The sequence below is a fragment of the Janthinobacterium kumbetense genome (assembly GCF_023703445.1).
Taxonomy (GTDB): Bacteria; Pseudomonadota; Gammaproteobacteria; order Burkholderiales; family Burkholderiaceae_D; genus Janthinobacterium; species Janthinobacterium kumbetense.
On record NZ_JAMQGR010000008.1, the window covers coordinates 1 to 55,780 of the forward strand.

Below are 55,780 nucleotides of genomic sequence, written 5' to 3' on the forward strand. Positions count from 1 at the left end.
ATAAAAAAACCCCGCTAGGTGCGGGGTTTTTTTTCGTCTGCAGCATTCATCGGATCAGATGCCCCAGGTGATGCTTTCATTTTCCGCCTTGGCCGAGCGCAGCATTTCCATCAAGGGATAGGCGCGCTGCGAAAAATGTACTTTTTGCGCGCGCGCATGAGCGCCCGTTTCGCCATCTTCCAGCGTTTCCGGGGTATGCGCATCGTGTTCGATGTCGTTTTCCGGATGCAGTTTGCTTTCCGCGACTTCTTTTTCCAGCAGGGCCAAGGCATCGCCCGCTTCCGCTGGCGTGATGACGCCGCGCGTGGGGTTCTTGTGCAGGATGTCGAGGATGCGTTGGGCATGTTCCTGGTACATCAGCACTTCTGGGGAGGATTTGGATTTGAATGAGATCAACATAAGCGCTTTCTGAAACTTGTTGTTAGTGTCGAAACAATATCACGACTTGAAATGTCGCACAGGCCGTCCGATTGCCCGGATTGCACATTTGCAAGCCGGATAGGGCCATCTGTTGGACAACGCACGTATTTACAAGAGCGTGCTTACCGTGAAAACATCCGTTTAAGCGATCGTTAAGTCTCAATCCAGTTTCACCGAGTCCATGAACGTGTCGATGGTGTCACGCGACAGCTTGCTTTCTTCACCGAGTATGATGATCTGGAAGATGCGCTTGTCCTGCGCCACAAAACGGCCGACCAGCAGGACGGGCTTGCCCTGCTGCATCCCCGTCGCTTCGACGCTCAGCGCGCTGCGTTGATGGCTGCCGGCCGCCGTGCTGCTGGCCGTCGATGCGGATTTCTCGCTGCGCACGACACCATTGATATTTTTCAACAGGGCTGTCTGCATGGCGGGCAGGGCCGTTTGTGCCTGTTCCGCACTGTCGAGCATGGCGCTGCCGATGGCGAAGGTATTGCCATCGACCTCGCTGGCCGTCATGGTCAGGCTGATTTTTTTACCGTCGAGATCGATCTCGCGCGTCAGCACGGCCGGCTTGCCCGGAAACAGGGCCGTGAACTGGGCGTCGGGGCTGCGATAGTCGCGCCAGTCGAATTTCGGGCTGCAGGCGGACAGGACGCTGGCGGCCGCGAGCGTAGCCAGAAAGAGGGCAAGTGATGGTTTTTTCATCAGCAGATGGTAGCAGCGCTACCAGTCACGCGCAATCGCGCACGTGTGGGCTTCACCGCTTGCCTTATATCTCGCGCAGTACGCGCCGGTACTGGATCGCTTCGGCAACATGCGGTTGCGTGATGGCGGGGCTGCCCGCCAGGTCCGCGATACTGCGCGACACGCGCAGCACCCGGTGGTAGGTGCGCGCCGACCAGTGCAGGCGCGTCATGGCGCCATGCAACAACTGTTCGCCATGTGGTTCCAGACGACAATGTTGTTCGATTTCCGTGTTGCTCAGCTGTTGGTTCGCTTTTCCCTGGCGTGCCAACTGCAAGGCATAGGCTGCCGCTACCCGCGTGGCGATCGCTTGCGTACTTTCGCCGGCGCCTGCACGTCGCCCCAGCGCCGTCGGCGGCATGGCGGCCACTTCAATTTGCAGGTCGATACGGTCGAGCAGCGGGCCGGACAGACGATTGTGATAGCGCAACACGGCGTCTGGCGTACAGCGGCAACGACCGGAAGCGTGGCCCAGATAGCCGCACGGGCAGGGATTCATGGCGGCGATCAATTGAAAACGGGCAGGAAACTCGGCCTGGCGTGCCGCGCGTGAAATGCTGATCACGCCCGATTCCATGGGCTGGCGCAGCACGTCGAGCACCCGGCGGTGGAATTCGGCAATTTCATCAAGAAACAGCACGCCGCAGTGGGCCAGCGAGATTTCACCTGGCCGCGGCACGTTGCCGCCGCCCACCAGGGCTACGCCGGACGCCGTCTGGTGCGGGGCGCGATAGGGCCGCCGTTTCCAATGTTCCACCTTGAAGTGGCTGCCCAGCGAATGCACGGCCGCCGATTCCAGCGCCTCTTCATCGCTCATGGGCGGCAGCACGCCAGGGAAGCGGCTGGCCAGCATGGTCTTGCCTGCGCCCGGTGGTCCCACCATCAGGATGTTGTGACCGCCCGCTGCCGCCACTTCCAGTGCGCGTCGTGCCTGCAGCTGCCCTTGCACGTCGGCAAAGTCGGGATAGGGAAAAGCGTGCGCTGCCAGCACGGGCTGGTGGCGTTGCAGGGCAGTCTGGCTGGCGTGCCTGGCAAAATGCGCGCAGACCTCGAGCAGGCTGTGGGCGGGATAGATGCAGGCATCGCTGACGAGAGCCGCCTCGTCCGCGTTCGCCTGCGGCAGGATGAAGGCGCGCGGCGTGCCCGACTGGCTGCGCTGCATGGCAAAGGTCATGGCCAGGGCGCCGCGGATGGGACGTAACTGGCCAGACAGCGACAGTTCGCCCGCGAATTCATAGTGCTGTAATTGGTCGCCCGGCAACTGGCCGGAGGCAGCCAGGATGCCCAGTGCGATGGGCAAGTCGAAGCGGCCCGATTCCTTGGGCAAGTCTGCCGGCGCCAGATTGGCCGTGATGCGCCGCGCCGGCATCTCGAAGCCGCAGTTTTGCAACGCGGCACGCACGCGGTCGCGCGACTCCTTCACTTCCGTATCCGGCAGGCCGACTATCGTAAACGAAGGCAAGCCATTGGCAAGGTGGACTTCGACACTTACCTCGGGCGCCTCCATGCCGGCCAGGGCGCGGCTTTTCAGGACGGCCAGGCTCATCAGACTCCCCTGTAGCGCGGACGCGGGCAGGATCAGTCTAGCGCTTGAAAAGGTGTGAGGCTTGAGGTATGCCAGCAAGGTCGCCGATTACGGCGCCCTGCGTGCAGCAGCGGTTCAGGCTTTTGGATCGTTCAGGCGCGTTTCCAGTTCGATCAGGCGCAATTCCAGTGCATCCAGTTTGGCACGGGTCTTGGCCAGCACTTGCGCCTGGATATCGAATTCCTCACGCGTGACGAGATCGAGGCGGGCGAAGCCCTGAGTCATCATCGATTTCACATTTTTCTCGATATCCTTGGCCGGCGAGTTTTCGATGGCTTGATGGATCTTGCCTTGCAAGTCGTTAAAGAAGGTATTCATGTCCATGGTCAGTCCTTTTATGGTGCGGCCTGTGCATCGCACCATTGCGGTGCACAGCGGCGTTAATCTGGTGCGAAACTGGGCGCTTCATTGTGCTTCAGCAGTCCGTTGCCGCATTCCTGGCCGTGTGCAGGGTATGTATGGACGGAAATGCACCTGTCAAGGTGGCAATAGAGCTGGCACGTATTCTGCTAAAGAAGGTATGAACGCTTTGTGATCTCCAGCCAAGATTTTAAACCTCAACCGCTTTAAAAGTTCAATAAAAGGGAATCGCCATGAAGAATCTGTCCAAGAACATGACTTTAGCTGCAGCGTTGACGCTGGCCATGACCGCCTTGTGCGGTAGCGCCATGGCCCAGGATGCAGTGGCGGCGCCTGCTGCGGCCGAAGCGGTACCTGATAACGTGGTGAGCTACAACGTGGCGCTGACCAGCGACTATCGTTACCGCGGCATCTCGCAAAGCCGCTTGAACCCGGCCATCAGCGGCGGTGCCGACTATACCCATAACCCGACGGGCCTGTATGTGGGCACCTGGCTGTCGAGTATCAAATGGATCAAGGACGGCGGCGGCGATACCAATCTGGAATGGGATATCTACGGCGGCAAGCGGGGCGAGATCAGCAAGGATTTTACCTATGACGTGGGCGGCCTGTACTACTTCTACCCATCGAATGGACTGAGCACCAATGCCAACACCTTCGAGCTGTACGGCCAGCTGGGCTATGGCCCCGCGTACATCAAGTACTCGCATTCGACCACCAATCTGTTCGGCGTGGCCGACAGCAAGAACAGCGGCTACCTCGACGTGGGCGCCAACGTCGAGGTGCACGACGGTTACATCTTGAATTTGCACGCCGGGCGCCAGAAGGTAGAACACAACGATTCCCTCAGCTACAGCGATTACAAGATCGGCGTGACCAAGGACTTCGGCATGGCGACCGTTGCACTGGCGGTCGTCAAGGCCAATATCGTATCGCTGGCACCGAATGGCAAGAATCTGGCGAAATCCGGTCTCGTGCTGACCGTATCGAAAACCTTTTAAGCGAGACAGCCATGAAAATGATTACTGCAATCATTAAACCGTTCAAACTGGACGAAGTACGCGAAGCCTTGTCGGCTATCAATGTGCAAGGCATTACCGTCACGGAAGTCAAGGGTTTCGGCCGCCAGAAAGGTCACACGGAACTCTACCGTGGCGCCGAGTATGTCGTTGATTTCTTGCCAAAAACCAAGATCGAAGCGGCCGTCGATGACGCCATTGTCGACCAGGCCATCGAAGCGATCGAAGGCGCCGCGCGTACCGGTAAAATCGGTGATGGCAAGATTTTCGTCTACAACCTGGAACAGGTCATCCGCATCCGTACCGGTGAAACCGGCAACGAAGCGCTCTAAGGGGAATATTGATGCATAAAAATATAACAAAATTGCTAGCCGGGATAGCCTGTCTGTGTGCGTTTGGTGTCGCCACGCCGAGCTTTGCCGATGCGCCCGCCAAGACGGAGGCTGCCACGACCGCGGCCGTCGCCGCTCCGGCCGTGACGCCCGTGCCTGACGCAGCCGCTCCGGCTGCCGCCGCTCCAGCCCCGGCCGCTGCCGCGCCAGCCGCCGCGCCCGTTGCCAACAAGGGCGACACCAGTTTCATGATGATCAGCACATTGCTGGTGATCTTGATGACGATCCCTGGCCTGGCCCTGTTCTACGGCGGCCTGGTGCGCTCGAAAAACATGCTGTCGGTGCTGATGCAGGTGTTCATGGTGTTCGCGCTGGTCATCGTCCTGTGGTGCATCTACGGCTACTCGATCGCCTTCACGGAAAAAACCGCCTTCTTCGGTGGCTTCGACCGCCTGTTCCTGAACGGCATCTGGGATCCGGCCAAGGGCACGTTTGCCGCCGCCGCCACCTTCAGCAAGGGCGTCGTCATTCCCGAGTTCGTCTTCGTTGCTTTCCAGGGCACGTTTGCCGCCATCACCTGCGCGCTGATCGTCGGCGCCTTTGCCGAGCGCGCCAAGTTTGCCGCCGTGCTGGCCTTCGTCGTGCTGTGGTTCACGTTTGCCTACCTGCCAGCGGCCCACATGGTGTGGTTCTGGACCGGTCCTGACCTGATCACCAATGCCGCCACCTCGGCCAGCGAAGCCTTGAAGGCGGGCTGGATCTGGCAAAAAGGCGCGCTGGACTTCGCCGGCGGCACCGTGGTGCACATCAACGCCGCTGTCGCCGGCCTGGTGGGCGCCATCATGATCGGCAAGCGCGTTGGTTACGGCCGCGAATCGATGGCGCCGCACTCGCTGACGATGACCATGATCGGCGCGTCGCTGCTGTGGGTGGGCTGGTTCGGTTTCAATGCCGGTTCCTCGCTGGAAGCGGGCGACGTGGCGGCTTTGGCTTTCGTCAATACCTTGCTGGCAACGGCCGCCGCCACCCTGTCGTGGGTGTTTGGCGAATGGATTTCCAAGGGCAAGCCTTCCATGCTCGGTGGCGCGTCCGGCGCCGTGGCCGGCCTGGTGGCGATCACCCCGGCGGCCGGCTTTGTCGGCCCGATGGGCGGCCTGGTCATCGGCTTGCTGGCCGGTGTCGTCTGCCTGTGGGGCGTGAATGGCCTGAAACGCCTGATCGGCGCCGACGATTCGCTCGACGTATTCGGCGTGCATGGCGTGGGCGGTATCCTGGGCGCCTTGCTGACGGGCGTGTTTGCTGCACCACAACTGGGCGGCCAGGGTATCTTCGACTATGTCACCAACAAGATGTCGGCGGATCCGTACTCGATCGGCCACCAGGTGTGGGTGCAGGCGCAAGCGGTCGGCACCACCATCGTCTGGTCGGCCCTGGTTTCCCTCGTTGCCTATAAACTGGTCGACATCGTCATCGGCTTGCGCGTACCGGAAGAGGAAGAGCGCGAAGGCCTCGATATCACCAGCCACGGCGAGCAAGCATATCATGGCTAAATAGCAATTATCTGGCATGCCAGCGCCCCGGCGCGGCATGTCCTGCTGGAAAAGGCGCCTCATTGAGGCGCCTTTTTTTCGTTATGGAAATGGAAAAGGTCTTTAAAACAAGGCTTTTGCCCCGATTTGGGGTACTTACACGGTAATATAGTCGGCAGTTCTGTGTGCTTTTTTGAATACTGCACATAATTTAAGGATGTAACTATGGTTCCCCATCTCGTCACGGCCCTGACCGGACCGCTGCTTGACCTCGAAAAAAAGATTCTGGCCGCGACGCCGGCCATTGAGCGCTGGTTTCGCATGGAGTGGCAAGAGCACACGCCGCCCTTCTATTGCTCGGTAGACTTGCGTAATGCGGGCTACAAGCTGGCGCCCGTCGATACCAATCTGTTCCCTGGCGGTTTCCACAACCTGGCGACGGAAATGCTGCCCTTGTCCGTGCAGGCGGCCATGGCCGCCATCGACAAGTATTGCCCGGATGCCCGCAACCTGCTGATCGTGCCGGAATTGCACAACACCACGCCGCAATACCTGCAGAACGTGGCGCGCCTGATGCAGATCTTCCGCCAGACGGGCTTGCACGTGCGCTTCGGCTCCTGGTCGCCCGACATCACCCAGCCGACACCGTTGGCGTTGCCAGATGGCAACATGCTCGTCATCGAGCCCCTCGTGCGCCTGAACAATGGCCGTCGCCTGGGCTTGAAGGATTTCGACCCGTGCACGATTCTGCTGAATAACGACTTGTCGGACGGCATTCCCGATATCTTGCAAAATATTCATGAGCAAAGCCTGCTGCCGCCCTTGCATGCGGGCTGGGCCTTGCGCCGCAAGAGCAACCACTACACGGCCTACGATGAAGTGGTGAAGAAATTCGGCAAGATGATCGATGTCGACCCTTGGATGCTCAACCCCTTCCACGCCAAGTGCAGCGACGTGAATTTCCAGGAAGGCGAGGGCGAAGATGCGCTGGCCGCCAGCGTCGACGTGCTGCTGGCCAAGATCCGCAAGAAATACAAGGAATACGGCATCAAGGAAAAGCCGTTTGTCATCGTCAAGCCCGATGCGGGCACGTATGGCACGGGCATCATGACGGTGCGCGACGCCAGCGAAGTGCGCGACCTGTCGCGCAAGCAGCGCGACAAGATGTCCATCGTCAAGGACGGCAAGGTTGTCACCGACGTCATCATCCAGGAAGGCGTGCCCACGTTTGAAAGCATCAAGGATGCCGTGGCCGAGCCGGTCGTCTACATGATCGACCGCTACGTGGTGGGCGGCTTCTACCGCGTGCACGCGGAAAAGGGCGTGGACCAGAACCTGAACGCGCCCGGCTCGCAGTACGTGCCGCTGGCATTTGCCCAGCAGCATGCCGTGCCGGACTTGAAGGCCAAGCCGGGCACGGCCGCGCCGAACCGCTTCTATGTGTATGGCGTGGTGGCGCGCCTGGCCTTGCTGGCCGCGTCGCTGGAAATGGAGCGCACGGACCCGAATCCCGAGGTGTATTGATCCATCCCTGCGGCTTGCCGGGCGCGGTGACTACCGCGCCTGGCGATCTCGGCTAGAATCAAGCATTCCTTATCCAGGCTCCCCGATTGGACGCACCATGAAAATTGCATTCCTTGCCGACCCGCTGGCAGGCTTCAAGACTTACAAAGATTCCACTTTCGCCATGATGCGCGAGGCGGCCAAACGCGGCCACGCCGTGTACGCCTTCGAACAGAAGGACATGGCGCTGGAAGAGGGCATCGTCACGGCGCGGGTACAGCATATCGAGCTGACTGGCGACGAGCACGACTGGTACAAGGTCGTCTCCACCGAAGAAGTGCGCCTGTCGACCCTGGACGCCGTCATCGAGCGCAAGGACCCGCCGTTCGACATGGAGTACGTGTATGGCACGTATCTGCTGGAACTGGCGGAAAAGCAGGGCGCGCACGTTTTCAACAAACCGTCCGCCATCCGCGACAACAATGAAAAGCTGGCCATCGCCCAGTTTTCCGAATTCACTTCGCCGACCCTGGTGACGTCGAACGAGGCGCGCCTGCGCGCTTTCCACGCCAAGCACCAGGACGTCATCTTCAAGCCGCTCGACGGCATGGGCGGCACGGGTATTTTTCGCGTCAAGGCCGACGGCCTGAACCTGGGCGCCATCATCGAGACCCTGAGCGAGAACGGCGCACAGACCATCATGGCGCAGCGGTTTATTCCCGACATCGTCAAGGGCGACAAGCGCATCCTCGTCATCGGCGGCAAGCCGGTGCCGTTTTCGCTGGCGCGCATCCCGCAGGCGGGCGAAGTCCGCGGCAACCTGGCCGCCGGCGGCACGGGCGTGGCGCAGCCATTGACGGCGCGCGACCTGGAAATCGCGGAAAAGCTGGGCCCGATCCTGGCCGCGCGTGGTCTGATGCTGGTAGGATTGGACGTGATCGGCGACTATCTGACGGAAGTCAATGTCACCAGTCCGACTTGCTTCCAGGAAATCATGCAGCAGACGGGCTTTGACGTGGCGGCCATGTTTGTCGACGCCGTCGAGCATGGCGTTGCGCAAGCGCAGCAGCGCTAGAAGGTGAAATGACTATGGTAGGGATTTTGCTCATGACACATGCACCGCTGGGACAGGCTTTCATCGCCGCCTGCGCGCATGTGTTTCGGGGGCCAACGGAACGGTTTGAAGCCATCGACGTCGTCGCCGACCAGGACCTGGCGGAAGTGCAAAAGCTGGCGTCGGACGCCATCTGCCGCCTCGACGACGGCTCCGGCGTGCTGGTGATTACCGACGTGAAGGGCGGCACGCCGTCGAACTGCTGCAACAAGCTGGCCGATGCGGGGCGGGTGGAAGTCATCGCCGGCATCAGCCTGCCGATGCTGCTGCGCGCCATCACGTATCGCCGCGACACGCTCGACGTGGTGGTGGAGATGGCGCTGGCCGGTGCGCAAAGCGGCGCCGTGCGCGTCGATAACCGCATCCGCGTGGGAGAATAAGGAATTGCATGGCCGCCGCCCTGAAGGCGGCGGTTTTTATAGGCCAAGATTGTCATCAGCGTAGTGCATTCAGGGATAGAGACCATACAAAAATGATTCAAAGAGAACTCGAAATCATCAACAAGCTGGGATTGCACGCACGCGCCTCCGCCAAATTTACCCAGCTCGCCGCCAAGTTCAAGAGCGACGTCTGGCTGACCCGCAACGCGCGCCGTATCAACGCCAAGTCCATCATGGGCGTGATGATGCTGGCCGCCGGCAAGGGCGCAAAAGTAACCCTGGAAGCCGAGGGCGATGATGAGCAGGCATGTGTCGATGCGCTCACCGCCCTGATTAATGACAGGTTTGGCGAAGGCGAGTAATGCCCGCCGAACGCAGCCGCAGCCGCATTCCGACAGGTCACCCCATGGCATCTTTCACGCTCCACGGCATCCCGGTCTCCCGCGGCATCGCCATTGGCCGCGCGCATCTGCTGGCGCCGGCCGCCCTTGACGTCAAACACTACCTGGTCGCCCAGGAACAGATCGAAGCGGAAGTCCAGCGTTTGCAAAACGCCATCGCCGCCGTCCACAAGGAGCTGCAAACCCTGTGGAACGAGCTGCCGAAGGACGCCCCCACGGAACTGGGCGCGTTCATCGACGTGCATGCGCTGATCCTGTCGGACCCGATGATCGCCGAAGCGCCGCTCGACATCATCCGTTCGCGCCACTACAACGCCGAATGGGCGCTGTTGACGCAGATTGATGAATTATCGGCGCAGTTCGATGAAATCGAAGACCCGTATCTGCGCGAACGCAAGGCCGACATCCAGCAAGTGGCCGAACGCGTGCTGAAGGTCTTGCTGGGCACGGAACAGCTGCTGCCGAAAGCGGCCGCCGACGATGAATTGCTGGCGCAGATGATCGTCGTCGCCCACGATATCTCGCCGGCCGACATGCTGCAGTTCCGCGACCGCTCCTTCATCGGCTTCATCACCGACGTGGGCGGTCAGAACTCGCACACGGCCATCGTCGCGCGCAGCCTGGATATCCCGGCGGCCGTTGGCATGTCGCAGGCGTCGATGCTGATCGAGCAGGACGACTGGCTGATCATCGACGGCGACGCGGGCGTGGTGATCGCCAACCCCAGTCCCCTGGTGCTGGAACAGTACCGCGAGCGCCAGGTGGCCATGCAGCGCGCGCGCAAGAAGCTGGGCAAGCTGAAAAAGACGCCGGCCGTCACCAGGTGCGGCACGCCGATTACCCTGCTGGCGAATATCGAACTGCCCGAGGATTGCCCGTTCGCGCTGGAATCGGGCGCCAGCGGCGTGGGCCTGTTCCGCTCCGAATTCCTGTTCATGGGCCGCGCGCACAAGATTCCCACCGAGGACGAGCAGTTCGAGGCTTACCGCAACACGGTGCAATCGATGAAAGGGCGCGTGGTGACCATCCGCACGCTCGACATCGGCGCCGACAAGCCGCTCGACCAGTCCGACCATACGGCCTTGAATCCCGCCCTGGGCTTGCGCGCCATCCGTTACTGCCTGGCCGAGCCGCAGCTGTTCCTGACGCAGCTGCGTGCCATTTTGCGCGCTTCCGCCTTCGGCAAGGTGCGCATCCTGATTCCCATGCTGGCGCATGCGTTCGAGATCGACCAGTCGCTGGCCATGATCGCGCAAGCGAAGGCCAGCCTGCGCGAGGACGGCGTCAAGTTCGACGACGAGGTCGAAGTGGGCGCCATGATCGAGATTCCCGCCGCTGCGCTGGCCCTGCCCATGTTCGTCAAGCGCATGGATTTCCTGTCGATCGGCACGAATGATTTGATCCAGTACACGCTGGCCATCGACCGCGTCGACTATGAAGTGGCGCATTTGTACAATCCGCTGCACCCGGCCGTGCTGCAACTGATCTCCATGACGATCGCCGCCGGCCACAAGGCGGGCATCGACGTGGCCGTCTGCGGCGAGATGGCGGGCGACGTGAAGCTCACGCGCTTGCTGCTGGGCATGGGCTTGCGCGAGTTTTCCATGCATCCGGCCCAGCTGTTGGCAGTCAAGCAAGAGATACTCAACAGCGATCTTGGCCTGATTGCGCCACAAATGCGCAAAATTATGCGTTCCATGGAACCAAATGTGATCGCGGAAGCTGTCCAGCAACTGCAGCTCATGTAAACTGTCACCTTATCAGCATCAGGACACCTCGCGCGCGGCAAGAGGTGCCCTGATGCTAAAGTTGCAGCACCTATCATCGCGGTGCTGCATCGACCATGGCCCGTGGGGCCGCCCCCCTTTTATAAACCGACACACATGTCATCCATTGGAATTGTTTCGCCGCAAACCATGTATTTTGCGCAACCCTTGCAGCTGCAAAGCGGAGCATCGCTGCAAGACTATATGTTGATGTATGAAACCTACGGCACCCTGAACGCCGACAAATCGAACGCGGTGCTGGTCTGCCACGCCCTGAACGCCTCGCACCACGTGGCCGGCGTCTACGCGGATGAACCGAAAAGCACGGGCTGGTGGGACAATATGGTGGGATCGGGCAAGCCGCTCGACACCAACAAATTCTTCGTCATCGGCGTCAACAACCTGGGTTCCTGCTTCGGTTCGACGGGCCCCATGCACACCAATCCCGCCACCGGCAAGCCGTATGGCGCCTCCTTCCCCGTCGTCACGGTGGAAGACTGGGTCAGCGCGCAGGCGCGGCTGGCCGATGAACTGGGCATCACGCAGTTCGCCGCCGTGATGGGCGGCTCGCTGGGTGGCATGCAGGCGCTGGCGTGGAGCATCATGTTCCCCGAGCGGCTGCGCCACTGCGTGGTGATCGCCTCGACGGCCAAGCTGTCGGCGCAAAATATCGCTTTCAACGATGTGGCGCGCCAGGCCATCCTGTCCGACCCCGATTACCATGGCGGCGACTTCTATGCCCACGGCGTGGTGCCGAAGAACGGCTTGCGCGTGGCGCGCATGGTGGGCCATATCACCTATCTGTCGAATGACGACATGGCCGAAAAATTCGGCCGCAAGCTGCGCGATGCGGCGCAGACGGGCGATTACAAGTTCGGCTTCGGCATCGATTTCGAGATCGAATCGTATTTGCGCTACCAGGGCGACAAATTCTCCGAATACTTCGACGCCAACACGTATCTGTTGATCACCAAGGCGCTCGATTATTTCGACCCGGCGCGCGCGCACGGCGGCGACCTGGCCAAGGCCCTGTCGGGCACCAAGGCCAAGTTCTTCCTCGCCTCGTTTTCCACCGACTGGCGCTTCTCGCCCGAGCGCAGCCGGGAAATCGTCGAAGCGCTCGTCTGTAACCGCCGCCAGGTCACGTACGCGGAAATCGACGCGCCGCACGGCCACGACGCTTTCCTGCTGGAAGATGCGCGCTACATGAACATGGTGCGCGCCTATTATGGCCAGGTATGGAACGACATCGGGGCGGGTTTGCCCGCTCCTGCACAGCACACCGCCGTCCGCCAGGGCGCCAAGGAGACCGCATGACTTTTGACGAATTGAGCGCGCTGCGCCCCGACCTGGCCTTCATCGCCCACTGGGTGCCGGACAACGCGCATGTGCTGGACGTGGGCTGCGGCGACGGCGTGATGCTGCAGTACCTGCAAAGCGACAAGGAGTGCAGCGGTTACGGCATCGAGATCGCCGACGACAAGGTATTGGCCAGTACTTTGCGCGGCGTCAATGTGATCCAGCAGGACATGGAAAAGGGCCTGGCCGTCTTTGGCGACAACAGCTTCGATACGGTGCTGTGCCTGTCGTCCCTGCAGATGATGAAGCAGGTCGAGCCGCTGCTGCGCGACATCGTGCGCGTGGGTGCAGAAGCCATCGTCTCGTTTCCCAACTTCGCCTACTGGCCGCACCGCGTGGCATTGCTGAAAGGGCGCATGCCCGTGTCGAAATCGCTGCCCTACCAGTGGTACGACACGCCCAACGTGCGCTGCGCAACCATCAACGACTTCCGCGAACTGGCCGAGGAATGCGGCCTGGAAGTGATCGAATGCGTGGCCCTGGCCGAAGGCAAGATGGTTTCCGTGCTGCCGAACCTGCGCGGCGACCTGGCCGTCTTCCGCCTGCGTAAAAAAGCGGTGCATTGATGAGCACAAGCCCGGCGCCAGGCTGGCGTTCCTATGCCAATGGCCGCATGCTGGCCGTGCTGGTGCTGGGCTTCAGTTCCGGCCTGCCCCTGTTCATCCTGCTGTATCTGCTGCAGGCATGGCTGGCCAAGTCGGGATTGAACGTGAAGGCGCTGGGGCTGTTCGCCCTGGTGCAGTTCCCGTATATCTGGAAATTCCTGTGGGCGCCCCTGATGGACCGCTACCGCATCCTGGGCCTGGGACGCCGGCGCGGCTGGATGGCCCTGACGCAGGTGGCGCTGTTCTTTTCCATCGGCGGCATGGGCATGCTCGATCCGCTCACGCAGATCGGCCTGATCGCCGCCGCTGCCGGCGGCGTGGCCTTTCTGTCTGCCAGCCAGGATATCGTCATCGACGCCTACCGGCGCGAAATCCTCAGCGATAACGAGCAGGGGCTGGGCGCCGCCGTCATCGTCAACGCGTACAAGGTGGCGGGCATGGTGCCGGGCGCGCTGTCGCTGATCCTGGCCGACCGCATGCCGTGGCAGCCCGTGTTCTGGATCACGGCCGCCTTCATGCTGCCGGGCCTCGTGTGCACTTTGTTGATCAGGGAGCCGACCGTGTATGGCTCGCCGCCGAAGACCATGCGCGAAGCGATCATCTTGCCATTCCAGGAATTCATCGCGCGCGATGGTTGGCGTAACGCAATGTGGATTCTCGCTTTCGTATTACTCTATAAAATCGGCGACAGCATGGCCACGGCGCTGGCAACGAAGTTTTACCTGGACCTGGGTTTTTCCATGACGCAGATCGGCCTGGCCGCCAACACTACGGGTTTCTGGGCCAGCCTGGCCGGCGGCGTGGTGGGCGGCGTGTGGATGCTCAAGCTGGGCATCAACCGGGGCCTGTGGGTATTTGGCGCGCTGCAGGCGATCGCGATTCTGGGATTCGCCTGGCTGGCGCAGGTGGGGCCGAACACCATGCTATTGAGCGCCGTGATCGGTTTTGAAGCTTTCGCCAGCCTGGGCCTGGGCGCGGCCGCCTTTGTCGCGTTCCTGTCGCGCACCACGGACCCGCGCTACACGGCCACTCAATATGCGCTGTTTTCCAGCCTGAGCGCCGTGCCGCGCACCCTGATCAATGCCTCGGTGGGCTTCCTGGTCGCCGAGCTGGGCTGGTTCTCGTTTTTCATCGTGTGCTTCTTCCTGGCCTTCCCTGCCATGATGATGCTGCCTAAAATCGCTCCATGGAGGTCTGCCAATGGCACCAATATCCCTTAAACGTTACACTGTCCTGGCCAGCCTGTGCGCGGTCACGGCGCTGGCGCCCCTGTCCGTCCACGCCCAGCAGGCGACGGTACAGGATGGCATCAAGGTGCGTCCCTTGTCGACGTCGCGCATCTTTGCCGGCGGCACCGATTTCAATGCGGAATCGAAGCAGCAATATACGCAGCTGGTCAACGAAGCGAAGGAAAAAAACGCGCTGGTGCCGGACAGCGATCCGCAAGTGAAACGCCTGCGCGCCATCGCCCAGCGCATCATCCCGTTCGCCACGCGCTGGAACGATGCGGCGGCCAACTGGAACTGGCAGATCAACTTGCTCAACTCGGACGAGGTCAACGCCTTTTGCATGCCGGGCGGGCAAATCGCTTTTTACAGCGGGATCATCACCAAACTGAACCTGACCGACGATGAAGTGGCCGTCGTCATGGGCCATGAAATTTCGCACGCCTTGCGCGAACACTCGCAAGCGCAGGCTGGCAAGGGCAACCTGGCTGCCGTCGGCTCGAAGCTGGTGGGTGCCGGCCTGTCAGCCTGGCTCGGCGTCGACCCGAATCTGACCAGCACCGCCACGAACATGGCGGCCAAGGGCGTGATGCTGAAGTTTTCGCGCGACGATGAACGTGAAGCGGACCTGATCGGCATGGATCTGGCCGCGCGCGCCGGTTTCGATCCGCGCGCCGGCGTGGTGCTGTGGCAGAAGATGGCGGCCGTGAGCGCGGGCGCGCCGCCGGAATTCCTCTCGACCCACCCGTCGGGCAAGGACCGCATCTCGCAGATGAACAGCCACATGGCGCAAGTGCTGCCCCTGTACGCGCGCAGCAAGGGCGTCAGCGTGGACGCCTTGCCGCCGTACCGCAGCAACGCCATCGCGCAGCGCTAGGATGTCTGTACGCAGTCCCGGCAACAAGCCGGCAGCGGCGCCGTTGCCCATGCGCGACGGCGTGGCGCCCAGCTACCTGTGGCTGCCGGAAGGGCAATGGCCCGACATGCTGGCGTTTTTGATCGAGCGCTATCCGCAGATCAGCGCCGCGCAATGGCGGGACCGCATGGCGCGCGGCGAAGTGGTCAACGGCGACGGCGCCGTGCTGGCACCCGGCAGCGCCTACAAGCGCGGCATGCGCATTTTTTACTACCGCGAGCTGGAACGGGAAACGCCTATCCCCTTCCAGGAAGAGATCCTGTTCCAGGACGACCACCTGGTGGTGGTCGACAAGCCGCACTTCCTGCCCATGACGCCGGCCGGGCGCTTCGTGCAGGAGACCCTGCTGACGCGCCTGAAGAAAACCCTGGACTGTGCCGACCTGACGCCGATCCACCGCCTCGACCGCGAGACGGCTGGCGTGGTGATTTTTTCGCGCCAGGTGGCCAGTCGCGGCGCCTATCAATCGCTGTTCCAGCGCCGCGAAGTGCGCAAGACGTACGAGGCGCTGGCGCCACGTCTGGATGGCCGAGATTTTCCATTTACCTACCGCAGCCGCATGGTCGAGGGGGAGCAGTTTTTCCTCATGCGCGAGGAAGCGGGCGAGCCGAACTCGGAAACCGTCATCGACGTGATCGAGCGGCGTGGCGAGTTGAATCTGTACCGGCTGCAGCCGCACACGGGGCGCAAGCATCAATTGCGCGTGCACTTGGCCGCGCTGGGCATCCCCATCGTCAACGATGCGTTTTACCCGGTGGCCCTGCCGTGCAAGGACGACGATATGTCGCAGCCCTTGCAGTTGCTGGCGCGCGCGATCGATTTCACGGACCCGTTGAGCGGCGCGCCGCGCCATTTTGAAAGCCGGCGCAGCCTGTAGCGGCGCTTACGCCTTGAGCGTGTAGTCGATGATCAGCGGCGCGTGGTCGGAGAAGCGCTCGTCCTTGTAGACGCTGACCGTATGCGCCTGGGCCGCGATGCCGGGCGTGGCGACGTGGTAGTCGATGCGCCAGCCCACGTTTTTCGCGTAGGCTTGTCCGCGGTTGCTCCACCACGTGTACTGGTCTTCGCGCTTGTCCAGGCCGCGGTGTACGTCGACAAAGCCCACTTCGTCGAAGACGCGCGTCAGCCAGGCGCGTTCTTCCGGCAGGAAGCCGGAATTTTTCTTGTTACCCTTCCAGTTCTTCAGGTCGATTTCGTGGTGGGCGATGTTCCAGTCGCCGCAGATGACGACTTCGCGTCCCAGCGCCTTCAATTCCAGCAGGTGCGGCAGGAACAGTTCCATGAAGCGGAACTTGGCTTCCTGGCGCTCCGGGCCGGACGAACCGGACGGGCAGTACACGGAAATGACGGAAAGGTTGCCAAAATCACAGCGCACGTAGCGGCCTTCGGCGTCGAATTCAGGGCTGCCGAAGCCGATATGCACGGCGTCCGGTTCGACCTTGCTGTACACGCCCGTGCCGGAATAGCCCTTTTTCTCGGCATAGTGGAAATGGCCATGATAGCCGTGCGGGTTGAGGAATTCCGGCGTCATGTCGGGCAGTTGCGCCTTCAATTCCTGCACGCAGATGAAATCGGCCGTCTGCGCGCCCATCCAGTTGAAAAAGCCTTTTTTGGCGGCGGAACGGATGCCGTTCAGGTTGGCGGAGATAATTTTTGGCATAGGTCTAGAGTGAAAGGGCGCTGGACGGGGCCGGCGGGCGCGGCATGGCGATTGTCTCGCCGGTGCGCGCGGATTAAAATACAGGCACTTTTAAAAAATGAGGCTAATGTGAATAATTTACGCCAGCAGTTTATCGCGTTTTCAGTATCCAAGGGAGTCTTGCGGTTTGGCGAGTTCACCACCAAGGCCGGACGCCAGTCGCCATACTTCTTCAATGCGGGCCTGTTCCATGACGGCGCCACCTTGGCCGAGCTGGCGCAGTTCTACGCGCAGACCCTGCTCGACTCGGGCGTGGAATTCGACATGCTGTTCGGTCCCGCCTACAAGGGCATCACCCTGGCCTCGGCCACCGCCGTGGCGCTGGCTGGCAAGGGCCGCAACACTTCGTTCGCCTTCAATCGCAAGGAAGCCAAGGACCATGGCGAAGGCGGCACCATTGTCGGCGCCAAATTGCATGGCAAAGTCGTCATCATTGACGATGTGATCTCGGCCGGCACCTCGGTGCGCGAATCGGTGGACATGATCCGCGCCGCCGGCGCCGAGCCATGCGCCGTGCTGATCGCCCTGGACCGCATGGAGCGCTCGGGCCCGGATGGCCAGCTGTCGCCAAGTTCGGCGGTGCAGGAAGTGTCGAAACAGTATGGCATCCCCGTCATCTCGATCGGCAACCTGGACGACTTGTTCGGCTACCTGAATGGCGCGGGCGCCGATCCGGAACTGTTGAAACATAAAGAGGCTGTTTCGGCATACCGCACCCGCTATGGCATTTAAGTAGTCTTGTCCAGCAGGGCCCGCAGCCGCGGGTCGCTGCAGGCGGCGCTGGCCTGCGGATGGCATTGCAATAACCGCCGCAGCAGCGCGCCGCCGATGCCGCGCCGGCGGAACGGCGGTTTCACGAACAGCATGTTCACCGTCACTTCGTTCGCGCACTTGCTGATGTCGAGCATGGCCACCTGCTGGCCGTCGATCCACGCGCACAGCGCGCTGTCCCCTTGCCAGTCTATCTGCATCACGCCAGCCATGGTTTGAGCGCCGCATGCAAACCCAGGGCGAACAGGCCGATAAAAAAGCATCGCTTGAATACTGGCTGCGCGATGCGCCCGCGCAGCCATTGACCGGCCAGCATGCCGGCCAGCGCCGGCAGCAGCGCATACGCCGACGCGCCGGCCGCACCGAGACTGAAGTCGCCGTGCAGGGCCAGGCTGGTCGCCAGCGCCACGGTCGACGCCGTAAACGCCAGGCCCAGCGCCTGCACCAGCGCATCGCGCGCCAGCCCCAGTCCCTGCAGATACGGCACGGCGGGGATCACGAACACGCCCGTGGCGGCCGTCACCAGTCCTGTCGCCGCGCCCGCCATGGGGCCCAGCCACGCTTCGTGCCGCGTCGGCACGCGCAGCTGCAGCGAAAACAGTCCCGCCAGCGCATACAGCATTAGCGCCACGCCCAGCGCGACGACGGCCCAGGTGCCGCTATCCTTTGGCAGCAGGGCGCCGCCCGCCAGGGTGCCCGCCATGACGGCGGTCAGCATGGGCCACAAGCGACGCAGCAGCGCCCGCAGGCCGGGGCCGGCCGCCAGTTGCCACACGTTCGTCACCATCGAGGGCACGATCAGCAGGGCGGCCGCCTGCACGGGCGGCATGACGAGGCTGAGCGTGCCCATGGCCACCGTCGGCAGCCCCAGGCCGACTACGCCCTTGACGAAGCCAGCGACGAGGAAGCTGGCGCCGACGGCCAGCAGAAATGACGTCTCCATTTTTTTCATCCCACAGTGATTTTGCGTGGATTCTGCGCGCGCTTGCGGATTTCGCCAAGGTGGATTATTTTGAGTCAGCCTCTGTAAAATACGAAGGCTGATAAGATGGCGAAAAGGAGAGCCGCCATGCGCTTTGATCTGGTCGATTTGCAGCTGTTTGTCAACGTGGTGGAGGCGGGCAGCCTGACGGCGGGCGCCGCGCGCAGCCACCTGGCGCTGGCCTCAAGCAGTGCGCGCGTGCGCGGCATGGAAGAGATGCTGGGCATGCCCTTGCTGCTGCGCGGGCGGCGCGGCGTGGAGCCGACCCCCGTGGGCCAGACCTTGCTGCATCACGCGCGCCTCGTTTTACTGCAAATGGAGAAAATGCGCGGCGAGCTCGGTGAGTTTGCGCGCGGCTTGAAAGGGCAGTTGCGGCTGCTGTGCAATACGGCGGCGCTCAGCGAATTTTTGCCCGAGGCGCTCGGCGCTTTTCTCGACCGCCATCCGAACCTGACCATCGACCTGGAAGAGCGCCTCAGTTACGATATCGTCAAGGCTGTCTCGGAAGGGTTGGCCGATATGGGCATCGTGTCCGATTCGGTCGACATGCGCGGCTTGCAGACGTTTTTGTTTCGCCCCGACCGGCTGGTGGTCATCGCGGCGGCTGACGGCGTGCACCACCGCGCGCTGGGCCAGGATGGCGTCGTCGACTTTGCCAGCGTGCTGGATCACGATTTCATCGGCCTGGCCGACGACAGCGCGATGCAGCAGTATCTGGGCATGCATGCGGCGCGCCTGGGCCGCCCGTTGAAGGTGCGCGTGCGCCTGCGCAGCTTCGATGCCGTGTGCCGCATGGTGGCCAGCGGCGTGGGCATCAGCGTGGTGCCGCTGGCGGCTGCCAGCCGCTGCCAGCAGACGATGGCACTGCGCTGCCTGGAATTATCCGATCCCTGGTCGGTACGCAATCTGACGATTTGCGTGCGCCAGTTCAGTGAATTACCCCTGTATGCGCGCCAGTTGATCGATCATCTGAAGGCGTGACAGGGCATGACAGGAGCAGCGATGCGTTTTTCAGAAGACAAGATGGCCAGCCTGCGGTGCAGCGACCAGGTCGAGCGCCCCATCCACATCTGGCAGCCGCCAGGGCCACAACAGCCACGTGCCGTGATCCTGGCGATCCACGGCGGCATGGCGCATGCGGGCGATTATGTCACGCCGGCGCTGTACTTCCGCCAGCACGCCATCGCCACCGTCAGCTTCGACATGGTGGGCCACGATGGCCAGCGCAAGGTCGATATCCCATCGTTCGAGGCTTTCCTCGACGACGAAGAGCTGTTCCTCGCCTGGGTCAAGCAGGCGTATCCAGGCGTGCCGATTTTCGTCATGGGCCACTCCATGGGCGGCTTGATCGCCACGCATCTGGGGCTGCGGCGCTTTGCGGGCGACCCGGCCATCAAGGGTTTTGTCATCTCATCGCCGTATTACGTGAATGCGATTCCCGTGCCGAAGGTGCTGCAGATGCTGTCGGGCTGGCTGGCGCAGCGCTTCCCCACGATGAAGGTGCCGCTGGGGAACCTGACCATGCTGCTCACGCACGACCAGACCATTACCGCGCGCCATTTCCAGGATGAGCGCGACGGCATCCGCGCCAGTGCCGCCTCGGTACGCTTCGCCCATGCCTTGACGTCGGCGCAAAAGGAATTGGCGTGCGGCTTGTCGGGCTGGCGTTTCCCCCTGTTTGCCGTGGTGGCCGGTGACGACAAGCTGGCCGACAGCCGCGCCACGGAGAGCATGCTGCGCAGCGTGCCCGATGGCTTGCTCGACTATCACTACTATCCGGCCAATTATCACGAGAATTTCAATGAACTGAACCGCGAGGAGATCTTCGCCGCCATTCTGGCGTGGATGGAAAAACAACTGGCACCCGCGCCGCGTGAGGCGCAGGTATCGTTATAATCAGGTCAATGGATTTTACCGCCGCATGCCGGCCCGGTCCCCGCGGCGCAGGGGAATACTGAAGGAACGAACGATGCGCTTGCTGATTGCCCTGATATTCCCGTGGCTGACCTTTTTCACGATCGGCCGTCCGATCGCCGGCATCATTTGCCTGATCCTGCAAATCACCTTGATCGGCTGGCTGCCAGCGACGATCTGGGCCGTATATGCGCTGAGCCAGTTCAAGACGGACCAGAAGATCGCCGAGGCCATGCGCCGGCGTTGATGGTTTCCTAAGTCCTGCCTAAGCTGCGCTTCCTATCTTGATTCAACCGACACGAGGAGAGTGAGATGGCATCAAACAGACGCGGTACCCTGGGCCTGGCGGCGGCAGTGCTGGCCGCCGGGCTGTTGCTGGGAAGTGCGGCGCAGGCGCAAGCGGATAACGCACTGCCGCCCGTGCAGAAGAGCGGGGCGGTGGAGTACCTGAGCGGCGGCATCGGCCTCGACGAGTCGACGGCCATCAAGAGCGCCAGCCGGCATTGGCCATTGAGCCTGGTGTTTTCCGTGCAGGCGGCAGGCAAGGCGGAATTTGCCTCCGACGTGAAGCTGCAGATCAGCGATGCCAAGGGGATGTCGGTGCTGGAAACGTCGGCCAGCGGACCGTTCCTGCTGGCGAAACTGCCGCCGGGCAACTACAGCTTGCGCGCCACCCTGGCCGGCAAGACGTTGGAGCGCAAGGTGCAGGTCAAGGCGGGCAGCTCCGCGCGCGTGGAGCTGGTCTGGCCGGCGGGAACGAACCAGGGCCGGCCTTGATGCCGGGCGATGGCAAGGCGCCCGAGCGGGGCGTGCCGGCGCGCGGTTTGTCTGCCCATATCCTGCCCACGTCGGCGACGATGGTCGGCGTATGCATGACGGTGCTGTCGATCGGCCACCTGGCGCCGCGCGGCGAGGTGCGCGTGGCGATCGACAAGCTGCTGGCCGTCGATGCCATCGTCTTTCTCGTCAGCGCCGTGCTTTCGTTCATGTCGCTGCGCCCCGGCCAGTCGCGCTTGTGCTACGAATGGTGGGGCGAACTGCTGTTCATTTGCGGCCTGGCCCTGTTGGCGCTGGGCGCCGTGGTGCTGGCCTTCGTCATCAACTGACCTTGAGTACGCGCCCTTCGGTGGCGCTTTGCAGCGCCAGTTCGATCAGACGTATCGTCGCCGCCGCATCTTCGGCTGCCACGGGCGCCGGTGCGCCGTGGCGGATGGCGTCGGCCATGCCCTGGTAAAAGTCCTGGTAGCGGCCCGCCTGCATCTCGAGGTGTTCGAAATGGCCGTCCGGCTGCGTGCCCAGGTGCAGGGCGCCGCGCACGGGATCCACGCCCCAGCCGGGTTGGCCCGGCCTGCCGCCTGCCTTCAGGGCGTCTTCCTGCGGGTCGAGGCCAAACTTCACAAAACTGCCTTTGTCGCCATGCACGGCGAAGCGCGCCGTCGGTGCCTTTACCAGGCAACCCGCTTGCAGCACCACGCGCAGCCGGTCGTAGTACAGCACAAGGTGCATATAATCTACAGCCTGCGCGCCGTCGCGCTGCAGGGCGATATCGGCGTACAGTTTTTCCGGCTGACCGAACAGCTGCATGGCCTGGTCCAGCATGTGCGGACCCAGGTCGTACAGCAAGCCGCCGCCCGGTGCGCCAGACTCGCGCCAGCGCTGGCGGATCTCGGGACGGAAGCGGTCGAAATGCGACTCGACGCTGGCGATGCGCCCCAGGGTACCCTGCGCCAGCAGCGTTTTGAGGGTCAGGAAGTCGCCATCCCAGCGCCGGTTGTGATACACGCTGAGCACCAGCTTGCGCTCTTTGGCCAGCGCGATCAGGCTCTGTGCTTCAAAGCTGGAAATGGTAAAGGGCTTGTCCACCACCACGTGCTTGCCCGCCTGCAGGGCCGCTTGCGCCAGGCTGAAATGCGCCTCATTGGGCGCGGCGATGACGACCAGTTCGATGGACGGATCGGCAAACAGCTGCGCGGGCTCGGCATACACGGTCGCGTGCGGCCAATCCTTGTGCACGAGCTCCGGTTTGCTGGAAGCGACGGCGGCCAGTTCCAGGGCCTCGATGGCGGACAGCACGGGAGCGTGGAAGGTAGAGCCGGCAAAGCCGTAGCCGACCAGGCCGGTTTTGATCTTGTTCATGGCGTATTCACAGGTGCGTGGAAGAATCCATGATCATACTGCAAGCGGGCGGCGCATAAAAAAAGGACGCCGCAGCGTCCTTTTGCATGCCTCTCGCGAAGATTACCCCGCCAGTTTGGCCTTCAGCAGTTCCGTCAGCTGGGCCGGGTTGGCCTTGCCCTTGGACGCTTTCATGGCCTGGCCGATCAGCGCGTTAATCGCCGCTTCCTTGCCGGCGCGGTACTGTTCCACCGACTTGGCGTTCGCCGCCAACACTTCATCGACGATGGCTTCCAGGGCGCCCGAGTCCGATATCTGCTTCAGGCCCTTGGCGTCGATGATGGTGTCGACCAGATTTTCGTCGTCCGACTTCGCTTCCCACATGCCGGCAAAGACTTCCTTTGCCGCCTTGTTCGAGATCGTGCCGTCGGCGATGCGCTTGAGCATGGCGGCCAGCTGCGCGGCGGAGACGGGGGCGTCGTCCAGGTCCACGCCTTCGCGGTTCAGGGTCGACGACACGTCGCCCATCAGCCAGTTGGCGGCGGCCTTGGCGTTTTCCTTGCCAGCCTTGTCGACCACGGCGACGAAGTAGGTGGCCATGGCTTTCGACTGCGTCAGCACCAGCGCGTCGTATTCCGGTAGCGCGTATTCGCTGATGAAGCGGGTGCGCATGGCGGCCGGCAGTTCCGGCATCGAGGCCTTGACCGTGTCGATCCACGCTTGCGAGATGACCAGCGGCGGCAGGTCAGGGTCCGGGAAGTAGCGGTAATCCTGCGCGTCTTCCTTGCTGCGCATTTCGCGCGTTTCCTTGCGGTCCGGATCGTACAGGCGCGTCGCTTGCACGACCTTGCCGCCTTCTTCGATCAGTTCGATCTGGCGGCGCACTTCCACGTGCACGGCTTCCTCGATGAAGCGGAAGGAGTTCAGGTTCTTGATTTCGCAGCGGGTGCCGAATTCCTTCTGGCCGACGGGGCGCACGGAAACGTTGACGTCGCAGCGGAACGAACCTTCCTGCATGTTGCCGTCGCAAACGCCCAGCCACATGACCAGCGAGTGCAGGGCCTTGGCGTAGGCCACGGCTTCGGCGGCGCTGCGGATTTCCGGTTCCGAGACGATTTCCAGCAGCGGCGTGCCGGCGCGGTTCAAGTCGATGCCGCTCATGCCCGCGTAGTCTTCATGCAGCGATTTGCCCGCGTCTTCTTCCAGGTGGGCGCGCGTCAGGTTGACCGTCTTGGTGACGAATTCGCCATCCTTTTCATAGCCGAAGGTCAGGGCGCCACCGATGACGACGGGGTCCTCGAACTGGCTGATCTGGTAACCCTTGGGCGAATCGGGATAAAAATAGTTTTTGCGCGCGAAGACCGAGTGCGGCGCGACGGTGGCGCCGACGGCCAGGCCGAAGCGGATGGCGCGGTCGACGGCTTGCTTGTTCATCACCGGCAGCACGCCTGGCAGCGCCAGGTCGACGGGGCTCGCTTGCGTGTTGGCGTCGGCGCCGTACTTGATCGGCGAACCGCTGAAAATTTTGGATTCGGTCGTGAGCTGAACGTGGTTCTCAAGACCGATGACGACTTCCCATTGCATAGTGTTCTCGCTTATTTTTTGGTGGCGCCGCCTGGGCGGCGCGAATTATTTCTTAAATGCCTGCCGGGCTGCGCGTATGCCAGTCCGTCACTTGCTGGAACTGGTGGGCCACGTTCAGCAATTTGGCTTCGCCAAAGTAATTGCCGATGATTTGCAGGCCGACGGGGCGCTTGGCGTTCTTTTCGCCCTCGCCGAAACCACACGGGATCGACATGCCGGGCAGGCCGGCCAGGCTGGTCGACAGGGTGTAGATGTCGGCCAGGTAGTTCGCCACCGGGTCGTCCGTCTTGTCGCCCAGGTCCCAGGCGACGGTCGGCGCGACGGGGCCCATGATGACGTCGCAGACGGCGTTCGGGCCATTGAGCACGGCGTCGAAATCCTGCGCGATCAGGCGGCGGATCTTTTGCGCCTTCAGGTAATAGGCGTCGTAGTAGCCGTGGCACAGCACATAGGTGCCGACCATGATGCGGCGTTGTACTTCGGGTCCGAAGCCCTGTGCGCGCGACTTCTTGTACATGTCCTGCAAGTCCTTGTACTCGGTAGCGCGGTGGCCGTAGCGCACGCCGTCATAGCGCGACAGGTTCGACGACGCTTCGGCCGGCGCGATCATGTAATAGGCGGGAATCGACAGGGCGGTGTTCGGCAGCGAGATGTCGACCAGGGTGGCGCCCAGCTTTTCATACTGCGCCAGCGCGCCGCGCACGGCTGCTTCCACGTCCTTGGCCAGGCCTTCGCCGAAGTATTCGCGTGGCACGCCGATGCGCAAGCCCGTCAGCGGCTGGCCCAGTTCACGCGAAAAATCTTCCGCCACGCCGCCCTGTTCCGGCGACAGGCTGGTCGAGTCGCGTTCGTCGAAGCCGGCCATGGCGCTCAAGAGCAGGGCGCAGTCTTCGGCCGAGCGGGCCATCGGGCCGCCCTGGTCCAGCGACGAGGCAAAGGCGATCATGCCGAAGCGCGAGACGCGGCCATACGTCGGCTTGATGCCGGTGATGCCGCAAAACGCGGCTGGCTGGCGGATCGAGCCGCCCGTGTCGGTGCCGGTGGCGGCCGGCGTCAGGCCAGCCGCCACGGCGGCGGCCGAGCCGCCGGACGAGCCGCCTGGTACGGCCGTCTTGTCCCACGGGTTTTGCACGGCGCCGAAGGCCGAGTTCTCATTGCCGGAGCCCATGGCGAATTCATCGCAATTGACCTTGCCCAGGGTGACCATGCCGGCGGCCTGGAATTTTTCCACCACGGTGGCGTCAAACGGACTGGCGTAGTCGGCCAGCATTTTTGAGCCGGCTGTCGTGCGCCAGCCTTTCGTGACGAACAAATCCTTGTGCGCGATCGGCACGCCCGTCAAGGGCGTGGCCGTGCCGGCGGCGATGCGCGCGTCGGCCTCGGCAGCTTGCGCCAGGGTCAGGGCACGGTCGACGTGCAGGAAGGCGTTCGAGGTGTCCGCTTCGATGCGGTCGAGGAAATGCGTCGCCAGTGCAACGGCGGAAATTTCCTTGTTCTGCAAAAGCGTGGACAGCTGTTTGATGGATTTTGTATGCATGGCGTTTCTATTTTGATATTCGGCAAAAAGGCGGGAACAGCGCTATGGCGTGTTTACTCGATGACCTTGGGCACGAGATACAGGCCATCCTGTACCTTCGGCGCCACGGCCTGGTAGGCGTCGCGGCGGTTCTGTTCCGTGGCGATATCGTCGCGCAGGCGCAGGGCAATATTGTCCATGTGGGCGGCCAGCGGGTGGCTCAGGGGCGCCACGCCATCGGTATTGACGGCTTGCATTTGTTCCGCGAGTGCAAAAATCTTGTTCAATTGGGCCAAAGACGTGACGGCCTGGTCGTCGGCCATTTCAAGTTGGGCCAGGTGGGCGATGCGTTTTACGTCGGAGAGTGTCAGGGACATGGCGAATGGCGCGGAGTGCCGCGCATTAGTATTAAGTTGGCGTTTTGATAAAACGCGGGTATTTACTGCTATTTTGCTCACAAAAATCGAGGAATGCCGCGTAACTCGCGGCTGCAAGAGTCGCACTTTTCCATGGTTTTTGAGCAAATCGCATTCAAATTATAAGGTAGAATGGCGGGTTAATGCGTTGCCGGCGCTGATGGACTGCTGCCGCAGCATAGAAAAGATTGCGCAAGCGCCAAGCGAAACCCGGAAAAATCGCCTTTTGGATTTTCAGGGTGCCTGAAAGCGCCCGCTTTGAAACTCCCCATAAACAGCTTTTGCGCAGCTCGATGCGCTACAGGACACTCATGTTTGGTTTTTTACGCAGGTATATCTCCACCGATCTGGCCATTGACTTGGGCACGGCCAACACCCTTATTTATGTACGCGGCCTCGGTATCGTCCTGGACGAGCCATCCGTTGTCGCCATCCGCCAGGAAGGCGGTCCGAATGGCAAGAAGACCATTCAGGCAGTCGGCAAGGAAGCCAAGCAGATGCTGGGCAAGGTGCCGGGCAATATCGAAGCGATTCGTCCGATGAAAGATGGCGTGATCGCCGACTTCACCGTCACCGAGCAGATGCTCAAGCAATTCATCCGCATGGTGCACGACTCGAAATTCTTCCGTCCATCGCCGCGCATCATCATTTGCGTGCCGTGCGGTTCGACCCAGGTCGAACGCCGCGCCATCCGCGAATCGGCCCTGGGTGCCGGCGCCTCGCAGGTGTACCTGATCGAAGAACCGATGGCAGCGGCCATCGGCGCGGGCTTGCCCGTGTCCGAAGCAACGGGCTCGATGGTGGTCGACATCGGCGGCGGCACCACCGAAGTGGGCATCATCTCGCTGGGCGGCATGGTCTACAAGGGTTCCGTGCGCGTCGGCGGCGACAAGTTCGATGAAGCCATCGTCAACTACATCCGCCGCAACTACGGCATGCTGATCGGCGAACAGACGGCTGAAGCCATCAAGAAGGCCATCGGTTCGGCCTTCCCTGGTTCGGAAGTGAAGGAAATGGAAGTCAAGGGCCGCAACCTGTCCGAAGGCATCCCGCGCTCGTTCACCATCTCCAGCAACGAGATCCTCGAAGCGCTGACCGATCCGCTGAACAACATCGTCTCGGCCGTGAAGAACGCGCTGGAACAGACGCCGCCGGAACTGGGCGCCGACATCGCCGAAAAAGGCATGATGCTGACGGGCGGCGGCGCACTGCTGCGCGACCTGGACCGCCTGCTGATGGAGGAAACCGGCCTGCCGGTGCTGGTGGCCGAGGACCCGCTCACCTGCGTGGTGCGCGGTTCCGGGATGGCACTGGAACGTATGGACAAGCTCGGCTCGATCTTCTCCTACGAATAATCTGACAGAAGGGCCGGAAACCAACTCCGGCCTTTTTTTGGTTTTGGCGCCGGCGTCTGACCGGGGCCTGCACGTTGGCGCACTGCGCCTGGCCTGATTATTGGAAGTCATGGAATACAGTCCTCCGCCACTTTTCAAACAAGGCGCCTCCGCCCGCGTCAAGATGATGGTGTTCGCCGGCATTTCAATCGCCCTGCTGCTGGTCGATTCGCGCATGCACGCGCTGACGGCCGTGCGCCAGGCCGTCGGCACCGTGCTGTATCCGGTGCAGATGGCGGCCCTGGTGCCGCGCGATGTGGCGCTTGGCGTCGGCAATTACTTTTCTTCGCTGTCCGCCCTGGAAAAACAGGTGCGCGACCTGAAACACGAGCAAATCGCCTCGGCGCAGATCCTGCAGCAGGCGCAGCTCAATATCGTTGAAAACAACCACCTGCGCAAATTGATGGAAGCGCGCGAGCGCGTTCCCGTCAAGACCATGATGGCCGAAGTCCTGTATGACACGCGCGATTCGGCCACGCGCAAGATCGTGCTCGATCGCGGTATCCAGCATGGCGTGGAACTGGGCCGTCCCGTGATCGACAACCTCGGCGTGGTGGGGCAAGTCACGCGCGTGTTCCCGTTCACCTCCGAAGTGACCCTGCTGACCGATGAAGAGCAAGCCATTCCCGTGCAGCTGTTGCGCAACGGCGTGCGCAGCGTGGCCATCGGCCGTGGCAAGTCCGGCACCATGGAGCTGCGCTTCACGGCCCCCAGCGCCGACATCCAGATCGGCGACATCGTCATTACCTCGGGCCTCGACGGCCTGTACCCGGCCGGCCTGGCCGTGGCGCGCGTGACCCTGGTCGAGCGCAATGCGCATGGCCCGTTCGGCCGCGTCGTGTGCCAGCCGCTGGCCGGCATCGAGCGCAACACCCAGCTGCTCATCTTGATGACGTCGCCGGACATTCCACCGCGTCCGCCCGCCGAAGAAGTCAAGACGGGCCGCAAGATCGCCGGCAAGATGGCGCCGATCAAGGACCCTGCCAAGGAGCCTGCGGCTGCCGCTGCGACACCACCTGCCGCCAATACGGCCGCAGTGCCGGCCGCGAAACCGCCTGCGAGCCCTGCACCGAAACCGGCGGCGCCTGCAGGACCTGTACCAACACCTGTACCAACACCTGCCGCCGTGCCACCGAAGGAAGCGACACGATGAACCGCCCGCATTACATCCTGCTGCCGGTCAGCCCCCTGTTCATCGGTTTTTCCCTGCTGTGCGCTTTTTTGCTGAATTTGCTGCCGTGGGGGCAGTTCGTCGGCGTGCCCGATTTCGTCGCCCTGGTGCTGGTCTTCTGGGGCATCCACCAGCCGCGCAAGGTCGGCATCGGCGTGGCGTTCTTCATGGGTCTGATGATGGACGTGCACGATTCGACCCTGCTGGGCGAGAATGCGCTGGCCTACACCTTGCTGTCGTATTTCGCCATCATGATGCACCGCCGCGTGCTGTGGTTCCCCATCCTGACGCAGGCGCTGCACGTGCTGCCGCTGCTGCTGCTGACGCAGGCGCTGCAATTGCTGACGCGGCTGATCGTCTCGGGCCGTTTCCCCGGCTGGCTCAATTTCATCGAGAGCTTCGTCGCCGTGGCCCTGTGGCCCCTCGTCACGTGGATCCTGCTGGCACCGCAGCGCCGCGCCGTGGACCGTGACCACAACCGGCCGATCTGACGAGCGCCTGCCATGACTGAACTCAAGAACACCGAGCGCGAACTGCATTTTTTCCGCATGCGCCTGACCATCCTGGGCGCGCTCGTCTTCGTCTGCTTTTCGCTGCTGCTGGCGCGTTTCATCTGGCTGCAGGTGATCAAGCACGAGGATTACGCCACCAAGGCCGAGGACAACCGCATCGCCGTGGTGCCCATCGTGCCCACGCGCGGCCTGATCCTCGACCGCAACGGCGTGGTATTGGCGCGCAATTACTCGGCCTATACGCTGGAAATCACGCCATCGAAATTGAGCGCCAGTCTCGATTCCGTGATCGACGAGCTGTCGACCCTGGTGCAGATCGACATCAAGGACCGCCGCCGCTTCAAGAAGCTGCTGGAAGAATCGAAGAACTTCGTCAGCGTGCCTCTGCGCACGCGCCTGACGGACGAGGAAGTGGCGCGCTTCACGGCGCAGCGTTTCCGCTTCCCAGGCGTCGAGGTGCAGGCGCGCCTGTTCCGCCAGTATCCGATGGGCGAAATCGCTTCGCACGTGGTGGGCTTCATCGGCCGCATCAACCGCAATGAAGCCAAGGCGCTGGAAGAGGGCGAGGACGCGGCCAACTACAACGGCACTGACCATATCGGCAAGGAAGGCCTGGAAAAAAGCTACGAGAAACAGCTGCATGGCACCACCGGCTACGAAGAGGTGGAAGTGTCGGCCGGCGGGCGCGCCATGCGCACCCTGTCGCGCACTGCGGCCACCCCAGGCAACAACCTGATCCTGTCGATCGACATCGAACTGCAAAAAGTGGTCGAGGAAGCGTTCGGCGAATGGCGCGGCGCGGCCGTGGCCATCGACCCGGCCACGGGCGACATCCTCGCCTACGTCTCCAAGCCAGGCTATGACCCCAACCTGTTCGTCGACGGCATCGACCAGCAAAGCTGGAATGAGCTCAATACCTCGCTGGACCGGCCGATGGTCAACCGCCCCCTGTCCGGCACCTACGCGCCCGGCTCGACCTTCAAGCCCTTCATGGCGCTGGCCGCGCTGGAATTGGGCAAGCGCACGCCGAGCCAGTCGATTTCCGATCCCGGTTTCTTCATCCTCGGCGGGCATACCTTCCGCGACGATAAGGTGGGCGGCCATGGCACGGTGGACATGCACAAGTCCATCGTCGTCTCGTGCAACACCTATTACTATCAGCTGGGCCGCGACATGGGCATCGACGCCATCCACGACTTCATGAAGCCGTTCGGTTTCGGCCAGTTGACGGGCATCGACCTGAATAACGAAAAGACGGGCGTGCTGCCGTCGACGGAATGGAAGCGCAATCGCTTCAAGACGCCGCAGCAGAAAAAATGGGTGGGCGGCGACACGATTTCGGTGAGTAACGGCTCCGGCTACAACTCGTATACGCCGCTGCAGATCGCCCACGCGACGGCCAACCTGGCCAATAACGGCGTGGTGATGAAACCGCATCTGGTGAAGATCATCGAAGACGCCGCCACGCGCGCGCGCACCCTGACGGTGCCGAAGGAAAGCTACCGCATCGCGCTCAAGCAGGAAAACATCGACATCATCAAGCGCGCCATGGTGGGCGTGACCAGCGAGCAAGGCGGCACGGCCGCACGCATCTTCACCGGCGTGCAGTACACGGTGGGTGGCAAGACGGGTACGGCGCAGGTGGTGGGCATCAAGAAAAACGAGAAGTACAATGCCAAGCTGCTGGCCGAACGCCTGCGCGACAACGCCTTGTTTACGGCCTTCGCGCCGGCCGACAAGCCGCGCATCGCGATTGCCATCGTGGTGGAAAACGCCGGCTTCGGCGCCGGCGTGGCCGCGCCGATCGCGCGCAAGGCGCTCGACTACTACCTGCTGGGCAAGCGCCCAAGCGACAAGGAAAAGGACACCACCAAGGTGCCCAAGGAAGATGTCGACGAAGTGCGCACCCTGGAAGAAATTACGGACGAGCAAGCAGCCCCGACGGCACCTGCCAGACAATAAGGAAGCACATGCCCATTAACGAGAGGCGCTCGCTGTGGCGGCGCGCCAAACCCTATCTGGCGGTGTTCGATCCGCCGCTGATGATCATCATCCTGATGCTGCTCAGCACCAGCCTGCTGACCCTGTATTCGGCCAGCATCGGCATCCCCGGCAAGATCGAAGACCATTTGCGCAATATCCTGCTGTGCTTTTTCGTCATGTGGGTGGCGGCCAACGTCACGCCGCAGATGATGATGCGCATCGCCGTACCCGCCTATACGGTGTCGGTGATCTTGCTGGTGGCAGTGGCGCTGTTCGGCACCATCAAGCTCGGTGCGCGGCGCTGGCTGCATATCGGCGTGATCGACATCCAGCCGTCCGAATTCCTGAAGATCGCCACGCCGCTGATGCTGGCCTGGTTCTTCCAGCACAATGCGGGCGCCCTGCGCTGGAAATCGTTCGTGATGGCAGCCGTGCTGTTGCTGGCGCCCGTCTATCTGATCGCGCGCCAGCCCGACCTGGGCACGGCGCTGCTGGTGGTGGCGGCCGGCTTTACCGTCATCTTCCTGGCAGGTTTGTCGTGGAAGGTGCTGGCCGGCTTGCTGATCACTTTTGTTTCCTGCCTGCCGATCGCCTGGTCGCACCTGCATGATTACCAGCGCGACCGCGTGATGATGCTGATCGACCCGACCAAGGACCCGCTGGGCAAGGGCTTCCATATCATCCAGTCCATCATCGCCATCGGTTCCGGCGGCATGACGGGCAAGGGCTGGACACACGGCACGCAAGCCCACCTGGAGTTTGTTCCGGAACGCACGACCGATTTTATTTTTGCCGTATATTCCGAGGAATTCGGCCTGGTCGGTAACTTGATCCTGATGCTGATGTATTTGCTGCTGGTGGGACGGGGGCTGATGATCGCCGCCAACGCCCCCAGTTTTTTCACTCGCCTGCTGGCAGGAGCGATCACTATGATTTTCTTTACTTACGCCTTCGTCAACATGGGCATGGTCAGCGGCATCGTGCCGGTGGTCGGCGTCCCCTTGCCATTCCTCAGCTATGGCGGCACCGCGCTGCTGACCCTGGGCGTGGCCACCGGTATCCTGATGAGCATTCAGCGCCACCGCAAGCTGGTGCAGACCTGATGCGCGCGCCTTTCGATACCTTTGTCATGCGCGGGCCGAATGTTGCCACACTGCTGGCGGTCTTGCTGACCCTGGCCGCCTGCGGCACGACGCCGCAAAAGCCCGCATCGAATAACGTGCCGCTGCCATCCGGCGGCAAGGTCAAGTCCCCTGTGCGCCAGGATCCCACCTTGCCTGCGCTGCCGGCGGCCGGCTCCGGGCGTGGCGGCTACTACAAGGACGATGGCCCGGGCGACAATCCGCCGGCCAACCTGCGCGACGTGCCCGATGCGGAAGTGCGTAACGAGCCGTATTCCACGCGCTCGAACCGCCCGTATGTCGTCTTCGGCAAGACCTACACGCCGATCACCGATAACGAACCGTTCAAGCAGAAGGGCACGGGTACCTGGTATGGCAAGAAATTCCATGGCCAGCGCACCTCGTCCGGTGAAATCTACGATATGTACAAGATGACGGCGGCCCATCCGACCTTGCCGATTCCATCGTATGCGCGCGTGACGAGCATCGACAGCGGCGAGCAGGTGATCGTGCGCATCAATGACCGCGGACCGTTTCACGCCACGCGCGTGATTGACGTGTCCTACACGGCGGCGCTGAAGCTGGGTTTCCTCGGCAAGGGCAGCCACCAGGTGGTCGTCGAACGGCTGCTGCCAGCCGATATCGACGCCATCCTTGCGGCCCGTGCGGCGCCCAAGCCGGTGCCGTCCGTGGTGGCCATCTCCATCGACACGCCCGTGGAAACGGGCGCCGTGGTGCAGCCGGAAGTGTCGACGCAGATGCTGCCCGTCGATGCGACGGTGGCCATGCCGGCGCCGGCGGCGCTGGCCAGCGGGTTCTACTTGCAGCTGGGCGCCTACTCGCGCGCCGACAATGCGGAATCGGGACGTTCGCGCCTGGCGCCATACGCGGCAGCCCTCGGTACCCTGGGCGTGGTGCAGGCCGGTAACCTGTTCCGCCTGTACGGCGGACCGTTCTCCAGCCGCGCCGAAGCGGCCCGCGCGGCGGCGAACTTGCCGGAATCGACAGGCATCAAGCCTATCGTCATCCAGCGATAGGCTCGCCTGACGGTGCAAAGCACCTGATAAAACCGTAGCGAGCGGCAGCGATTTTTGGCTAAGAAGCGCAGCTGTGCTGGAGCACAGCGAGCATCGCAGGCTGCAAAGCGCGACGCGCAGTAGGTTTAGTCAGGTGCTTATTTGCAGTTGCGCAGTTCCTGGTCAGGGAACTGCGTTTTGATCTTTTCCAGACGCGCGCGCGTGACGGCGTCGAGGTCGCGGAACTGGTAAGCCATCTGCTTGCTGGCGCTGTAGCGCGGTGCGACGCGGGCGCTGTGCACGCCTTGTTTGTTGAGCGATGCCAGCTGGCTTTGCGCGCTGGTTTCCGACTTGAACACGCCCAGTGAAATGCCCCAGCGTAGCGGGCTGCTTTCATTCATGATGAAGTAATTCGTCACGCCCAGCTGCTTCAATTCGCCCGCCTTGCGGTCGGCGCCTTCCTTGCTGCCCTGCGGCGGGATGTACACCATGTAGCTGGAAATCTCCTGGCCGGCCACGTTGCGGCGCGACTGGCGGTCGCCCAAGTCCAGCGACGCCACTTGCGCTTCGAAGCGGCGCCCGTCAGCCAGCACGAAATTGCCCACTTCCGTACAGGCATACGATGTCGGTGGCGCCGGTGCGGCCGCCGCCGGCGTCACTGCCTCTTCGGCAGCAGGCGGCGCGGCGGGCGCCATGGCCTGCTCCTGCGTCAGCAAGGTGAGCTTGGTCGCCTGCAGCTGGTTTTTCAGGCGCGCCGGCTCGCGTGTCTCCGTGCGAAAACTGCCCAGATAGCCCTGGCCGATGGCCAGCACCAGCAGGTTGACGCCGGCCAGCAGCCAGAAGACGAATTTCAGCATGGGTGATTTCCTTGTGTTCCTGCAGCCCCGGCGCGTGCGGCCGCCTGCAGGCCGAGCATGACGACATTGTCGACCAGGTGCAGCGGCACCGCCAGCGCCAGGGCCGGTGCGATGCGCGATGCGGCGCCGCCCGACAGCAGGCAGGCGCTGGCGCCGTGCATGCGCACGGCCCGTTCGATGGCGCCTGCCTGGGCCGCCAGGCAGCCGGAGAGGATGGCGTCATTCGTGTTGTCGGCAAAGCCGGCCGGCAGCAGGGCGTCGCTGGCGATTTGCGGCAACTGCGCCGTGTTGCGCGCCAGCGAGCTGGCCATCAGTCCCAGTCCCGGCAAGATCATCCCGCCGAGGAAAACGCCATCGGCCGTGATGGCGTCGATGGTGGTGGCAGTGCCGCAATTGGCGACGATGACGGCCTGGCCAGGCGCCAGCGCGTGCGCGCCGATGGCGGCGGCAAAACGGTCGCAGCCCAGTTGCGACGGCGCGCGATAGCCGTTTTTTAGTCCCGCCAGCTGCGGCAGCGAGACAAAGTCGCGGGTAACGACCGGCAACATGGCGCGCAGGCGCGTGCCGATGATGGCGCCTGCCACGTTCGACAGCAGTGCTTCGCCGATGGCGAGTGACGCCCACTGCGCGGCCAGGGTGTCGATCTGCGCATGCGTGACGGCGCCGCTGGCCAGCCAGCCGCCGGCGGCGCTGTCGGCGGCCACGAGCGCCCATTTGATGCGCGTATTGCCGGCGTCGATCAGCAGCAGCATGCGCTTACTCCCCCGTCAGGCGCAGGGACACGTCGCCGGACATGATGTGCTGCAAGCCGTCCTCGCCGCGCAGCAGCAGCCGGCCCAGTTCATCCACGCCGGCCGCCACGCCTTGCTGCAGCAGTTGGCCATTGTCGAGCATTTTCACGTGCTGGCCTTGCCAGGCATGCAGTGCGTTCCAGCGTTCCGTGAAGGGTGCAAAGCCCGTGTCGTCGAATTCGGCCAGCACGCCGGCCAGGCGGCTCAGGAGCGCCGCCACCAGGGTATTGCGCTCCATTTGCGCCAGCCAGGGCACGGCCGAGACGCTGCGGCCGATCTGCCGTTCCAGCGCGTCTGGCATCAGCAGATTGATGCCGCAGCCGATGACGGCCCACACGCCACCGTCTGGCGTCTGCTGCGTCTCGACGAGGATGCCGGCCAGTTTATGTCCATCCTTGAGCAGGTCGTTTGGCCACTTCAGCTGCACCGGCACGCCCAGCGCTGTCATGGTTTCGGCCAGCGCCACGCCGACGGCCAGCGGCAGGCCGACCAGCCGGTGCAGCGGTCCCTTGAAGCGCCAGGCCAGCGAGAACATCAGGCTGGCGTCCGGTTGTGACACCCAGGGCCGCCCGGCGCGTCCCCGTCCGGCCGTTTGCTGGCCGGCGATGCGCAGGGTGGGGCCGGCCAGGGTGGCGCAGCGCGCCAGCAGGTCGGCGTTGGTCGATCCCGTTTCGTCGACCACTTCGATGGCCACGTGGGAGGCGCCTGTGGCGCAATGGGCGGCGATGGCCGCGCTGTTCAGGTCTGAGTGCTTCGTCATGGTGGTCAGTTCAGTTGCGCGCCTTGTGCGGCGCATTCGCGAAGGCCCGGTCGTAGACGGCATTGGGCAGCGCGCGCAGCAGCTTGGCGACGACGCCCATCTGCCACGGGATCACGCGGTAGCTGTCGCCGTCGGCGATGGCGCGCGCGGCGCGCACGGCGAATTTTTCGGCCGGCATCAGGAAGGGCATGCGGTAGGCGTTATGGCGCGTCATCGGCGTGTCGATGTAGCCGGGCGTGATGGTGACGACCTTGATGCCTGCCGGTTTGAGTTCGAGGCGCAGCGATTCGCAGTAGCTGATCACGGCCGCCTTCGAAGCGCTGTAGGCTTCCGCGCCGGGCAGGCCGCGGATGCCGGCCACGCTGCCGATGCCCACCAGGCGTCCGCTACCCTGGCTTTTCATGGTGGCGATGAAGGGGGCGAAGGTGGCGACGGTGGCCGTGACGTTGATGGCCATCAAACGGGCGAAGGCGTCGAGGTCTTCCGCATGTTCGGTCAAGGTGCCGTACGACACGCCGGCGCTGGCGATGACGACGTCGATGCCGCCGGCATGGGCGATGAAGTCGCCGGCCGCGCTTTTCAGGGCGGCGTGGTCGCACACATCGACGGCGTAGGCGCGGTGGCGTTCAGGGTGGGGCAGGGAGGCGATCAGTTGCTGCAGGGTGTCGCCGCGGCGGGCCAGCAAGCCCAGATGGGCGCCCTGGCGCGCGTACTGCAGCGCCAGGGCGGCGCCCAGTCCGCTCGACGCGCCCGTGATGAAAACGCGATGCATCAGGCGATGCCCGGGCGCGCCAGGGAAGTGGCCATGTTTATTTCTTTTCCGCTTTGGCTTTCGCGACCAGCACGTCCATCACGCTGAGCGCCTGGGCGTTCAGCTGCTCTTCGTTCTTGGCCGACTTGCTGCCCTGGTCGGCCTGCGAAGGGGAGGTGATGTAGCGGCCATCGATGGCGATCATGGGCCAGAACGTCACGTTATAACCCTGCATCATGGCGTCCGCGCGGCGCACGCGGGCCGAGACACCCATCGAACGGTAGGTGTCGATGAACTTCTGGCGGTCCACGCCCTGCTTGGCGACGAAGTCGAAGACGGCATCGTCGGTGTTCAGGCGGTTGCGTTCCACGTGCATGGCGTGGAAGACGCCGGTGTGCAGCTTGTCGACCAGACCCATGGCTTGCAGGGTGAAGAACAAGCGCTGCTGCGGCGCCACGCTGTCATCGCGCGACACGTGCACGCGCTTGAAGACGATGTTGTCGCCCTGTTTCTTGACCCAGGCTGCCAGCTGCGGTTCGAGCACGTTGCAATGGGGGCAGTAATAGGCGAAGAATTCCGTCACTTCGATTTTCTTGCCCGATTCCGTCGCCTGCGGCGTGGGCAGGGTTTCGTACTCGACGCCGTTCTTCGGCTCGGCCGGCGAGGCCGACGCCCCCATGGCGGCGGTGAACAGGGCGGCGGCGATCAGGATTTTCTTCAGAAAACGCATGCTGGTTCCTTATTTTTGGTTGCGGACGACGGCGACATCGATGCCGTTTTCAGACAGTTTGGTGCGTGCGCGGTTCATCGCCTCGAGCTGGTTGAACGGCCCGACCCGTACGCGGTGCAGCACGCCGGCGTCGGTGCTGCGGTCGCTGATGGCCGCTTCGAAGCCGAGCAGCGCCAGTTTTCCGCGCGTGCTTTCGGCGTCCGACATGTCATGGAAGGCGCCAGCCTGCAGATAATAAATCCATTTGTCGCTGGCTGCATCGGCCTTGGCCTCTTTCGCGTCGGCCTTGGCTTGCGGCGCGGGCGCTGCTGGTGCCGCCGTTGGCGTTTTCGGCGCCGGCTTGTCCTTCAATGTACCGATCAATTCCTGCAGCGCGTCCGGCGGCGGCGCCTTCGGCTGCTGCGCGGTGGCGGGCGCGGGCGCCGGTGCGGCAGGCTGCGTCGGCGTGGTGATCTCGCGTGGCTCCTTGGAGAAGTCGCGCGCCGCTTCCTTGGCCGCTTCCTTGTTGCCGTACATCGGCTTGTTCGGGTCGGCGATCTGACCGGCCGTCGGCTCGGCCGATTTGCCGGCCTTGCCCGACTTGTCGGTGAAGGGCGAGGCGCCCTTGGTGATCACCAGGGCGACCACCACGGCGATGCCCAGGCCGATGACCAGGCCGATGATGATGCCGACCAGGGTATTGCCCTGCTGGCGCCGGGACGAAGAGTAGCGGGAAGCGTGATTCATTGACGGTTTGACCTTCGCGATTACATTTTGTTTGGCGCGGACACGCCGATCAGTGCCAGGCCGTTGCGCAGTACCTGGCGCGCGGCGATGACGAGGGCCAGGCGGGCCATCTTGACGGCTTCGTCCTCGACCAGCACTTTTTCGGCGAAGTAGAAGCTGTGCAGGTTGGCGGCCAGGTCGCGCAGGTAGAAGGCGACTTGGTGCGGTCCCAGTTCGGCTTGCGCGCGTGCCAGCATTTCAGGGTAGGCGGCCAGGGTCGCCAGCAGGGTCGCTTCGGTCGGCGCCGTCAGCGGGGAAAGGTCGACGCTGGCGACCGTGCTGGCATCGCCGCCCCAGTTTTCCAGGATGCGGCAGATGCGCGCATGCGCGTATTGCACGTAATAGACCGGGTTTTCATCGGTGGTTTTCAGCGCCACGTCGACGTCGAAGACGAATTCCGTGTCCGCCTTGCGCGAGATCAGGAAGAAGCGCACGGCGTCGCGGCCCTTGGCGATGTCGCCGCCGCCCGACCATTCGATCAGGTCGCGCACGGTCACGTAGGAGCCGGCGCGCTTCGAAATCTTGACTTCTTCGCCATCCTTCATGACGGTGACCATCTTGTGCAGCACGTAGTCGGGGTAGCCTTGCGGGATGCCCATGTCGACCGCCTGCAGGCCGGCGCGCACGCGCGCGATGGTGCCGTGGTGGTCGCTGCCCTGGATATTGATGGCTTGCACGAAGCCGCGCTGCCATTTCACCAGGTGATACGCGACGTCCGGCACAAAATACGTGTAGGTGCCGTCCGTCTTGCGCATGACGCGGTCCTTGTCGTCGCCGAAGTCGGTGGTGCGCAGCCACAGCGCGCCATCCTGCTCATACGTGTGGCCCGCCTTGATCAAGGTTTCCACCGCGCTGTTGACCTTGCCGTCCGCATACAGCGACGATTCCAGGTAGTAATTGTCGAACTTCACGCCAAACGCCTGCAAGTCGATGTCTTGCTCGTTGCGCAGGTAGGTGACGGCGAACGGGCGGATCGAATCGATGTCTTCCACGTTGCCGTTGGCCGTCGCTGGCTGGCCGTCGCTGGCCGAGACCGTCTTGCCGGCCTTGAAGTCGTTGGCGATATCGGCGATGTAGTCGCCGTTGTAGGCGGACTCGGGCCATTCGGCGTCGCCCGGCTTGAAGCCGCGCGCGCGCGCCTGCACGGAATTGGCCAGGGTCTGGATCTGCACGCCCGCGTCGTTGTAGTAGAACTCGCGCGTGACCTGGTAGCCTTGCGCGTCGAACAGCGAGGACAGGGCGTCGCCCAGGGCTGCCTGGCGGCCGTGGCCCACGTGCAGCGGACCGGTCGGGTTGGCCGAGACGAATTCCAGGATGACTTGCTTGCCGGCGCCTGCCGTGCTGCGGCCATAGCTGTCGGCCTCGCTCAAGATGGTTTTCACCACGGCTTGCTTGGCGGCGGCGGACACGCGCACGTTGATGAAGCCGGGACCGGCGATTTCCACTGCCTCGACCAGGCCCTTGCCGGCCGGATTGGCCAGCACGGCCGTCACGATGGTTTGCGCCAGTTCGCGGGGATTCTGTTTCAGCTGCTTGGCCAGTTGCATGGCGATATTGCAGGCGACGTCGCCATGCGATGCATCGCGTGGTCGCTCGAGCACTACGCTAGGCGCAAGCGAGGTGCCGGCCAGGACGGGAGCGAGGGCGGCCTGGAACAGGGCGATGATTTCTTGTTTCTGTTGGGCGAGCATGAGCAGGATGGCGGTGGAACCGCGTTAAGAATGAATAGAATGAATCAAAAAGCAAAACGGACGGCCAGTACCCAAGCCGCCCAGACTGCGTTAATTATACTGGTTTGCTGCCGGGAACAATACGCCAGCCGGCAGTGTGCCCGTGCCGGCACTTTTCACGATATTATCAGGACAGCATGCCTATGTTGGTGCATGAAAACATCAGCATGGCGCATTCTGCTTGTATATATGCAGTTTTTTGCCGCAATTTACATGTATCGCTGCAATCGCTTGGGCCAGAGGGCGCCACAAACGCTACAATCGACCCTTTATTGATGACGCGCGGCCGCGACTTTGCCACCATGCAGCCCGCCGCGCGCAGCCACACCGGATAACTATGAACAAGCGCCCCACGCTGAAATTGAAAACCAAGCCGGCGCCAGGCCAGGCTCCTGCCGCACCGAAATTGCGTCCCAGCTACCATCCCGACCTGAAACCGGTCTTGCAGCCAGGCTTCCAACCCGATTTGCGCGCCGACTCGCTGGCGTTTTGCCTGCTCGGTGCGGCCAATGCCGTGGCGCAAGTGCGCACGGGCACGGCCCTGCCGCAGGCGCTGGCCAAGGTGTTTACGCAATCGAACGCCAGCCCGCAGGCGCGCGGCGCCATCCAGGATATTTCCTACCGTACCATGCGCCAGCTGGGCCGCAGCGAAACCCTGGTCGGCCTGATGACGTCGAAGGCGCCCGAGCCGCCGATGCTGGCCGCCCTGCTGTGCTGCGCGCTGTCGCTGATGTCGGCCGAGCCGGGCGAGCAGCCGTACGAAGAGTTTACCGTTGTCGACCAGGCTGTCACAGTGGCCACTTCGCATCCTGACCTGGCGCATGCCAAGGGCATGGTAAATGCCGTCTTGCGCCGTTTCTTGCGCGAGCGCAAATCCTTGCTGGAAGCGGCCCTGCAGCAACCTTTGGCGCAATGGAATTATCCGCAGTGGTGGATCGACTCGCTGCGCCTGGCTTATCCGCGCGACTGGCAAGCCATTCTGACGGCCGGCAATGCCGTGCCGCCCTTGACCCTGCGCGTGAATCGCCGCAAGAGCACGGTCGAAGCGTATCTGGCCGTGCTGGCGGAGGCGGGCATCGCCGCGCGCCAGGTGGGACCGTTCGCCGTGCGCTTGGACAAACCGATCGGCGTGGCGCTGATCCCCGGCTTCGAGCAGGGCGTCGTTTCCGTGCAAGATGCTGGTGCGCAATTGGCCGCGCCGCTGCTGGACTTGCAAGATGGCATGCGCGTGCTGGACGCCTGCGCTGCGCCCGGCGGCAAGACGTGCCACATCCTGGAGCTGGCCGACGTGCAAGTGACGGCCATCGATGCGGACGCCAAGCGCCTGCCGCGCATCGCGGAAAACCTCGAGCGCCTGGGCCTGGACGCCACCCTGAAGGCGCAGGATGCGCAATCGAGCGCGTGGTGGGACGGCCAGCAGTACGACCGCATCCTGGCCGACGTGCCGTGCACGGCCTCGGGCATCGTGCGCCGCCATCCCGATATTCGCTGGTTGCGCCGCAAGGGGGATGCGTTCCAACTTGCAACACTTTCCTCCAAAATTCTGGACAACCTGTGGCAGATGCTGCGCCCCGATGGTAAATTGCTGTTCGTGACATGTTCATTGTGGCCGCAGGAGTCCGAGGCACAGGCGGCGGCATTTGCGGTACGCAATAATGCGACCCGATTGACAGCGCCTGGCCAGCTGTTGCCGACTGGCAGCGCGGAGCAGGACCACGACGGTTTGTTCTATGCGCTATTCCAAAAAAATGCGGCTTGAGCGATTCGTCGAACCTTATCTTACGGACACTACCGGCACACTTGTGACAACACGACTCTTCCGACTCCTGGCCCTGCTGCTGATGCTGACATGTACCATGCCACGCGCGCATGCCGCCGACATGGTCGAGATCACCCGTGCCTATATCGAGTCGGGCGAAGAGGGCTACAAGCTGGCCGCCACGTATTCCTTCGAGCTCAATCATGACCTCGATGATGCAGTACAGCATGGCGTGCCGCTGTATTTCACGACAGAAATCGAACTGACCCGGCCCCGCTGGTACTGGTTCGATGAAAAAGCCATCGTGGCGCGCCAGACCAGCAAGCTGTCCTATAACGTGCTGACGCGCCAGTATCATGTGTCGGGCGGCGGCTTGCAGCAAAGCTTTCCCACCCTCGACGATGCGCTGTTCCTGATCCGCCGTCCCAGCCGCTGGCTGGTGGCGCGGCGCGGCGAGCTGAAAGTGGGGCAGACGTACAACGTCACCTTGCGCATGGGCATGGACCGCGACTACCTGCCCAAGCCGATACAGGTCAATGCCTTCAATAACAGCGACTGGCGCCTGGCTTCGAATAAAAAAACCTTCTTGTATACGGCGGAGTAGTGAGTCAAGCATTGCGCTATTTGCTGGTGGTGGGCGGCGGCATTGTCAGTATCCTGCTGTTCCTGCTGGCGTCGGCTTCCGACAATTCCGGCTTTTTCGACCGCTATTACACCTGGCTGCTGGGCCTGAACGCGGCCGTGGCCGTGTCCCTGCTGGCGCTGGTGGGCATTTCCCTGGCGCGCCTGTACGCGCGCTACAAGAGCGGCAAGTTCGGCTCCAAGCTGATGACGCGCCTGGTGATGCTGTTCGCCGCCGTCGGCATCCTGCCGGGCCTGGTGATTTTCCTTGTCTCTGTGCAATTCGTCTCCCACTCCATCGAATCCTGGTTCAACGTCAAGATCGAAGCGGCGCTGGAATCGGGGATTGAGCTGGGCCGTGCCGGCCTCGATGCGGCCCTGGTCGAGCTCGACCACCGGGGCCACAAGGCCGTCGAAGAACTGGGCGCCGACCCGGTGGCCGGTCCGGCCGTGCTGACGAGCCTGCTGCGCGAAGAGGGCATGCAAAACGTCATGCTCGTCAGCGGCGACGGCGTGCTGCTGGCCAGCGCCGGGCCGCACAGCGCGGCCGACTTGCCGACGCCGCCCATGCTGGTGCAGGCAGCCTTGCCGGCCGGCTATGCCTCCGCCGAGGGCGGACTGGAGCTGCACGACGATGGCACGGAATCGGGCGGCGGCGGTTTCCGCTCGGGCCTGCCGGCGTCGCTGGAAACGGCGGCCAGCCTGCGCCTGCGCGTGCTGGTGGCCGTGCCGGGGCCTTCCGTCTCGCCCCGCTATTTGCAACTGTTGCAATCGGTGCCGCCCAAGCTGGCGACGAATGGCGAAGTGCTGCGCGCCGCCTACAGCGAATACAAGGAACGTTTCGTCGCGCGCGTGGGACTGCGCAAGATGTACATGGAAATCCTCACCCTGACCTTGCTGCTGGCTATTTTCGGCGCCATCGGCAGCGCTTTCCTGATCGCCGGCAATTTGGCCCAGCCCCTGCTGCTGCTGGCCGAAGGCACGCGCGCCGTGGCCGAGGGCGACCTGTCGCCGCGCCCCATCGTCGCCACCAAGGATGAACTGGGTACCCTGACGCAGTCGTTCAACATCATGACGCGCCAGTTGCTCGATGCGCGCACGGCCGTGGAAAGCAACCGCGCCGCCTTGCAAAACGCCAAGGCCCACCTGGAATCTGTGCTGGCGAACATGTCGGCCGGCGTGATGGTGCTCGACGGCGACTTTAAACTGGTAACCTGCAATGAGTCGGTCGAGCGCATCCTGCAGCATTCGGGCATGAGCATGGTGGGCCAGCCGCTGGCGAATATTGCTGGAATGGAAGAGTTCGGCGGCGCCATCATCAGCGCCTTCACGGCGCAAAGCGCGCAATCGGCGTCGGGCCGCAACCAGCAGCGCCTGCACTGGCAGCGCCAGATCGAGATTCCGCGCCGGCTGGGCAGCAGTGCCGACGAGCATGACATCACCTTGCTGGCGCGCGGTTCGCGCCTGCCGCTGGAGTCCGGCAGCGGCTACATCGTCGTCTTCGACGATATTTCCGACGTGATTTCCGCGCAGCGCTCGATCGCCTGGGGCGAGGTGGCGCGCCGCCTGGCGCATGAAATCAAGAATCCGCTCACGCCCATCCAACTGTCGGCCGAGCGCCTGCAGATGAAGCTCGAAGGCAAGCTGGAGCAGCCCGATGCCGACCTGCTCAGCCGCGCCACCACCACCATCGTCAAGCAGGTCGATGCGATGAAGCGCATGGTCGACGACTTCCGCGACTATGCGCGCACGCCGCCGGCCGTGCTCACGCCGCTGCGCCTGAACGAGCTGATCGAAGAGATACTGAACCTGTACCTGCGCGGCGACGATGGCGACATCATCCACCCGCTGCTGGCGCCGAATTTGCCGATGGTGATGGGCGATCCGACCCAGTTGCGCCAGGTGATACACAACTTGCTGCAGAACGCGCAGGACGCCATGGCCGACCTGCCGCCGGACTCGCCGCATCCGCGGATTGACGTAAGGACGGAAGCAATTCATTATCGCAGTGCGGACGGCGGCGTGAATATCGCCGTGCGGCTGGCCATCAGCGACAATGGCCCTGGTTTCGCGCCAAAAATCCTGGCGCGGGCCTTCGAGCCGTATGTGACCTCGAAGGCGCGCGGCACGGGATTGGGCCTGGCGATGGTCAAGAAAATTATCGATGAACACGGCGGACGCATCGATATCGAGAACCGGGTCGACGGCAATGGCGCTTCGGTGGTCATTTTGCTGTTAAAGTTAGCTCCCGACACTCCTGCCCAGGAATTCCTGGCGTGAGGGTCTGGTTTAGTATTTAAAACACTAATAAAATCATAGTTGTCCGCCGTGTGCATCTTGTGCGCGACGGCCGGCGAAATGAGGAAGGCAAGACACGAATGGCAAACATACTCGTAGTGGATGATGAAATGGGTATCCGTGAGTTGCTCTCGGAAATTTTGGGCGACGAAGGACATGCTATCCAGCTGGCCGAAAATGCGCAGCAGGCGCGCGAAGCGCGTGCCGCCGGTGCGCCGGATCTGGTATTGCTGGATATCTGGATGCCCGACACCGATGGCGTCACCCTGCTCAAGGAATGGCAGCGCGACGGCTTGCTGACCATGCCGGTGATCATGATGTCGGGCCACGCCACCATCGATACGGCGGTCGAGGCGACGCGCATCGGCGCCATGAACTTCCTGGAAAAACCGATTGCCCTGCAAAAACTGCTGAAGGCAGTCCAGCAAGGCTTGACGCGGGCACAGGAAACCGTGCGCGCGCCGAGCGTGGCGCCGCGCCCTGTGGCGCCCGTGGTGGCCGAGGAAAGCAGCCATCCCGTGCCGAGCTTTGGCGGCAGCGCGCCGCAACAGCTGATGGTGCGCCCAGGCATCGCCGTACCGGCGGTGGCCGAAGGCCATGGCTACAACCTGTCGTTCGACTTGCCGCTGCGCGAGGCACGCGACGCGTTCGAGCGCATGTATTTCGAACATCACCTGGGACGCGAAGGCGGCAGCATGACCCGCGTGGCGGAAAAAACGGGCCTCGAGCGCACCCATTTGTACCGCAAGCTGAAACAGCTGGGTGTCGAACCGGGCAAGCTGGCCAAGAAAAGCCTGTGACGGCAGCCGTGCGGCGTCCGACGCCGCTGACCCTGGTCAGCGGTGGACGCGCCGCCGGGCGTGAAGCGGCCATCGCGCAAGCCTTGCCGCCTGGCCAGCCGGCCGCCGTGATCCTCGAAGGATTGGCTGACGGCAACGCCATCCTGGCCGACCTGGCCGGGCAAGTTTCTCCTCCTCCATCATTTCCATTGCAACTGTTGCGCATCGCGCCAGGTTGCCTGTGCTGCAGCGGCAATCTCGTATTGCGTGTAACATTGAATCGTCTGCTGCGCCATCCACCCGCACACTTGTTCATCAGCCTGGCCGACGCCACGCACATCGAACAATTGCGCACCTGGCTCACCGCCAGTCCCTACGATGCCCTGCTGGCGCTGCAAGCAGACATGGTGGTTTCCTGACGATTTCTTGATCGCCTTACCGCAGTCGTAGTTTGCATCTCGTTACAACTCTGTAGCCCGCAGGGTGGCATGGCCGCTTGAAATGGCGCCGTGTGAACCCCACCTCTGTTCTGACACCGCAGGAGCTTCTCCTGCTTGAGCGAAGGATGCAAAATGAACCTGATCTATAACAGCGAACAATACAGCGTCGTGGAATTCGGCGTCGACGGCGACCTCGAAGCCCTGCGCTTTGGCGGCTATGAAATCGTCGACAAGGGGGGCAAGCGGGAAACGTTTATCGCCGGCATCCTTGCGCAACACTTCCGCCGCGACGTCACGGAGCTGATTGCCAGCGAACCCAGTATGGAAGAGATCGATGAATTTTTGGGCAGCTATGATTCCCTCATGAGCCAGCCCGTCCTGTTGCACTAATTAGAAAGAGCCTTAACAGAACCGTAGCGAGCGGCAGTGAGTTGCGGCCGAGAAGCGGAGCTGTGCGAATGCACAGTGAGCATCGGAGGCTGCAAATCGCGCCGCGCAGTAGGTTATGTTAGGGTTCTAGGTATGGTATGGTGGTTGTGTTATTCAGCTGCAAACAGACCATGTGCCAACTTCTCGGAATGAATTGCAATGTCCCCACGGACATTGTCTTTAGTTTTACCGGCTTCGCCATGCGCGGCGGCCATACCGATACCCACCATGACGGCTGGGGCATCGCCTTTTTCGAAGGCGCCGGCGTGCGCCATTTCGTCGACCACCAGGCGGCCATCGCCTCGCCCGTGGCCGAACTGATCAAACGCTACCCCATCAAGTCGCGCAATGTCATCGCGCATATCCGCAAGGCGACGCAAGGCCAGGTGGCGCTGGAAAATTGCCACCCGTTCGTGCGCGAACTGTGGGGCCGCTACTGGGTCTTTGCCCACAATGGCGATTTGAAGGATTTCAACCCCGTGCTGACGGGCAGTTACCGCCCCGTCGGCTGCACGGACAGCGAACGGGCTTTCTGCTATCTGCTGCAGGAACTGCACGCGCGCTTTGGCGATGCCCCGCCGGCGTTGCCGCAACTGCATGCGGCCCTGGCGGAGTTGCTTCCCAGCATCGCCGCCCACGGCACTTTCAACATGATGCTGTCGAGCGGCGAGGCGCTGTTTGCCCATTGCTCGACCAGCTTGCACTATCTGGTGCGACAACATCCGTTTCCAACTGCTAAACTCTCCGATGAAGACCTGAGCGTGGACTTTTCCCAGGTGACGACACCCCAGGACCGCGTGGCCGTGATTGTTACCCAGCCGCTGACGACGAATGAGCAATGGACGGCGTTTGCGCCGGGTGAATTGAAATTATTTGTCGACGGGATGGTGCAAGACACGCCAGTCGCCTAATTTGTTGACGACAATAAACTGGATTGCTGCCAAAATACCCACAGCGCGGGCGGAATTCAGCTAAAGTATTGTCAATAGTGAACCTTGATGCGGGCGCGGCGCGGCCGGTGTCACTCGACGTGATTGATGAAGAGTTAATGATCGATATTTCCAGCAACGACATCACCCCGAAACCCTTGCGCGTGCGCGAGTTCTATCTGGGGCGACAACCTATCCTTGACCGTAATCAAGCCCTGTTTGGCTATGAGTTGCTATTCCGCAACGCTCCGGTCGGTCCCGCCAACATTACCAGCGATCTGTCCGCCACGGCCTCCGTCATCGCCCACGCTTCCCAGCTGGGCATGGAAAAGGTCATCGGCGACGCGCTCGGTTTCGTCAACGTCGATGCCGACGTGATCATGAGCGACATCTTCGTGTTCCTGCCGCGTGAAAAAGTGGTGCTGGAAATCGTCGAATCGATGCCCGTCACGCCGGAAGTGCGCGCGCGTATCAGCGAGCTGGTGGGTCATGGCTTCACTTTCGCGCTGGAAAACGTCGTGTCCGACACGGCGCAAGTGCAGGAACTGCTGCCGCTGGTGCAGTACGTCAAGATGGACATGAGCACGGTCGACCCGAAAGTGCTGGCAGCCCTGGCGCCCCGTTTCAAGCAGGAAAACAAGAAACTGGTGGCGGAAAAGGTCGAGACGCGCGAAGAATTCAAGTCGGGCCTGGACCTGGGTTTCGATTACTTCCAAGGTTATTACTTTGCCAAGCCCGCCATCATGACGGGCAAGAAACTGTCGCCGTCGCAACTGGCCGTCATGGAACTGATGACACTGGTGACGTCGGATGCCGACAATATGGACATCGAGCGCGCCATCAAGCGCGACGTGTCGCTGGCCCTGAACTTGCTGCGCCTGGTCAATACGCCGGCCGTGGGCGCGCGCCAGCGCATCGATTCGCTGAGCCAGGCCGTGACCGTGCTGGGCCGCCGCCAATTGCAGCGCTGGCTGCAAATCATGCTGTACGCGGAACCAAGCAAGCGCGGCCATAGCATGACGCCGCTGCTGATGCTGGCCACCACGCGCGGCCGCCTGCTGGAATTGCTCGCGCACAAACTGCGCCCGAACCACGCCCATTCGGCCGATATCGCCTTTACGGTCGGCATCATGTCGCTGATGGATACCCTGTTCGGCGTGCCGATGTCGGAAATCCTCGGCCAGATCGAAGTGATCGACGAAGTGGCCGAAGCGCTGCTGTCGCGCGAAGGCTTCTACGGCGACCTGCTGCGCCTGGCCGAGTGCATCGAGCGCATCGAAGACATGGAAGGCGAGATCGTGCCAACCTTGCGCGACCTGGCCATGTCGCCGGACGACCTGGTGGAGCTGGAAATGGCCGCCTACGAATGGAGCGATAACGTTGTCAGATACGCCCTGTAATTGGCATAGCTAGCCATATCAAGAACCCCGCCCGGCAGTGCCCGGCGGGGTTTTTTTACGCCGGTAGCTGCACTACGCCGCGGCGCCGGGCCAGTGCTTGTGCAGCTCGGGGTCGGTGCGCAGTTCCCACAGGGCCAGCACGACGACGGCGATACCGACGATGAGCTCGTTCCACAGGACGACGCGCTGTTCGGCCAGCCGCAGTATCCACGGCGAGGCGGCGACCCAGACGCCCACCAGCAGGTTGACGACGACGGCCCAGAAATATGTCTTGTACAGGTCGAAGGCGGCCAGGATGGCGATCACGAGGCCCGAGACAAAGGCGTTGATCATCTGCGGCGAGCCTTCGGGATAGGAAAACGCCCAGGGCGAGACGACGAGCCACAGGCCCAGCAACAGGATCACCTGATCCTGCCAGCGTTTCAGTTTGAAATTGGTTGCCATATATCCTCCTTGCCGGTTGGGAACGGGCCGGAGCGGGCATGCAGCATGCCGGCCGGCATACTGCGTTAGTGCGCTTCGGCGCGCGATAAGTTCCGCGCGCCTTGTGCTTATATTATGGCATTACGACAGGTTCGGCGCCAGCCAGCGTTCCACGTCCTCGATGCTGACGCCACGGCGCTTGGCCATGTCTTCCACCTGGTCCATGCCGATCTTGCCGACGACGAAGTATTTCGACTCCGGGTGGGCAAAATAGAAGCCGGACACGGCCGCGCCGGGGAACATGGCATACGATTCCGTCAGCTGCATGCCGATTTCCTCGGCCTGCATGACCTCGAACATCTCTTTCTTGACGGTATGTTCGGGGCAGGCCGGGTAGCCTGGCGCGGGGCGGATGCCGACATATTTTTCGGCGATCATGTCGTCGTTGCTCAAGTGTTCGTCCGGTACGTAGCCCCACAAATCCTTGCGCACGCGCTCGTGCAGGTATTCGGCGAACGCTTCGGCCAGGCGGTCGGCCAGCGATTTGAGCATGATGGACGAGTAATCGTCGTGCGCATCCTCGAAGCGTTTTTCGTATTTCTCGATGCCGAGGCCGGACGTCACGGCGAACATGCCGATGTAATCCTTCACGCCCGATGCCTTCGGCGCGATGAAGTCGGCCAGGCACTGGTTTGGGCGCTGCACGCCGTCGACCACGGGTTTCACGCCCTGCTGGCGCATGCCGTAATACGTGAACGCCACGCTATTGCGCGTATCGTCGGTGTACACCTCGATATCGTCGTCATTGACGCTGTTTGCCGGCAGCAAGGACACGACGCCGTTGGCCGTCAGCCAGCGTCCGTCGATGAGTTTTTTCAGCAAGGCCTGGCCTTCCGCGTAGACCTTGGTGGCCGCGTCGCCCACCACTTCATCCGTCAGGATGGCGGGGAAGGGGCCGGCCAGGTCCCAGGTCTGGAAGAACGGGCCCCAGTCGATGTAGTTGGCCAGGGTGGCCAGGTCGACGTTTTTAAACACGCGGCGGCCGATGAACTTCGGTTTCACGGGCGTGCAGGCGCCGTCGAACGGCACGAGCATCTTGTTGGCGCGCGCCTGCGCCAGCGGCAAAATCGGCAGCGCCTTTTTGTTGGCGTGCTGCTCGCGGATGCGCGCGTAGTCGAGTTCGATGTCTTCCACGTACTTGTCGCGCTGTTCCGGCGTCAGCAAGGATTGCGCCACGGACACGGAACGCGAGGCGTCCGGCACGTAGATCACGGGGCCTTCGTAGTTGTGGGCGATTTTCACGGCCGTGTGGGCGCGGCTGGTGGTGGCACCGCCGATCAAGAGGGGAATCTTCAGCATGCGGAAGTGTTCGTCGCGCTGCATTTCCTTGGCGACATAGGCCATTTCTTCCAGCGATGGCGTGATCAAGCCCGACAGGCCGATGATGTCGGCGTTTTCCACCTTGGCGCGGGCGAGGATTTCCGAGCACGGCACCATCACGCCCATGTTCACCACTTCGAAGTTATTGCATTGCAGAACGACGGTGACGATGTTCTTGCCGATGTCATGCACGTCGCCTTTCACGGTCGCCATGATGATCTTGCCCTTCGGCTTGGCGACGATGCCCGTGCGCTTTTCTTCCAGCAGCTTTTCTTCCTCGATAAATGGAATCAGATGGGCCACGGCCTGTTTCATCACGCGCGCCGATTTGACCACTTGCGGCAGGAACATCTTGCCCTGGCCAAACAGGTCGCCGACCACGTCCATGCCGGCCATCAGCGGGCCCTCGATCACGTGGATGGGGCGTCCGCCATTGTGCAGCAGCTCCTGGCGCGCTTCTTCCGTGTCTTCCACGATGAATTGCGTGATGCCGTGCACCAGCGCGTGCGACAGCCGTTCCTGCACCGTGCCTTCGCGCCAGGCCAGGGTTTGCGCCTCCGCCTTGCCGCCCGCCTTCAGGGTGCCGGCAAATTCGATCATGCGCTCGGTCGAGTCTTCGCGGCGGTTCAGCACCACATCTTCCACGCGCTCGCGCAATTCCGGGTCCAGGTTGTCGTACACGCCCACCATGCCGGCGTTGACGATGCCCATGGTCATGCCGGCCTTGATGGCGTGGTACAGGAAGACGGTATGGATGGCTTCGCGGGCTGGATCGTTGCCGCGGAAACTGAAGGACACGTTCGACACGCCGCCCGAGATCTTCGCGTACGGCAAGTTTTCCTTGATCCAGCGCGTGGCGTTGATGAAGTCGACGGCGTAATTATTGTGCTCTTCGATGCCGGTGGCGACGGCAAAGATGTTCGGATCGAAAATGATGTCTTCCGGCGGGAAGTCCAGCGCATCGATCAATAAATGGTATGCGCGCGCGCAAATTTCGATCTTGCGCTCGAAGGTATCGGCCTGGCCCTTCTCATCGAAGGCCATGACGATGACGGCCGCGCCGTAGCGGCGGCACAGCTTTGCCTGGCGCAGGAATTCCTCTTCGCCTTCCTTCATGGAAATCGAGTTGACGATGGCCTTGCCCTGCACGCATTTCAGACCCGCTTCGATGACCGACCATTTCGACGAGTCGACCATGATGGGCACGCGCGAAATGTCGGGTTCCGAGGCGATCAGGTTCAGGAAGCGCGTCATGGCCGCCAGCGAATCGAGCATCGCTTCATCCATGTTGATATCGATCACTTGGGCGCCGTTTTCCACTTGCTGGCGGGCCACGGAGAGCGCCTCGTCATATTGCTCGTTGAGAATCATGCGCGCGAACGCCTTCGAGCCCGTGACGTTGGTGCGCTCGCCCACGTTGACGAACAGTGACTCGTCATTGACGACGAACGGTTCCAGGCCCGCCAGGCGCAGGTCGTGCGATGGGGCCGGCACGGTGCGCGGGGTGTTTTTCGACAGCAACTCGCCAATGGCGGCGATGTGCTCGGGCGTGGTGCCGCAGCAGCCGCCCGCCATGTTCAGGAAGCCCGCGTCGGCAAATTCGCGCAGCAGGGCGGACGTGTCGGCTGGCAACTCGTCGAAACCCGTGTCGCTCATGGGGTTGGGCAAGCCCGCGTTCGGGTAGATGCACACGAAGGTGTCGGCGATCTTGGCCAACTCTTCCGCGTACGGGCGCATCAGGGCAGCGCCCAGCGCGCAGTTCAGGCCGATGGTCAGCGGTTTCGCGTGGCGCACGGAATTCCAGAAGGCGGGCACGGTCTGGCCCGACAAGATGCGTCCCGACGCGTCCGTGACAGTGCCGGAAATCATCAGCGGCAGGCGCACGACATCCGGGTTTTGCTCGTAGAACAGGTCGATGGCGAACAGGGCCGCCTTGCAGTTCAAGGTATCGAAGATGGTTTCCACCAGTAATACGTCGGCGCCGCCTTCCACCAGACCCTGCGTCTGCTGCAGGTAGGCGGCCACCAGCTGGTCGAAGGTGACGTTGCGCGCGGCCGGGTCGTTCACGTCGGGCGAGATCGACGCCGTCTTCGGCGTGGGCCCGAGGGCGCCGGCGACGAAGCGCGGCTTGTCCGGGGTGGAATATTTATCGCAGGCGGCGCGCGCCAGCTTGGCCGCCTGGACGTTCATTTCATAGGCCAGGTGGGCCATGTGGTAATCGTCTTGCGCGATCGTCGTGGCGCCGAAGGTATTCGTTTCGATCAGGTCGGCGCCGGCCGCCAGGTAGCGCTCGTGGATTTCCTGGATGATGTGCGGCTGGGTCAGGGTCAGCAACTCATTATTGCCCTTGACGAACAGTTCGCGCGCGCCACTGTCGGCCGGCGCGGCGAAATCGATGAAGCGGCCGGCGGGGCCGCCGCGGTACGCTTCTTCGTCGAGCTTGTATTGCTGGATGATCGTGCCCATGGCGCCGTCGAGAATCATGATCCGCTGCGCCAGAATGGCGCGCAAGGTGGCTTCGGTCGGGGACATGGCGGGGATCACGGTATCGTTCATTTCATGCTTTCAATAGGCAAACGGGCGGCGGCGCGGCGACAAGACGTTACGAGGCGGATGCGGGTCAGCAGGATCAGCTGACGGAGAGTTGCCGGCCGGGTAGGGCAGGCAGAAGGTGGCAATCGCCTGATTTCACCGGGTCTAAAATTATACGGCATCAGGCTGCTTTGGTTTTAAGCAAAAGCGGCCGTTCGCCCCACGGCAGGCCTTCTTGCAACACATCGCCTGCCGCCACGCCTGCTTCTGAAAATTACATTCCTGAAAATCTTACTCAAAAAGTTAATTCTTCCAGCAAAGTTGGCAGAACAATATGGCGTCTAGGCTGTGGAAAAATTTCCACATTATTTGCGCCGCATCAGCATATTTTTAATGAGTTGAATGGCAATAGCTGCAAAGGAAAGTAATTTTGATTTTAGCCAATACAGAGTGAGGGGAATAATGCTCAGAGTAAAGTTTGCCAAGCAGATATTTTAATTATTATCAAAACCAATTGAATCAAAAGCATTAATAGTTGTCTTTGGGAATCGAACTAAACCATAATATTGGTTCTTCGAAATTAAATTCTCACCAAAAGTCACCAATATGTCACATTTATCTCGTGTCCTCCCCGGCATCGCGCTGCATCAACATGGTTGCCAGCCATGAAAAACCATCTGCTTGTCGCATTGTTTGTCATGCTGGGCCTGTCCGCCTGCGGCGGTGGCGGCGGTGGGGGCGGCGACACGGTGGTGGCGACCACGTCGGGTACGCCCGTGCTGCTGCCTGCCGTGACGGCCGTTTCGGCGGCGAATGTCGCCGTCGGTGGCAGCCTGGTGCTTACGGGCACGAATCTGAGCCGCGTGACGGCTTTCCAGGTGGGCGGCGTGACCGTTGCCACCAGCGCCGCCAGCGACACCAGCATCACCCTGACCATGCCGGGCGTGCCCGTATCGGGCGCCTTGAGCCTCGTCAGCGCCAGCGGCACGGCGTCCACCAGCTATAACGTCAATGTGTACGTGCCATTGAGCGTGGGCAGCGTCGCACCGGCGACGGGCGGCGTCGGTTCCAGCGTGACGATCACGGGCGGCGGCATGGGCGCCGTGACGGCGGTGCAGTTTGGCAATGGCGCGGCGGCAACGCCGCAAAGCCAGACGGCCGGCAGCGTGACGGTGCTGGTGCCTGCGGGCGCGGCGACAGGCGCGCTGACGGTGCGCGGTCCCTACAACGATGTGCTCAGCGGCGACACGTACACGGTGCTGGCCAGCGTGACGGTGACGTCGATCACCTCGGCCGTCAACAACGGAAGCTTGTCCGTGACGGTGCAGGGCAGCAATCTCGACCAGGTCACTTCGGCATCGGTGGGCAATACGCCGGCCGTCATCGTCAGCGCCACTGCCAGCCAGCTGCTGCTGTCCGCGCCGGCCGCGGCAACGGGCAACGTGATGCTGGCGGCCGCGTCGCGCATCGCCGTGAATGCGGGCACGGTGTCGGCCTTTACCCTGGGCAGCATTGATTTCGCACAAGTACTGAATTTGAATGCCAGCAATACGGCCTTGCGCTTGACGCGCGGCAAGCCGGCCGCCGTGCGCGTGTCCGTGCTGGCCGGGCAGGCGGGCCAGTCCAGCCCGGCGGTCACCTTGAATGCGACCGCCGCCAATGGCAGCAACCTGGGCAGCATCGCGATGACGGGGCCGGCGCTCTTGCCGACGACGAAGAACGATGACAGTTTCAACGGCAATTTCAGTGCCGTCCTGCCTGCAGGCTGGATCTTGCCCGGCGTGCGCGTGCGCGTGACGGCCGTCGGCAATGACGGCGTGCAAGTGAGCCAGGAAGCGGCGCCCGTGGTGGCCAGCCTGGCCAAGATCCGTCTGGTGCTCGTGCCCTTGAGCACCGATGATGGCGTGGCGCAACTGCCTGATGCCGAGGTGATCCGCGCCGCGCTGCTGCGCGTGTATCCGTATGCGACGGAAAATATCAGCATCACGACGCGCGCCGCACTGAGCATGCCGGGCAGCAGCACGGCCGACAGCTGGTGGAGCGATGCCCTGGGCAAGCTGGAAAACCGGCGCGCGCTGGAAGACAGCGGCGCCTATTATTACGGTTTCGTGCCGAAGATGTCTGTCACCAACGCCGCCGGCCTGGCCTACATCAACCAGCGCAGCAGCGGCAACGACTTCACGTCGGCCATCGGCCTCGATGCCCAGTCCAATAGCATCGCGGCGGTCGACCCATTCTCCAATCAATGGCCTCTGTGGCTCACTACGCTCGTGCATGAGCTGGGCCACAATCACTCGCTGCAGCACGTTCCCTGCGGCGGTCCGGCTGGCGCTGCTGTCGACTACCCATATGCGAATGGCAATCTGGGCCCGCAACCGCTGTACAACAGCAACTATGCAGGCAGCATCGGCCAGCTGAGCAAGGCAGTCTATGGCAATACGCCGATGAAGGACGTGATGAGCTATTGCAGCGGCGCCTGGTTCTCCGACTACAGCTATGCGCGGGTGCAGCAATTCCTGGAAAAACGCAGCACGCAGATTACGGGCAGCAATGTGCTGGCCGCCAGCATGGCCGTGGCTGAGAACGGCTACCTGACCATTTCCGGCCGCATCACGCCTGGCGGCGTGGCCCTGCGCCCGGCTGTTGCCTCGTCGGCGCGCATCGGCACCGCTGCCAGTGGCAGCGGCCATGCTTATACCTTGCGCGTGTTGACGGCGTCCGGACAGACTATCGACTTGCCCTTCGATGGCGTCTCCGTGGCCGACCATGGCGGCAACGCCATGAGCCACTTCCGCGTCAGCTTCGCCAATCCGGGCGAAATCAGCGATGTGCAAGTGTTGGCAAATGGCAAGGCTTTAGCCAAGCTGGAACGCCCGGCGCGCCGCAGCAAGGCCGCCGCCAACGATGCCACGTTTGATGCGACGCAAAGCGGCGGCCAACTGGTGCTGGTCTG

54 protein-coding genes (1 of these 54 cut by a window edge) are annotated in these 55,780 nt (G+C 62.6%); 34 read left to right on the forward strand and 20 right to left on the reverse strand.

Annotation, left to right across the window (positions count from 1 at the left end; genetic code table 11):
* Positions 1-54: 54 nt before the first annotated feature.
* The 4 genes from NCG91_RS20170 to NCG91_RS20185 all read right to left on the reverse strand — a co-directional run bounded on the left by NCG91_RS20170 (position 55) and on the right by NCG91_RS20185 (position 3,073).
* A complete protein-coding gene (locus tag NCG91_RS20170) occupies positions 55-399 on the reverse strand; it encodes a DUF1840 domain-containing protein (protein WP_034749443.1) in 345 nt (114 codons plus the stop codon).
* A gap of 180 nt (positions 400-579) precedes the next feature.
* Complete coding sequence (locus NCG91_RS20175) at positions 580-1,125, reverse strand: hypothetical protein (RefSeq protein WP_251350961.1); 546 nt, start codon at positions 1,123-1,125, stop codon at positions 580-582.
* Between the two features lie 64 nt (positions 1,126-1,189).
* Positions 1,190-2,710, reverse strand: a complete 1,521-nt coding sequence (locus tag NCG91_RS20180; RefSeq protein WP_251350962.1) for a YifB family Mg chelatase-like AAA ATPase — start codon at positions 2,708-2,710, stop codon at positions 1,190-1,192.
* A gap of 114 nt (positions 2,711-2,824) precedes the next feature.
* Positions 2,825-3,073: an accessory factor UbiK family protein gene (locus tag NCG91_RS20185; RefSeq protein WP_035824443.1), complete on the reverse strand. Its 249-nt coding sequence runs from the start codon at positions 3,071-3,073 to the stop codon at positions 2,825-2,827.
* 269 nt (positions 3,074-3,342) lie between these two features.
* Between NCG91_RS20185 and NCG91_RS20190 the strand changes: the two genes are divergently transcribed.
* From NCG91_RS20190 to NCG91_RS20250, 13 genes are all read left to right on the forward strand, one after another.
* Complete coding sequence (locus tag NCG91_RS20190) at positions 3,343-4,110, forward strand: TorF family putative porin (protein WP_251350963.1); 768 nt, start codon at positions 3,343-3,345, stop codon at positions 4,108-4,110.
* 11 nt (positions 4,111-4,121) lie between these two features.
* Positions 4,122-4,460 (forward strand): P-II family nitrogen regulator, encoded by a 339-nt coding sequence (locus NCG91_RS20195; RefSeq protein WP_010393464.1) that lies wholly within the window; start codon positions 4,122-4,124, stop codon positions 4,458-4,460.
* An 11-nt stretch (positions 4,461-4,471) separates the two neighbouring features.
* On the forward strand, positions 4,472-6,010 hold the full coding sequence (locus NCG91_RS20200) for an ammonium transporter (protein ID WP_285817187.1): 1,539 nt from the start codon (positions 4,472-4,474) through the stop codon (positions 6,008-6,010).
* A 204-nt stretch (positions 6,011-6,214) separates the two neighbouring features.
* Positions 6,215-7,513, forward strand: coding sequence for a glutamate--cysteine ligase (gshA, locus tag NCG91_RS20205; RefSeq protein ID WP_077399358.1), 1,299 nt, complete (start codon positions 6,215-6,217; stop codon positions 7,511-7,513).
* A 97-nt stretch (positions 7,514-7,610) separates the two neighbouring features.
* Positions 7,611-8,567 carry a glutathione synthase gene (gene gshB, locus NCG91_RS20210; protein ID WP_251350964.1) on the forward strand — a complete coding sequence of 319 codons (957 nt, stop codon included), beginning with the start codon at positions 7,611-7,613 and terminating at the stop codon, positions 8,565-8,567.
* A gap of 14 nt (positions 8,568-8,581) precedes the next feature.
* Positions 8,582-8,986: a PTS sugar transporter subunit IIA gene (locus tag NCG91_RS20215; RefSeq protein WP_035824452.1), complete on the forward strand. Its 405-nt coding sequence runs from the start codon at positions 8,582-8,584 to the stop codon at positions 8,984-8,986.
* Positions 8,987-9,078: 92 nt separating this feature from the next.
* A complete protein-coding gene (locus NCG91_RS20220) occupies positions 9,079-9,348 on the forward strand; it encodes an HPr family phosphocarrier protein (protein WP_034749416.1) in 270 nt (89 codons plus the stop codon).
* Between the two features lie 44 nt (positions 9,349-9,392).
* Positions 9,393-11,135 (forward strand): phosphoenolpyruvate--protein phosphotransferase, encoded by a 1,743-nt coding sequence (gene ptsP / locus NCG91_RS20225; RefSeq protein WP_077408955.1) that lies wholly within the window; start codon positions 9,393-9,395, stop codon positions 11,133-11,135.
* A gap of 135 nt (positions 11,136-11,270) precedes the next feature.
* Positions 11,271-12,470: a homoserine O-succinyltransferase MetX gene (gene metX / locus NCG91_RS20230; RefSeq protein WP_251350965.1), complete on the forward strand. Its 1,200-nt coding sequence runs from the start codon at positions 11,271-11,273 to the stop codon at positions 12,468-12,470.
* The gene (gene metW, locus NCG91_RS20235; RefSeq protein ID WP_099665555.1) at positions 12,467-13,078 is read left to right on the forward strand and encodes a methionine biosynthesis protein MetW; all 612 of its coding nucleotides are present in this window, start codon (positions 12,467-12,469) and stop codon (positions 13,076-13,078) included. The genes metX and metW overlap by 4 nt, the downstream gene beginning before the upstream one ends.
* Positions 13,078-14,337: an AmpG family muropeptide MFS transporter gene (locus tag NCG91_RS20240; protein ID WP_251350966.1), complete on the forward strand. Its 1,260-nt coding sequence runs from the start codon at positions 13,078-13,080 to the stop codon at positions 14,335-14,337. The genes metW and NCG91_RS20240 overlap by 1 nt, the downstream gene beginning before the upstream one ends.
* A complete protein-coding gene (locus NCG91_RS20245; protein ID WP_251350967.1) occupies positions 14,318-15,220 on the forward strand; it encodes a M48 family metallopeptidase in 903 nt (300 codons plus the stop codon). Before NCG91_RS20240 ends, NCG91_RS20245 begins: the two co-directional genes overlap by 20 nt.
* Before the next feature lies 1 nt (position 15,221).
* A complete protein-coding gene (locus NCG91_RS20250; RefSeq protein ID WP_251350968.1) occupies positions 15,222-16,136 on the forward strand; it encodes a pseudouridine synthase in 915 nt (304 codons plus the stop codon).
* Positions 16,137-16,142: 6 nt separating this feature from the next.
* Here the strand turns inward: NCG91_RS20250 and NCG91_RS20255 are convergent, their stop codons facing one another.
* Entirely contained in the window at positions 16,143-16,919 is a 777-nt protein-coding gene (locus NCG91_RS20255; RefSeq protein WP_251350969.1) for an exodeoxyribonuclease III, read from the reverse strand.
* Positions 16,920-17,027: 108 nt separating this feature from the next.
* Here NCG91_RS20255 and pyrE point away from each other — a divergent pair, with 108 nt between their 5' ends.
* Complete coding sequence (gene pyrE / locus NCG91_RS20260) at positions 17,028-17,690, forward strand: orotate phosphoribosyltransferase (RefSeq protein ID WP_035824465.1); 663 nt, start codon at positions 17,028-17,030, stop codon at positions 17,688-17,690.
* On the opposite strand, the gene NCG91_RS20265 is transcribed toward pyrE, so the two are convergent.
* Together NCG91_RS20265 and NCG91_RS20270 are read right to left on the reverse strand one after the other, a co-directional pair.
* A complete protein-coding gene (locus NCG91_RS20265) occupies positions 17,687-17,929 on the reverse strand; it encodes a GNAT family N-acetyltransferase (protein WP_251350970.1) in 243 nt (80 codons plus the stop codon). The two genes, pyrE and NCG91_RS20265, sit on opposite strands and share 4 nt — an antisense overlap.
* Entirely contained in the window at positions 17,929-18,672 is a 744-nt protein-coding gene (locus NCG91_RS20270) for a sulfite exporter TauE/SafE family protein (protein ID WP_251350971.1), read from the reverse strand. Before NCG91_RS20270 ends, NCG91_RS20265 begins: the two co-directional genes overlap by 1 nt.
* A gap of 126 nt (positions 18,673-18,798) precedes the next feature.
* On the opposite strand from NCG91_RS20270, the gene NCG91_RS20275 reads away from it, so the two are divergent.
* The 5 genes from NCG91_RS20275 (at position 18,799) to NCG91_RS20295 (ending at position 21,731) form a co-directional block, all read left to right on the forward strand.
* Positions 18,799-19,692: a LysR family transcriptional regulator gene (locus tag NCG91_RS20275; RefSeq protein ID WP_034749390.1), complete on the forward strand. Its 894-nt coding sequence runs from the start codon at positions 18,799-18,801 to the stop codon at positions 19,690-19,692.
* 21 nt (positions 19,693-19,713) lie between these two features.
* Positions 19,714-20,607 carry an alpha/beta fold hydrolase gene (locus tag NCG91_RS20280; protein ID WP_251350972.1) on the forward strand — a complete coding sequence of 298 codons (894 nt, stop codon included), beginning with the start codon at positions 19,714-19,716 and terminating at the stop codon, positions 20,605-20,607.
* Positions 20,608-20,680: 73 nt separating this feature from the next.
* Complete coding sequence (locus NCG91_RS20285) at positions 20,681-20,872, forward strand: YqaE/Pmp3 family membrane protein (protein ID WP_077399393.1); 192 nt, start codon at positions 20,681-20,683, stop codon at positions 20,870-20,872.
* Positions 20,873-20,937: 65 nt separating this feature from the next.
* Positions 20,938-21,402 carry a carboxypeptidase-like regulatory domain-containing protein gene (locus NCG91_RS20290; protein ID WP_251350973.1) on the forward strand — a complete coding sequence of 155 codons (465 nt, stop codon included), beginning with the start codon at positions 20,938-20,940 and terminating at the stop codon, positions 21,400-21,402.
* Entirely contained in the window at positions 21,402-21,731 is a 330-nt protein-coding gene (locus NCG91_RS20295) for a hypothetical protein (RefSeq protein ID WP_251351106.1), read from the forward strand. The genes NCG91_RS20290 and NCG91_RS20295 overlap by 1 nt, the downstream gene beginning before the upstream one ends.
* Here the strand turns inward: NCG91_RS20295 and NCG91_RS20300 are convergent.
* From NCG91_RS20300 to gatC, 4 genes are all read right to left on the reverse strand, one after another.
* Entirely contained in the window at positions 21,724-22,761 is a 1,038-nt protein-coding gene (locus NCG91_RS20300) for an oxidoreductase (RefSeq protein WP_251350974.1), read from the reverse strand. The genes NCG91_RS20295 and NCG91_RS20300 overlap by 8 nt on opposite strands.
* A gap of 102 nt (positions 22,762-22,863) precedes the next feature.
* Positions 22,864-24,339 (reverse strand): Asp-tRNA(Asn)/Glu-tRNA(Gln) amidotransferase subunit GatB, encoded by a 1,476-nt coding sequence (gatB, locus tag NCG91_RS20305; RefSeq protein ID WP_354004631.1) that lies wholly within the window; start codon positions 24,337-24,339, stop codon positions 22,864-22,866.
* A 37-nt stretch (positions 24,340-24,376) separates the two neighbouring features.
* The gene (gene gatA, locus NCG91_RS20310) at positions 24,377-25,861 is read right to left on the reverse strand and encodes an Asp-tRNA(Asn)/Glu-tRNA(Gln) amidotransferase subunit GatA (RefSeq protein WP_251350976.1); all 1,485 of its coding nucleotides are present in this window, start codon (positions 25,859-25,861) and stop codon (positions 24,377-24,379) included.
* Between the two features lie 53 nt (positions 25,862-25,914).
* Complete coding sequence (gene gatC, locus NCG91_RS20315) at positions 25,915-26,217, reverse strand: Asp-tRNA(Asn)/Glu-tRNA(Gln) amidotransferase subunit GatC (protein WP_077399414.1); 303 nt, start codon at positions 26,215-26,217, stop codon at positions 25,915-25,917.
* Positions 26,218-26,567: 350 nt separating this feature from the next.
* Here gatC and NCG91_RS20320 point away from each other — a divergent pair, with 350 nt between their 5' ends.
* From NCG91_RS20320 to NCG91_RS20345, 6 genes are all read left to right on the forward strand, one after another.
* Positions 26,568-27,611 (forward strand): rod shape-determining protein, encoded by a 1,044-nt coding sequence (locus NCG91_RS20320; RefSeq protein WP_010393186.1) that lies wholly within the window; start codon positions 26,568-26,570, stop codon positions 27,609-27,611.
* A 109-nt stretch (positions 27,612-27,720) separates the two neighbouring features.
* Positions 27,721-28,803, forward strand: a complete 1,083-nt coding sequence (gene mreC, locus NCG91_RS20325; protein ID WP_251350977.1) for a rod shape-determining protein MreC — start codon at positions 27,721-27,723, stop codon at positions 28,801-28,803.
* The gene (mreD, locus tag NCG91_RS20330) at positions 28,800-29,312 is read left to right on the forward strand and encodes a rod shape-determining protein MreD (protein WP_077399420.1); all 513 of its coding nucleotides are present in this window, start codon (positions 28,800-28,802) and stop codon (positions 29,310-29,312) included. The genes mreC and mreD overlap by 4 nt, the downstream gene beginning before the upstream one ends.
* A 12-nt stretch (positions 29,313-29,324) precedes the next feature.
* Complete coding sequence (gene mrdA, locus NCG91_RS20335; RefSeq protein ID WP_077399423.1) at positions 29,325-31,295, forward strand: penicillin-binding protein 2; 1,971 nt, start codon at positions 29,325-29,327, stop codon at positions 31,293-31,295.
* Positions 31,296-31,303: 8 nt separating this feature from the next.
* Positions 31,304-32,419, forward strand: coding sequence for a rod shape-determining protein RodA (gene rodA / locus NCG91_RS20340; protein WP_077399426.1), 1,116 nt, complete (start codon positions 31,304-31,306; stop codon positions 32,417-32,419).
* Positions 32,419-33,474, forward strand: a complete 1,056-nt coding sequence (locus NCG91_RS20345) for a septal ring lytic transglycosylase RlpA family protein (RefSeq protein ID WP_099665542.1) — start codon at positions 32,419-32,421, stop codon at positions 33,472-33,474. Before rodA ends, NCG91_RS20345 begins: the two co-directional genes overlap by 1 nt.
* Positions 33,475-33,611: 137 nt before the next feature.
* Here NCG91_RS20345 and NCG91_RS20350 read toward each other — a convergent pair whose 3' ends face one another.
* The 7 genes from NCG91_RS20350 to argS are packed head-to-tail and all read right to left on the reverse strand — an operon-like array spanning position 33,612 to position 39,798.
* Complete coding sequence (locus NCG91_RS20350) at positions 33,612-34,310, reverse strand: SPOR domain-containing protein (protein WP_099665541.1); 699 nt, start codon at positions 34,308-34,310, stop codon at positions 33,612-33,614.
* On the reverse strand, positions 34,304-35,062 hold the full coding sequence (locus NCG91_RS20355; RefSeq protein ID WP_251350978.1) for a type III pantothenate kinase: 759 nt from the start codon (positions 35,060-35,062) through the stop codon (positions 34,304-34,306). The genes NCG91_RS20350 and NCG91_RS20355 overlap by 7 nt, the downstream gene beginning before the upstream one ends.
* A gap of 4 nt (positions 35,063-35,066) precedes the next feature.
* Positions 35,067-35,861, reverse strand: a complete 795-nt coding sequence (locus NCG91_RS20360) for a biotin--[acetyl-CoA-carboxylase] ligase (RefSeq protein WP_251350979.1) — start codon at positions 35,859-35,861, stop codon at positions 35,067-35,069.
* A 10-nt stretch (positions 35,862-35,871) separates the two neighbouring features.
* Complete coding sequence (locus NCG91_RS20365; RefSeq protein ID WP_099665538.1) at positions 35,872-36,633, reverse strand: SDR family oxidoreductase; 762 nt, start codon at positions 36,631-36,633, stop codon at positions 35,872-35,874.
* Between the two features lie 37 nt (positions 36,634-36,670).
* Positions 36,671-37,342: a thiol:disulfide interchange protein DsbA/DsbL gene (locus tag NCG91_RS20370; RefSeq protein WP_099665537.1), complete on the reverse strand. Its 672-nt coding sequence runs from the start codon at positions 37,340-37,342 to the stop codon at positions 36,671-36,673.
* Positions 37,343-37,351: 9 nt separating this feature from the next.
* On the reverse strand, positions 37,352-38,068 hold the full coding sequence (locus NCG91_RS20375; protein ID WP_251350980.1) for an SPOR domain-containing protein: 717 nt from the start codon (positions 38,066-38,068) through the stop codon (positions 37,352-37,354).
* 20 nt (positions 38,069-38,088) lie between these two features.
* Positions 38,089-39,798: an arginine--tRNA ligase gene (gene argS, locus NCG91_RS20380; RefSeq protein WP_251350981.1), complete on the reverse strand. Its 1,710-nt coding sequence runs from the start codon at positions 39,796-39,798 to the stop codon at positions 38,089-38,091.
* Positions 39,799-40,174: 376 nt separating this feature from the next.
* Here argS and rsmB point away from each other — a divergent pair, with 376 nt between their 5' ends.
* From rsmB to NCG91_RS20420, 8 genes are all read left to right on the forward strand, one after another.
* Positions 40,175-41,596, forward strand: a complete 1,422-nt coding sequence (gene rsmB, locus NCG91_RS20385) for a 16S rRNA (cytosine(967)-C(5))-methyltransferase RsmB (RefSeq protein WP_099665534.1) — start codon at positions 40,175-40,177, stop codon at positions 41,594-41,596.
* A 97-nt stretch (positions 41,597-41,693) separates the two neighbouring features.
* Positions 41,694-42,200 carry a DUF4390 domain-containing protein gene (locus tag NCG91_RS20390; protein ID WP_251350982.1) on the forward strand — a complete coding sequence of 169 codons (507 nt, stop codon included), beginning with the start codon at positions 41,694-41,696 and terminating at the stop codon, positions 42,198-42,200.
* Entirely contained in the window at positions 42,200-44,497 is a 2,298-nt protein-coding gene (locus NCG91_RS20395) for a sensor histidine kinase (RefSeq protein ID WP_099665532.1), read from the forward strand. Before NCG91_RS20390 ends, NCG91_RS20395 begins: the two co-directional genes overlap by 1 nt.
* A 98-nt stretch (positions 44,498-44,595) precedes the next feature.
* Positions 44,596-45,315 (forward strand): response regulator, encoded by a 720-nt coding sequence (locus NCG91_RS20400; RefSeq protein WP_034784724.1) that lies wholly within the window; start codon positions 44,596-44,598, stop codon positions 45,313-45,315.
* Positions 45,312-45,713: a CobW family GTP-binding protein gene (locus tag NCG91_RS20405; RefSeq protein ID WP_099665531.1), complete on the forward strand. Its 402-nt coding sequence runs from the start codon at positions 45,312-45,314 to the stop codon at positions 45,711-45,713. Before NCG91_RS20400 ends, NCG91_RS20405 begins: the two co-directional genes overlap by 4 nt.
* 153 nt (positions 45,714-45,866) lie before the next feature.
* Complete coding sequence (locus tag NCG91_RS20410) at positions 45,867-46,124, forward strand: BTH_I0359 family protein (protein ID WP_077399469.1); 258 nt, start codon at positions 45,867-45,869, stop codon at positions 46,122-46,124.
* 170 nt (positions 46,125-46,294) lie between these two features.
* The gene (locus tag NCG91_RS20415) at positions 46,295-47,074 is read left to right on the forward strand and encodes a class II glutamine amidotransferase (protein ID WP_099668254.1); all 780 of its coding nucleotides are present in this window, start codon (positions 46,295-46,297) and stop codon (positions 47,072-47,074) included.
* A 137-nt stretch (positions 47,075-47,211) separates the two neighbouring features.
* On the forward strand, positions 47,212-48,492 hold the full coding sequence (locus tag NCG91_RS20420; protein WP_077399474.1) for an EAL and HDOD domain-containing protein: 1,281 nt from the start codon (positions 47,212-47,214) through the stop codon (positions 48,490-48,492).
* A gap of 72 nt (positions 48,493-48,564) precedes the next feature.
* Here NCG91_RS20420 and NCG91_RS20425 read toward each other — a convergent pair whose 3' ends face one another.
* Positions 48,565-48,936, reverse strand: coding sequence for an SPW repeat protein (locus NCG91_RS20425; protein ID WP_077399477.1), 372 nt, complete (start codon positions 48,934-48,936; stop codon positions 48,565-48,567).
* Positions 48,937-49,056: 120 nt separating this feature from the next.
* Positions 49,057-52,851: a methionine synthase gene (metH, locus tag NCG91_RS20430; RefSeq protein ID WP_251350983.1), complete on the reverse strand. Its 3,795-nt coding sequence runs from the start codon at positions 52,849-52,851 to the stop codon at positions 49,057-49,059.
* A gap of 641 nt (positions 52,852-53,492) precedes the next feature.
* On the opposite strand from metH, the gene NCG91_RS20435 reads away from it, so the two are divergent.
* Positions 53,493-55,780: the 5' portion of an IPT/TIG domain-containing protein gene (locus NCG91_RS20435; protein ID WP_251350984.1), read on the forward strand. The gene runs 190 nt beyond the window's last position; the window shows 2,288 of its 2,478 coding nt (coding positions 1-2,288); its start codon is at positions 53,493-53,495; its stop codon lies beyond the right edge, outside the window.

What these genes read in the sequence shown, in the direction of transcription:
- mreD (WP_077399420.1), top strand. Translation starts at nt 28,800, where the DNA reads ATGAACCGCCCGCATTACATCCTGCTGCCGGTCAGCCCCCTGTTCATC.
- NCG91_RS20370 (WP_099665537.1), bottom strand. Translation starts at nt 37,342, where the DNA reads ATGCGTTTTCTGAAGAAAATCCTGATCGCCGCCGCCCTGTTCACCGCC.
- NCG91_RS20265 (WP_251350970.1), bottom strand. Translation starts at nt 17,929, where the DNA reads ATGCAGATAGACTGGCAAGGGGACAGCGCGCTGTGCGCGTGGATCGAC.
- NCG91_RS20270 (WP_251350971.1), bottom strand. Translation starts at nt 18,672, where the DNA reads ATGGAGACGTCATTTCTGCTGGCCGTCGGCGCCAGCTTCCTCGTCGCT.
- NCG91_RS20320 (WP_010393186.1), top strand. Translation starts at nt 26,568, where the DNA reads ATGTTTGGTTTTTTACGCAGGTATATCTCCACCGATCTGGCCATTGAC.
- NCG91_RS20255 (WP_251350969.1), bottom strand. Translation starts at nt 16,919, where the DNA reads ATGCCAAAAATTATCTCCGCCAACCTGAACGGCATCCGTTCCGCCGCC.
- NCG91_RS20420 (WP_077399474.1), top strand. Translation starts at nt 47,212, where the DNA reads ATGATCGATATTTCCAGCAACGACATCACCCCGAAACCCTTGCGCGTG.
- NCG91_RS20190 (WP_251350963.1), top strand. Translation starts at nt 3,343, where the DNA reads ATGAAGAATCTGTCCAAGAACATGACTTTAGCTGCAGCGTTGACGCTG.
- gatA (WP_251350976.1), bottom strand. Translation starts at nt 25,861, where the DNA reads ATGCATACAAAATCCATCAAACAGCTGTCCACGCTTTTGCAGAACAAG.
- NCG91_RS20345 (WP_099665542.1), top strand. Translation starts at nt 32,419, where the DNA reads ATGCGCGCGCCTTTCGATACCTTTGTCATGCGCGGGCCGAATGTTGCC.
- mreC (WP_251350977.1), top strand. Translation starts at nt 27,721, where the DNA reads ATGGAATACAGTCCTCCGCCACTTTTCAAACAAGGCGCCTCCGCCCGC.
- NCG91_RS20240 (WP_251350966.1), top strand. Translation starts at nt 13,078, where the DNA reads ATGAGCACAAGCCCGGCGCCAGGCTGGCGTTCCTATGCCAATGGCCGC.
- metH (WP_251350983.1), bottom strand. Translation starts at nt 52,851, where the DNA reads ATGAACGATACCGTGATCCCCGCCATGTCCCCGACCGAAGCCACCTTG.
- NCG91_RS20195 (WP_010393464.1), top strand. Translation starts at nt 4,122, where the DNA reads ATGAAAATGATTACTGCAATCATTAAACCGTTCAAACTGGACGAAGTA.
- metW (WP_099665555.1), top strand. Translation starts at nt 12,467, where the DNA reads ATGACTTTTGACGAATTGAGCGCGCTGCGCCCCGACCTGGCCTTCATC.
- NCG91_RS20280 (WP_251350972.1), top strand. Translation starts at nt 19,714, where the DNA reads ATGCGTTTTTCAGAAGACAAGATGGCCAGCCTGCGGTGCAGCGACCAG.
- metX (WP_251350965.1), top strand. Translation starts at nt 11,271, where the DNA reads ATGTCATCCATTGGAATTGTTTCGCCGCAAACCATGTATTTTGCGCAA.
- NCG91_RS20375 (WP_251350980.1), bottom strand. Translation starts at nt 38,068, where the DNA reads ATGAATCACGCTTCCCGCTACTCTTCGTCCCGGCGCCAGCAGGGCAAT.
- NCG91_RS20360 (WP_251350979.1), bottom strand. Translation starts at nt 35,861, where the DNA reads ATGACGAAGCACTCAGACCTGAACAGCGCGGCCATCGCCGCCCATTGC.
- NCG91_RS20290 (WP_251350973.1), top strand. Translation starts at nt 20,938, where the DNA reads ATGGCATCAAACAGACGCGGTACCCTGGGCCTGGCGGCGGCAGTGCTG.
- argS (WP_251350981.1), bottom strand. Translation starts at nt 39,798, where the DNA reads ATGCTCGCCCAACAGAAACAAGAAATCATCGCCCTGTTCCAGGCCGCC.
- gatC (WP_077399414.1), bottom strand. Translation starts at nt 26,217, where the DNA reads ATGTCCCTGACACTCTCCGACGTAAAACGCATCGCCCACCTGGCCCAA.
- NCG91_RS20220 (WP_034749416.1), top strand. Translation starts at nt 9,079, where the DNA reads ATGATTCAAAGAGAACTCGAAATCATCAACAAGCTGGGATTGCACGCA.
- NCG91_RS20175 (WP_251350961.1), bottom strand. Translation starts at nt 1,125, where the DNA reads ATGAAAAAACCATCACTTGCCCTCTTTCTGGCTACGCTCGCGGCCGCC.
- NCG91_RS20400 (WP_034784724.1), top strand. Translation starts at nt 44,596, where the DNA reads ATGGCAAACATACTCGTAGTGGATGATGAAATGGGTATCCGTGAGTTG.
- NCG91_RS20180 (WP_251350962.1), bottom strand. Translation starts at nt 2,710, where the DNA reads ATGAGCCTGGCCGTCCTGAAAAGCCGCGCCCTGGCCGGCATGGAGGCG.
- NCG91_RS20170 (WP_034749443.1), bottom strand. Translation starts at nt 399, where the DNA reads ATGTTGATCTCATTCAAATCCAAATCCTCCCCAGAAGTGCTGATGTAC.
- NCG91_RS20300 (WP_251350974.1), bottom strand. Translation starts at nt 22,761, where the DNA reads ATGAACAAGATCAAAACCGGCCTGGTCGGCTACGGCTTTGCCGGCTCT.
- gshB (WP_251350964.1), top strand. Translation starts at nt 7,611, where the DNA reads ATGAAAATTGCATTCCTTGCCGACCCGCTGGCAGGCTTCAAGACTTAC.
- NCG91_RS20350 (WP_099665541.1), bottom strand. Translation starts at nt 34,310, where the DNA reads ATGCTGAAATTCGTCTTCTGGCTGCTGGCCGGCGTCAACCTGCTGGTG.
- NCG91_RS20425 (WP_077399477.1), bottom strand. Translation starts at nt 48,936, where the DNA reads ATGGCAACCAATTTCAAACTGAAACGCTGGCAGGATCAGGTGATCCTG.
- NCG91_RS20410 (WP_077399469.1), top strand. Translation starts at nt 45,867, where the DNA reads ATGAACCTGATCTATAACAGCGAACAATACAGCGTCGTGGAATTCGGC.
- NCG91_RS20390 (WP_251350982.1), top strand. Translation starts at nt 41,694, where the DNA reads ATGCCACGCGCGCATGCCGCCGACATGGTCGAGATCACCCGTGCCTAT.
- NCG91_RS20215 (WP_035824452.1), top strand. Translation starts at nt 8,582, where the DNA reads ATGGTAGGGATTTTGCTCATGACACATGCACCGCTGGGACAGGCTTTC.
- NCG91_RS20200 (WP_285817187.1), top strand. Translation starts at nt 4,472, where the DNA reads ATGCATAAAAATATAACAAAATTGCTAGCCGGGATAGCCTGTCTGTGT.
- NCG91_RS20295 (WP_251351106.1), top strand. Translation starts at nt 21,402, where the DNA reads ATGCCGGGCGATGGCAAGGCGCCCGAGCGGGGCGTGCCGGCGCGCGGT.
- NCG91_RS20275 (WP_034749390.1), top strand. Translation starts at nt 18,799, where the DNA reads ATGCGCTTTGATCTGGTCGATTTGCAGCTGTTTGTCAACGTGGTGGAG.
- NCG91_RS20245 (WP_251350967.1), top strand. Translation starts at nt 14,318, where the DNA reads ATGGCACCAATATCCCTTAAACGTTACACTGTCCTGGCCAGCCTGTGC.
- NCG91_RS20185 (WP_035824443.1), bottom strand. Translation starts at nt 3,073, where the DNA reads ATGGACATGAATACCTTCTTTAACGACTTGCAAGGCAAGATCCATCAA.
- rodA (WP_077399426.1), top strand. Translation starts at nt 31,304, where the DNA reads ATGCCCATTAACGAGAGGCGCTCGCTGTGGCGGCGCGCCAAACCCTAT.
- rsmB (WP_099665534.1), top strand. Translation starts at nt 40,175, where the DNA reads ATGAACAAGCGCCCCACGCTGAAATTGAAAACCAAGCCGGCGCCAGGC.
- mrdA (WP_077399423.1), top strand. Translation starts at nt 29,325, where the DNA reads ATGACTGAACTCAAGAACACCGAGCGCGAACTGCATTTTTTCCGCATG.
- gshA (WP_077399358.1), top strand. Translation starts at nt 6,215, where the DNA reads ATGGTTCCCCATCTCGTCACGGCCCTGACCGGACCGCTGCTTGACCTC.
- NCG91_RS20415 (WP_099668254.1), top strand. Translation starts at nt 46,295, where the DNA reads ATGTGCCAACTTCTCGGAATGAATTGCAATGTCCCCACGGACATTGTC.
- NCG91_RS20365 (WP_099665538.1), bottom strand. Translation starts at nt 36,633, where the DNA reads ATGCATCGCGTTTTCATCACGGGCGCGTCGAGCGGACTGGGCGCCGCC.
- ptsP (WP_077408955.1), top strand. Translation starts at nt 9,393, where the DNA reads ATGGCATCTTTCACGCTCCACGGCATCCCGGTCTCCCGCGGCATCGCC.
- NCG91_RS20250 (WP_251350968.1), top strand. Translation starts at nt 15,222, where the DNA reads ATGTCTGTACGCAGTCCCGGCAACAAGCCGGCAGCGGCGCCGTTGCCC.
- NCG91_RS20355 (WP_251350978.1), bottom strand. Translation starts at nt 35,062, where the DNA reads ATGCTGCTGCTGATCGACGCCGGCAATACGCGCATCAAATGGGCGCTC.
- NCG91_RS20285 (WP_077399393.1), top strand. Translation starts at nt 20,681, where the DNA reads ATGCGCTTGCTGATTGCCCTGATATTCCCGTGGCTGACCTTTTTCACG.